Source organism: Pseudomonas sp. MAG733B (assembly GCF_036884845.1).
Lineage (GTDB): Bacteria > Pseudomonadota > Gammaproteobacteria > Pseudomonadales > Pseudomonadaceae > Aquipseudomonas.
Genome location: NZ_CP145732.1, coordinates 5,960,038 through 6,016,935 on the forward strand (window position 1 = coordinate 5,960,038; position 56,898 = coordinate 6,016,935).

Sequence of the window (56,898 nt, forward strand, 5' to 3'; positions counted from 1 at the left end):
ATCAGTTGCAGGCCATGGGGCACTACACCGCGAGCGTCGCTGTACACAGTGATTTGCGGCTGGTGGCCTTGACCGCGCCACGGGGCAACCGCTTTTTCATCTGGGACCTGGATAGCGGTGAAGTGCGCCTGGACGCGCCGCTTCCCGATTGCGCCGGGGTTGGTGCGGTGGCCGACGGGTTTGTCGTGACCTCGGGCCAGGGCCGCTGCCGCTACTACGATTGCCGCCAGACAGATCTGGTTGCAAAACCACTGGAGCTGCCGGCAGGGCTCTGGGACAACCATCTTCACCTCATCTGAAAACACCCTTCTCTTTGTAGGAGCCGAGCTTGCTCGCGATGACGGCCGCACATGCAGCATCATGCTGACTGACACACCGCTATCGCGAGCAAGCTCGGCTCCTACAAGGGCAGAGCGTACCTGTAAAAACTGGCAGTTGGATTACCCTTCCCAGTCGCGGTAATGTGCCCCACTGTCTCACCTGATTTTCTCCAAGGAACTGGAAATATGCTGCGTCGCCGCATGCTGATCATGTTGGGTGTTGTTCTGTTGATCGTGCTGGTCCTGGCCGGTTACAAAGCCTTCTACACGATGATTCAAGGCTTCTCCGCGCCGAAACCTCCGATCAGCGTCGCTGTGGCCACGGCGACCGAACGGCCATGGCAAGCCCGCCTGCCCACGGTCGGCACGCTCAAGGCATTGCAAGGGGTGGACCTGAGCCTTGAGACCGACGGGACTGTCATCGATGTACAGTTCGAATCAGGGCAGAAGGTCAAGGCCGGCCAGCCGATCGTGCGGCTGGACAGCGCCGTGGAAAGCGCCCTGCTGGAAACCGCACAGGCCGACCTCGGCCTGGCGCAGGTGGATTACTCCCGCGGCAGCCAACTGGTCGGCAGCCAGGCCATTTCCAAAGGTGAGTTCGACCGACTCTCGGCAGTCCTGAAAAAGAGCAAGGCCACGGTCAACCAGCTCAGGGCTGCACTCGGCAAAAAAAGCATTCTCGCTCCGTTCAGCGGCACCATCGGCATTCGTCAGGTGGATGTCGGCGACTACGTCGCCACCGGCACCATGATCGCCACCCTGCAGGACCTCAGCAGCCTCTACGTCGACTTTTTCGTGCCCGAGCAATCGGTGCCGAAGATTGCCGTCGGCCAACCCGTGCAGCTTATTGTCGCGGCTTATCCGACCGAGGAATTCCCCGGCACCATCAGCGCCATCAACCCGAAAGTCGAAAACAGCACCCGCAACGTGCAGGTCCGCGCGACCCTGGCCAACCCTGACGGCAAGCTGCTGCCGGGGATGTTCGCCAGCCTGCAGGTCATGTTGCCCGATCCGCAGCCGCGCATCGTCGTACCGGAAAGTGCGATCACCTACACGCTCTACGGCAATTCGGTCTATGTCGCCACCCAGAAGAAAGCCGAAGACGGCAGTGTCGAAAAGGACGACAAAGGCCAACCGATCCTTATCGCTGAACGGCGCTTCGTCGAAACCGGCGAGCGTCGCGACGGGATGGTGATGGTCACCAAAGGCGTGCAGAACGGTGAAACGGTTGTCACGGCCGGCCAGATCAAACTGGACAACGGTGCGCACATCGCCATCAGCGACGACAAGACCCTGGCCGAAAAGAACAGTCAGCCTCGCGCTGACTGATCAAGGAACCTCCAATGGCTTTTACTGACCCGTTCATCCGCCGCCCGGTGCTCGCCACCGTGGTCAGCCTGCTGATCGTGCTGCTGGGCTTTCAAGCCTGGAGCAAGTTGCCGCTGCGCCAATACCCGCAAATGGAAAACGCCCTGATCACGGTGACCACCGCGTACCCCGGGGCCAACGCCGAAACCATTCAGGGCTACATCACCCAGCCGATGCAGCAAAGCCTGGCCAGCGCCGAGGGCATCGACTACATGACCTCGGTCAGTCGGCAGAACTTCTCGGTGATCTCGATCTACGCGCGTATCGGCGCCAACAGCGATCGCCTGTTCACCGAACTGTTGGCCAAGGCCAACGAGGTCAAGAACCAATTGCCTCAGGACGCCGAAGACCCGGTCCTGAGCAAGGAAGCCGCCGACGCCTCGGCGCTGATGTACATCAGCTTTTTCAGTAAGGAACTGAGCAACCCACAGATCACCGACTACCTGTCGCGGGTGATCCAGCCAAAACTCGCGACCTTGCCGGGCATGGCCGAAGCCGAGATTCTCGGCAACCAGGTGTTCGCCATGCGCCTGTGGCTGGACCCGGTGAAACTCGCCGGTTTCGGGCTGACGGCCAGTGACGTGACCAACGCGGTGCGCCAGTACAACTTCCTCTCCGCTGCCGGCGAGGTGAAGGGCGAGTACGTGGTGACCAGCATCAACGCCAGTACCGAACTCAAGTCCGCCGAGGCCTTCGCCGCGATCCCGCTGAAGGTCGACGGCGACAGTCGCGTGTTGCTGCGCGATGTGGCACGGGTCGAGATGGGCGCGGAAAACTACGACACCATCAGCTCCTTCGGCGGTACGCCCTCGGTGTACATCGGCATCAAGGCCACGCCCGGCGCCAACCCGCTGGACGTGATCAAGGAAGTGCGCAAGATCATGCCGGACCTTGAGGCTCAGCTGCCGCCGAACCTCAAGGGTGAAATCGCCTACGACGCCACGCTGTTCATTCAGGCTTCCATCGATGAAGTGGTGAAAACCCTGTTCGAAGCGGTGCTGATCGTGATCGTGGTGGTGTTCCTGTTCCTCGGTGCACTGCGTTCGGTGGTGATCCCGGTGGTCACCATCCCGCTGTCGATGATCGGCGTGATGTTCTTCATGCAGATGATGGGCTACTCGATCAACTTGCTGACCCTGCTGGCGATGGTGTTAGCCATCGGTCTGGTGGTGGATGACGCGATCGTGGTGGTGGAAAACATCCACCGCCACATCGAGGAAGGCAAGACACCGACGGACGCCGCAATCGAGGGCGCCCGGGAAATCGCCATGCCGGTGGTTTCGATGACCATTACCCTGGCGGCCGTGTATGCACCGATCGGCTTCCTGACGGGGCTTACCGGGGCCTTGTTCAAGGAATTCGCCCTGACCCTGGCCGGTGCCGTGGTGATTTCCGGCATCGTGGCGCTGACATTGTCGCCGATGATGTGCGCCTTTTTGCTGCGTCACGATGAAAACCCCAGCGGTTTGGCCCATCGCCTGGATATGATTTTCGAAGGCCTCAAACGCCGATATCAACGCATGCTGCACGGCACGCTCAATACCCGGCCGGTGGTGCTGGTGTTCGCGGTGATCGTGCTGTGCCTGATTCCGGTGTTGCTCAAGTTCACCAAGTCGGAACTGGCGCCGGACGAGGACCAGGGCATCATCTTCATGATGGCCAACGCCCCGCAACCAACCAACCTCGATTACCTGAACACCTACACCGACGAGTTCATCTCGATCTTCAAGGCGTTTCCCGAGTACTACTCCTCGTTCCAGATCAACGGCTTCAATGGCGTGCAATCGGGGATCGGCGGTTTCTTGCTCAAACCGTGGAACGAGCGCAGCCGGACGCAGATGCAGATCCTGCCCGATGTTCAGGCCAAGCTTGAAAGTATCCCGGGATTGCAGATTTTCGGCTTCAACCTGCCGTCATTGCCGGGTACCGGTGAGGGGCTGCCCTTCCAGTTCGTCATCAATACCGCCAACGATTACGAGTTGCTGCTGCAAGTGATGGACCGGGTGAAGAAACGCGCGATGGAATCCGGTCAGTTCGCTTTCGTCGACGTTGACCTGGCTTTCGACAAGCCTGAGGTGGTGGTGGATATCGATCGCGCCAAGGCCGCGCAGATGGGCGTTTCGATGCAGGACCTCGGGGGAACACTGGCGACCTTGCTGGGTGAAGCCGAGATCAACCGTTTCACCATCGAAGGTCGCAGTTACAAAGTCATTGCCCAGGTTGAACGCCCCTTCCGGGATAACCCGGACTGGCTGAACAATTATTACGTGAAGAACACCCAGGGTGAGCTACTGGCCCTGTCGACCCTGATCACGGTGACCGACCGGGCGCGGCCACGGCAACTGAACCAGTTTCAACAACTCAACTCGGCGATCCTTTCCGGGGTACCGCTGGTCAGCATGGGCGAGGCCATCGATACCGTGCGCCAGATCGCCCGGGAAGAGGCGCCCGCGGGCTTTGCAATCGACTATGCCGGTGCATCACGACAATACGTTCAGGAAGGCAGTGCGTTGTGGGTCACCTTTGCCCTGGCATTGGCGATCATCTTCCTGGTACTGGCCGCCCAGTTCGAAAGCTTCCGCGATCCGTTGGTGATACTGGTGACGGTGCCATTGTCGATCTGTGGTGCATTGATACCGCTGTTTCTCGGCTGGTCGAGCATGAACATCTATACCCAGGTCGGGTTGGTGACGCTGATCGGGCTGATCAGCAAACACGGCATCCTGATCGTCGAATTCGCCAACCAGTTGCGCAAGGACAAGGGCCTGACAGCCCGCGAGGCCGTGGAAGAAGCGGCGGCCATTCGTCTGCGGCCCGTGTTGATGACGACCGCCGCGATGGTATTCGGCATGGTGCCGTTGATCATCGCGACGGGTGCCGGGGCGGTCAGCCGGTTTGATATCGGGACGGTGATTGCGACGGGAATGTCGATCGGCACGTTGTTCACTTTGTTTGTGCTGCCGTGCGTGTACACGTTGCTGGCCAAGCCCGATAAGCCCTGACACCGTTGAACTTGTGGGAGCGGGCTTGCTCGCGAAACGGTATTTCAGTCAACATCCCTGTTGCATGTTCAGCCGTCTTCGCGAGCAAGCCCGCTCTCACATTAGATAAGCGTGATGGCCGGACAACCGGGGCAAACAAAAAAGGCCTCGCATCAGCGAGGCCTTTTATTTTGGCTTCATTCTGTTCAACTTTGCGGCCTCATTCCTTGAGACAGACCGAACATGAACAGCAACAAATCATGGTCGGGCTGGGTAGCCACGGTTGTTTTGGCAACCCGTGGCAATGGGCAATATTCGCCGTTCGCTGAACTGAGAACTTGCGTGCGTGGCTGCTCCCAGGCAGCCACCGCGAGTGAAGCAACTGCCAAGGCTCCTACCAGAAACAAACCTCGCGCAACTTCGAGTTTCATTGCTATAAACCTTTGATAGCGCTGCCAAACGCCGTCTTATAAAGGTAGACGAGTTTTTCCCAATCCGTAGGGCTGAACGACGAGTGGCGACGCAGTTGCTTCATATCATGGGCTGCCGCCTGATGGGCGGTCAGACGCTGCCGGCACTTCTCCAGATCGATCAACGCGACCTCGACCGTGGCGGCGTCACCTTCACCGGTCACGCGCACGAACACGTGCTTGATATAGAGGCAGCTGTGCTGCCAACGACCCTTGTGCATGCGCGCCAGGTTGTCCGCCAACTCCTTCAGGACTCGATCGTGCACCGCCTCACCGTGACGCTCGCGGCCACCACCGGCGTACCAGTGTTCGATTTCTTCGAAGCCGTCCAGTGATTTGGTGACCAGCAATGCGCGCCATTTGTGCACCGGATCGCGCTGTGCCCCGCAAAAAACGATTTCCGGAACGCGCACGCCAAGCGCACTCACACCGGTGAGCGCATCGCGTTCGCGCAACACCGTCGGCCGCCCGAAGGGGTGCAGCAAGCTACGGTGAATATGGCCGGTTTGTCGCTTCGCGTAGAGCAACTGACCATCGCTACCCACGATGCGCTGCACGCCACTTTCTCCTCCGCGACGGACGTTGGGCTCTTCTACCCATTCACCGCGCTGATTCCAGAAATAGTCGAAGCGGTCCTGGGAAACGACGTTCGATCCTGCTGCACACTGCACTGCCATCCTGTTACCTCTTGCGTAATACGTAAACCCGCCACATGGCATAGAGCGGCAAAAAGTCCAGACGTTCCTGAATTCTGAAACCCGCTTGTTCAAATTCCTTTTCTACCGTAACAGCCGGTAACACAAAACGATTTTGGTAACCTTCCTGCCCACGGGTTCTCTCTGCGCGCTTGCGTTTCCACGCCTTGAAATTACCGTCGACCCACAGCGAAAGGACAACGCTGTCGCGGGTGACGCGTTCGAATTCGCGCAGAATGGCCAGTCGATGCTCGGCTTCACCGATGTGATGGAGCAAACGCATGCAGAAAATGCTGTCGACGGCGTTATCAGGCAAGGCGATGTCGAATGCAGAAGTGTGCAAGGGTTGTACCCGTTTGACCACTTCGGCGGGTTGTGCCTCTGTAGCAATCTTGATCATGGACTCGGAGTTGTCGGCGCCGATGATCACCCGGTTGGGTTTTTCTGCCAGCAACGGCCAGAATCGTCCTGCGCCGCAGGGCAAATCGAGGACCAGACCCGGCTCACCGATCAGTGTCAGCGCTTTGCGCGCCAGCTGCTCATCGCGCCAATGGGACAGTCGACGGCCAAGGCCATCCTGGTGTTTACGCAGGTAGCGTTGCGCGTGTTGATCGTCGTATTTTTCGGAAAAATCCAGCTTGATTGGACCGGCCATCACCAAGGTCTCCTTGCACTTCTGATGGCATCCACCTTAGGCAGCGCAATGTCAGTGCCAAGTCATCCAATTGTGAAAAAATTGTCATGTAAAACCCTGAAGTGTTTCCAGGCTTTGCAAAACAAACTGGAGCCGGCCAGCGAAATGCAACTAAGACGCCTGCAATTGCACCTCAAAACGACAGCCATGGGGCTCCATGTTCGTCAGGCTGACGCTCCAGCCCTGGTTTTCACAGATCCGTTGCACCAGCGACAGCCCCAATCCCAGGCCTTCGCCACGTTTTTCATTACCTCGCACGAAAGGCTCGAACATCGCCTCGCGTTTCTCTTCGGGAATGCCCACGCCGCTGTCTTCGACCAGGAACCCCGTGGCGGTCAAGGTTAGTCGGATGAACCCGCGTTCGGTGTAATGCAGTGCGTTACGCAGCAGGTTTCCCATCACTGCATTGAGGAAAGTGGCGTTGTAGCGAATGTTCTGTGGCTGGCCCGGATCAAAAACCAGGGTCAGGCCTTTGGTCTCGATCGGCCCGCGCCACTGACCGATCAAGCCATCGGCCACGCCGCTGAGCGTTTGCTGCGGTGACATGCCGGCATCTTCGCGCTGAGCGCGGGCGAGCATCAGGAAAGTTTGAACCAGCTCGCGCATTTCTTCGCTGGCTCGGGCGATTCGTTCGACCTGAGCACGACCGCGCTGGTCGATGCCCGGATTTTCCAGCAGCAACTCGCAAGAACTGGCCAACACCATCAACGGCGTGCGCAGTTCATGACTGACATCACTGGTGAACAAGCGCTCCCGGGTCAATGCCTGACGCAGGCGGCCGAGGGTGGCATCGAAGGCCACGGCCAACTCACCCACTTCATCGGCCGCATAATCTGGCGCCAGAGGCGGCGCCAAGCCCAACAACTGATCACGATGACGAACCTGCCGAGCCAATCGCACAACAGGCGCCATCACCTTGCGCGCCAGCACCCAGCCGAGGAAAACCGCCAATGCCAGGCTGAGCACGAAGCCTACGAGGACGACGGCAAACAGCACCCGTTCACGCTCTTCGAAATCGCTCTGGTCCTGCAGCAACACATAGCGCCGACCGTCGACGATCTCGACCATCGCGTGGTACGACAGCTGCTCGCGGAAGACCTCGTGAAATCCCGAGTCCAGATGACGCAAATCCTTGGGCAGCTCAAAATCGCCCGGTCCGCCGCTGAAATAGAACAACTGGTCCGGTTCCGGGCGATGGCTCCAGTCGGAGACGTTGTCCATCAGCAACAGCCGTTGCAAGTCGCCGCCCAGGCCAGCCGAGATCAGTTTTTCTTCCACCAGGTGCACGGTGGCGACGATGCCCATGGCAAAGGCGCCCGCTACCAGTGCGCTCATCAGCGCAAAGGCAATGATGATCCGTTGAGCAAGGCTCTGCTTAAACTCCATCACGGCCCTCGGCCAAGCGATAACCCACACCGTGCACGGTTTGCAGCAACGGTTTGGCGAACGGTTTGTCGATCACCTGACGCAACTGGTGGACGTGGCTGCGCAGGCTGTCGCTGTCCGGGCAGTCGTCGCCCCACAACGCTTCTTCGAGAATTTCCCGGCGCAATACGTGAGGGCTTTTCTGCATCAGCACCGCCAGCAGCTTCAATCCCACCGGGTTGAGTTTGAGCAATCGGCCTTCGCGGGTGACTTCAAGCGTGTCGAGGTCATAGATCAAGTCACCGACTTGCAAGGTGCGACGCCCACCGCCCTGGGCACGGCGCATGACGGCCTCGATGCGCGCCGCCAGCTCAGACAGGGCAAATGGCTTGATCAGGTAATCGTCGGCACCGGACTTGAAGCCCTGCAACCGGTCGTCCAGTTGATCGCGCGCGGTGAGCATGATTACTGGCGTGTCGCGACGGGCATCTTCACGCAGGCGTTTGCACAGGGTGTAGCCGTCGATGCCGGGCAGCATGATGTCGAGCACGATCAGGTCGTAATGCTCGGTGGCCGCCAGATGCAGGCCCGACAAACCGTCCTGTGCACAATCCACGGTATATCCTTTGAGCCCCAGGTAATCGGCCAGATTGGCGAGGATATCGCGGTTGTCTTCAACCAATAAAATTCGCATGGGCACCTTCTCCGTACACAGTAACGGCCGTCTTGGCCCGCGCAGCTTAAGGCCAAGTGTGGCTCAGGGCTAGGATTGCGTGCGGCTGGCATGGCTGAAATCAAACGTTTGCAGGGTTAACGACTTTTTCACTATCGATTCACACGTTGACGACAGGATCGGGTTCAAACTCTGCGCGGCTGCGCATTTCAGAACACTTTCCCAACCAAGGAACCCGCATGGCTTCGACCCTTGTCCGCCCCGCTTCTCGCCCGCTCAACTTCTGGGTTTGCCTTGGAGTTCCTGCCGTTGCGGCAATCATTCTGGTGCTGCTCGAACTGACGTCTCTGGACATGGACCTGGCCAAACTGTTCTACGACCCGGCCGCCGGGGATTTCATCGGTCGACACAGTTATTTCCTGGAAACGGTCCTGCACGATCGCGCCAAACAAGTGGTCATCGCTTTCTCGGTATTTGCCATCCTTGGCTTTGCCGGCTCGTTTTTCATGGCAAGGCTCAAGCCGTTCAAACGGGAATTGGGCTGTCTGGTGCTGTCCCTGGGTTTGGCGACGTCCTTTGTCACGCCGATGAAAGCGGTGACGGCGGTGCAATGCCCGTGGAGCCTTGAACAGTTCGGCGGGCATGAGACCTACAGTGAATTGCTGAGCCCTCGACCGGCTACGGAAAAACCGGGCCGCTGCTGGCCGGGTGGTCATGCGGCAACCGGGTTCACGCTGTTTGCGTTGTTCTTTGTGTTGCGTGATCGTCGCCCACGACTGGCACGGGCGGCGTTTGTTTTTGCCTTCGCCCTCGGCACGGTGTTTTCCATTGGACGGATGATGCAGGGTGCGCACTTTTTCTCGCACAACGTGTGGACGGCAGTGTTCTGCTGGCTGATTTGTTTGGGGTCGTATTACTGGATTCTTTATCGGCCGGCATCCAGCGTTGAACGAGTAGACAAGGCCGAACCGGTAAGGGCTTGATAGAAGATCAAAAGATCGCCCGAGCGCGGACCGAGCCCTCGGGCGATCCTTTGACTTTGATGTTTGTAAAAGGCAATAAAAAACCCCGCCTGCTTTCGCAGGCGGGGTTTTTAGTACAGGGGTGAGGCTGGCTTACATCATGCCGCCCATGCCGCCCATACCGCCCATGTCTGGCATACCGCCGCCAGCACCGCCGTCTTTCTTCGGTGCATCAGCAACAGCGGCTTCGGTGGTCAGGATCAGACCGCCGATCGACGATGCAGCTTGCAGAGCGGAACGGGTAACCTTGGTTGGGTCCAGGATGCCCATTTCGATCATGTCGCCGTATTCGCCAGTCGCAGCGTTGTAACCGAAGTTACCTTTGCCGTTCTTGACTTCGTTGACCACAACGCTTGGCTCGTCACCGCTGTTGGCAGCGATCTGGCGCAGCGGTGCTTCAACGGCACGACGCAGAACAGCGATACCCACGTCCTGATCAGCGTTGTCGCCTTTCAGATCGTTCAGGGTTTGCAGAGCACGGATCAGTGCAACGCCACCGCCAGGTACCACGCCTTCTTCAACGGCTGCACGGGTAGCGTGCAGGGCGTCTTCAACGCGGGCTTTCTTCTCTTTCATTTCAACTTCGGAACCAGCGCCAACCTTGATCACTGCAACGCCGCCGGACAGCTTGGCCAGACGCTCTTGCAGTTTTTCACGGTCGTAGTCCGAGGAAGTTTCGGCAACCTGTGCACGGATCTGGGCAATGCGGGACTCGATGTCGCCGGCTACGCCAGAACCATCAACGATGATGGTGTTTTCCTTGGAGATGGTCACGCGCTTGGCGCTGCCCAGGTTTTCCAGGGTAGCGGCTTCCAGGCTCAGGCCGATCTCTTCGGAGATAACGGTACCGCCGGTCAGAACGGCGATGTCCTGCAGCATGGCCTTGCGACGGTCGCCGAAGCCTGGAGCCTTGACGGCCGCGACTTTAACGATGCCACGCATGTTGTTCACGACCAGAGTCGCCAGGGCTTCGCCTTCAACGTCTTCGGAAACGATCAGCAGTGGACGGCCGGCTTTGGCAACGGCTTCCAGCACTGGCAGCATTTCGCGGATGTTCGAGATCTTTTTGTCGACCAGCAGAACCAGCGGGTTGTCCAGCTCGGCAACCATGGTTTCCGGCTTGTTGACGAAGTACGGGGACAGGTAGCCACGGTCGAACTGCATGCCTTCTACAACCGACAGTTCGTTTTCCAGGCCAGTGCCTTCTTCAACGGTGATCACGCCTTCTTTACCGACTTTTTCCATGGCTTCGGCAATGATGTCGCCGATGGAGTTGTCGGAGTTGGCGGAGATGGTGCCAACCTGAGCGATTGCCTTGGTGTCAGCGCATGGCTTGGACAGGTTTTTCAGCTCTTTGACGATGGCGATGGTCGCCTTGTCGATGCCGCGCTTCAGGTCCATCGGGTTCATGCCGGCAGCGACGGCTTTCAGGCCTTCGTTGACGATCGACTGAGCCAGAACGGTAGCGGTGGTAGTACCGTCACCAGCGTCATCGTTGGCACGGGAGGCAACGTCTTTGACCAGCTGCGCGCCCATGTTTTCGAAACGGTCTTCGAGTTCGATTTCTTTGGCGACGGAAACGCCGTCCTTGGTGATGGTCGGAGCGCCGAAGCTCTTCTCGATGATCACGTTACGGCCTTTCGGGCCCAGGGTCGCTTTTACCGCGTCAGCCAGGACGTTGACGCCTTTGAGCATTTTCTTGCGGGCGGAATCGCCAAACAGAACTTCTTTAGCAGCCATGATCGATATTCCTTAAATACTTTGTAGTCGCGGGAAAATGAGCGGGTAATCAGCCTTCGATAACAGCGAGGATTTCGTTCTCGCTCATTACCAGCAGGTCTTCGCCGTCGATTTTCACAGTGTTGCTGCCGGAGTAAGGACCGAACACAACCTTGTCGCCAACCTTGACGGCCAGTGCGCGCACTTCACCGTTTTCCAGTACGCGGCCGGTGCCGACTGCGAGGATTTCACCGCTGTTGGCTTTTTCAGCAGCCGAACCTGGCAGGACGATACCGCCAGCGGTTTTCTTTTCTTCTTCGCTGCGACGGATGACGACGCGGTCATGCAGAGGACGAAGCTTCATTGTCGATCTCTCCTAATTGTGGTTTTCATCGGCCGGTGTAGTCCCGGCGGGTTTAACAAAGTCCGGCGGTGCCGGGTGCGGTTCGTCAAGCGAACCGCGGAAGTCTGTCTGGCGTGATCGCCAGAAACCTTGCGGTGACCGTTACATAAGGGCGCATAAGCTTATTACAAGGGTGGGCATCGAAAAATTTTCATGTCGATGTCCCGCAAACGAACACGGCACCCGAAGGTGCCGTGTCGCTGAGGTGTTACTTGGTATCGCGGTGTTCGAACTCGCCTTCGATCACATTGGGCTCACGACCCAAGGGTTCGCGCGGTGCAGGACCGCCACGGGCCTGGAGGTCATCGGCAAACGCCCGTTGGCGGATCGCCTGCTCTTCGGCGCGCTGGCGCATTTTATTGGCCAGCAGCCGACGGCTGATCGGCAGCAGCATGATCAGGCCGATCACGTCGCTGATGAAGCCCGGCAGGATCAACAGACCACCGGCCAACGCCAGCATCAGGCCTTCGAGCATGGTCTGGGCCGGCAACTCGCCGCGGTTCAGGCTTTCACGGGCACGCAGCGCCGTGGCCAGGCCGGCGATGCGCAGCACGAACACGCCGAACATCGAGCCGAGAATGATCAGCAGCAGGGCCGGGAAAAACCCGATAGCCCCTGCCACCTTGACGAATACGAACAGCTCCAACACCGGGAACAGCAGAAAGAGCAACAAAAAAGGGCGCATCAAATGGTTCCTCAACGCAAGAATGCCTTGCCAGTTCACCTTAGATGACGTCGCCGTTTCGTGAATTCAAGCGTCGGCCACTTCATTTTTCGGCCAATGTTCAGCGTGAGCCAGGAAAACCAAGGCTTCGCGAACTTGTGTCGGCGTATTACACGACCCTTGGAACGGCAGCCAGTACAGGCTTTGACCGATGCGCAGGTGCATGCCTTCGGTGTCGATACCGACCAATTGTGCTGGCGAAGTTTTCGGCAAACCCGCCAGGTCCACGTAATGGGCAATGGCCTTGGCGTGATCCGCGTTCATGTGCTCGACCATGCTGATTTCAGCCTTGCCGGCGAACGGGTTGGCCAGCGTCAGCTCGTTGACCCAGTGAATCGCACCAAAACCACCAATGTAACGGTGACGCACAGGCGTCAGTACCCAGAAATCGAAATCGTGGGCATTGTGGTAGCCCTGCGACTCCGGGAAATAGCGGTAGTAACGCTCGGCGGCTGCTTCGATGGAAGTTTCGTCTTCGAGCTGCCGTGCTTCAGCCAGATAAGTCAGACGACCGACCGCCTGTACGTCTTCAGCGCCGCGCTCACCCACGAACAACGAGCATTTCGGGTCTTTTTGCAAATTGTGCGTGTGCTGGGCGATACGGCTGATCAGGATCAGCGGCCGGCCCTGCTCGTCCAGACAGTACGGAACTACGGAGCCGAACGGGAAACCGGGCATTGATTTGGAGTGCGTGGAGAGCACTCCACGGTATTCCTTGAGAAGCAATTCTCGTGCATGCTTAGCCGCTTCAACGCTCAATTTATGACTCCTTATATAGAATCCGTCAGAAAAACGGACGGGCTGCTGGTGGAAAGTCCCAGCACGCCATCGGGGCAGTTCTCATGTGCAGCCAGGCCACGTCAGGTGCAGATCGAGAGGCTCTCTAAGGAAACCACTCAGACCTGCTACCGGGGCATGCGAATGCAACTCACTGACAAAGTAATCATTATCACTGGCGGTTGCCAGGGTTTAGGCCGCTCGATGGCCGAGTATTTCGCGGGCAAAGGCGCGAAGCTGGCCCTGGTCGACCTGAACCAGGAAAAACTCGACGACGCGGTGGCCGCCTGCAAGGCCAAAGGTGTCGATGCTCGCGCTTATCTGTGCAACGTCGCCAATGAAGAGCAAGTAACGCATATGGTCGCCCAGGTTGCAGAAGACTTCGGCGCGATCCACGGCCTGATCAACAACGCCGGGATCTTGCGTGACGGTCTGCTGCTCAAGGTCAAGGACGGCGAAATGACCAAGATGAGCCTGGCACAGTGGCAGGCGGTGATCGACGTCAACCTGACCGGCGTGTTCCTGTGCACCCGTGAAGTCGCGGCGAAAATGGTCGAGCTGAACAACAGCGGCGCGATCATCAATATCTCGTCGATTTCCCGCGCTGGCAACGTCGGTCAGACCAACTACTCCGCCGCCAAGGCCGGTGTCGCAGCCGCGACCGTGACCTGGGCCAAGGAACTGGCGCGCTACGGCATTCGCGTGGCAGGCATTGCACCGGGCTTCATCGAAACCGAAATGACCCTGGGCATGAAGCCTGAAGCGCTCGAGAAGATGACTGCCGGGATTCCGCTCAAGCGTATGGGCAAGCCTGACGAGATCGCCCATTCGGCGGCGTACATCTTCGAGAACGACTATTACACCGGTCGGATTCTGGAGATGGATGGCGGGTTGCGGATCTAAGCCCAACCCAAAACCAATGTGGGAGCGGGCTTGCTCGCGAAGGCGATAGATCAGTCAACTTATTGGTTGAATGACACACCGCTTTCGCGAGCAAGCCCGCTCCCACATTGGGTCAGCGCTTATCTGGCGAATATCAATCGTCGCTGACGCTGATATTCGGCATCGCCGGCGTCAACGCTTCCTGCAACACAATTCGCGCGCCAACGTGGCGAGCCAGCTCCTGATATACCAGCGCTATCGGGCTGTCCGGCTCAGCGATCACCGTTGGCTTGCCGCCATCGGCCTGCTCGCGGATGGCCATAGCCAGCGGCAACGAGGCCAGCAGTTCGACGCCGTACTGATTAGCCAGTTTCACGCCGCCGCCCTCACCGAACAGATGCTCGGCATGTCCGCAGTTCGAGCAGATGTGCACGGCCATGTTTTCCACCACGCCCAGTACGGGAATGTTGACCTTGCGGAACATTTCCACGCCTTTGCGCGCGTCGAGCAACGCCAGGTCTTGTGGTGTGGTGACGATCACGGCGCCGGCTACCGGGACCTTCTGCGCCAGGGTCAGCTGGATATCGCCAGTGCCTGGCGGCATGTCGATGACCAGATAATCCAGGTCGCCCCAAGCGGTTTGGGTCACCAGTTGCAGCAAGGCGCCGGAAACCATGGGCCCGCGCCAGACCATCGGTGTGTTGTCGTCGGTCAGGAAGGCCATGGACATCACTTCGACGCCATGGGATTTGAGCGGCACAAACCACTTCTGGTCCTTTATTTCAGGACGAGTGCGCTCCGGGATGCCGAACATGATGCCCTGGCTCGGACCGTAGATGTCCGCATCGAGAATACCGACCTTGGCGCCTTCGCGGGCCAGGGCCAATGCCAGGTTGGCAGCGGTGGTGGATTTACCCACGCCACCCTTGCCGGAAGCCACGGCCACTACGTTCTTGACGTTGGCCAGGCCAGGAATCTGCGCCTGGGCCTTGTGCGCGGCAATGACGCTGGTGATGTCGACGCGGGCCGACGTTACGCCGTCGAGGCCTTCGATAGCCATTTGCAGCATCTGCGCCCAGCCGCTCTTGAACAGACCGGCGGCGTAACCCAATTCGAGCTGGACGCTGACGCGGTCGCCCTGAACTTCAATGTTGCGCACGCACCCGGCGCTGACCGGGTCCTGGTTCAGGTAAGGGTCGGTGTATTGGCGAAGGACGGCTTCCACCGCTGCGCGATTGACGGCGCTCATGGGCAACTCCGAAAACAGGACTTGGAAAAGATGACGGGTATCGTACCTGTTCCGGGTCCGAGGCGGCATGCTTGTAGATCATTTGTTGCCAACGCATAACCGTGGCGAGGGAGCTTGCTCCCGCTGGGTGGTGAAGCCGCCCCAATTTCGACTACCCGGTTCGGCAGACAGATCGCGTTACGACTGCTGCGCAGCCGAACGGGAGCAAGCTCCCTCGCCACAATTATTGCGATCGCCGCATCCGGAAACAGGCTCACAGGGTGAAAAATATGCGCTGGCGCTTTATAGTGGCCGACCTCCGTTTCATCAAGTAGCCGAGCCCCATGTCCGAGCCACGCAAGATCCTCGTCACCAGCGCCCTGCCCTACGCCAATGGTTCGATTCACCTTGGCCATATGCTGGAATACATCCAGACCGATATGTGGGTGCGCTTCCAGAAGCACCGCGGCAACCAATGCATTTATGTCTGCGCCGACGACGCCCACGGTTCGGCGATCATGCTGCGCGCGGAAAAAGAAGGCATCACCCCGGAACAACTGATCGCCAACGTCCAGGCTGAACACAGCGCCGACTTTGCCGAGTTCCTGGTGGACTTCGACAACTTCCACTCCACTCACGCCGAAGAAAACCGTGAGCTGTCGAGCCAGATCTACCTGAAGCTGCGCGACGCCGGGCACATCGCCACGCGTTCGATCACGCAGTATTTCGACCCGGAAAAGAAAATGTTCCTGGCCGACCGCTTCATCAAGGGCACCTGCCCGAAATGTGGCACCGAAGACCAGTACGGCGACAACTGCGAAAAATGCGGCGCGACCTACGCGCCAACCGATCTGAAAGATCCGAAGTCGGCGATCTCCGGCGCCACGCCGGTGCTCAAGGATTCCCAGCACTTCTTCTTCAAGTTGCCGGACTTCCAGGAAATGCTGCAAACCTGGACCCGCAGCGGCACCCTGCAAGACGCCGTGGCCAACAAGATCGCCGAGTGGCTGGACGCCGGCCTGCAACAGTGGGACATCTCCCGCGATGCGCCGTACTTCGGTTTCGAAATCCCTGACGAGCCGGGCAAGTACTTCTATGTGTGGCTGGATGCGCCGATCGGCTACATGGCCAGCTTCAAGAACCTCTGCGATCGCACGCCGGAGCTGGATTTCGACGCGTTCTGGAATAAAGATTCCACCGCAGAGCTGTACCATTTCATCGGCAAGGACATCGTCAACTTCCACGCCTTGTTCTGGCCAGCCATGCTCGAAGGCGCGGGCTACCGCAAGCCGACCGGCATCAACGTGCACGGCTACCTGACTGTCAACGGTCAGAAAATGTCCAAGTCCCGCGGCACGTTCATCAAGGCCCGGACCTACCTGGATCACCTGTCGCCGGAATACCTGCGTTATTACTACGCAGCCAAGCTGGGTCGTGGCGTCGATGACCTCGACCTGAACCTCGAAGACTTCGTGCAGAAGGTCAACTCTGACCTGGTGGGCAAAGTCGTCAACATCGCCAGCCGTTGCGCCGGGTTCATCAACAAAGGCAACGCCGGCGTGATGGTCGACACCAACGCCGCGCCGGAACTGACCGACGCATTCCTGGCCGCCGCGCCGAGCATCGCCGACGCCTATGAAGCCCGCGACTTTGCTCGCGCCATGCGCGAGATCATGGGCCTTGCCGACCGCGCCAACGCCTGGATCGCCGACAAGGCACCGTGGTCGCTGAACAAACAGGAAGGCAAGCAGGATGAAGTCCAGGCCATCTGCGCCACGGGCGTCAACCTGTTCCGTCAGCTGGTGATCTTCCTCAAGCCTGTGCTGCCGCTGCTGGCCGCCGATGCCGAGGCATTCCTCAACGTCGCGCCACTGACCTGGAACGACCACGCGACCTTGCTCAGCAATCATCAGCTGAACGAGTTCAAGCCGTTGATGACCCGAATCGACCCGGTCAAGGTGCAAGCCATGACCGACGCTTCGAAAGAAGACCTGACCGCCAGCCAGACCGACACCGGTGCAGCCGCGCCTGCGGGCAATGGCGAACTGGCCAAGGACCCGCTGTCGCCGGAAATCGAGTTCGACACTTTCGCGGCAGTCGATTTGCGCGTCGCACTGATCGTCAAGGCTGAGCACGTGGAAGGCGCGGACAAGCTGTTGCGTCTGACCCTCGACATCGGCGACGAGACGCGCAACGTGTTCTCCGGCATCAAGAGTGCTTACCCGGACCCGTCCAAGCTCGATGGTCGCCTGACCATGATGATCGCCAACCTCAAGCCACGGAAAATGAAGTTCGGCATCTCCGAAGGCATGGTGATGGCGGCCGGTCCTGGCGGTGAAGAAATCTACCTGTTGAGCCCTGACAGCGGCGCCAAGCCTGGTCAGCGCATCAAGTAAGTTTCTGCGGTAAACCGATCCCACAGTCGTGCCTGGCGCGACTGTGGGATTTTCATGTCTGGCCCATACTATCTATCAGGTCTGGCTTCTTTCAGGAGTTATCCAGCATCGGATATGGACGATCATGACCGAAGCACTGCTTACGCTCATCAGCACAGCCTTGATCAACAACCTCGTGTTGCACTGGCCACTGGGCGTCGATCCGCTGTTGGCCAGCGAGCGGCGGCAGGTCCATGCGCTGGGTATCGCGACCACGTGTTTGATGCTGATCACCGGCATGATCGGCTACGCGCTCTATCACTGGCTGCTGATGCCACTGGATCTGACAGCCCTGCGTCTGTTCGTGTTTCTACCGCTAAGCGTTTTGCTGATCGGCCCACTACTGAAGGTGCTTTCAAAGGCCTTTTCGAAGTTGTCGTTCGAAGGCCTTTGGCCGCTGCTGTTGGGCAACGCGGGCGTGCTTGGGGTGGCGTTGCTCAACGTCCAGGATGACCGTGGTTTGTTTCACGCCGCAGCCCTCAACCTCGGTGCCGGGCTGGGTTTCTGGCTGGTACTGAGCCTGTTCAATGACCTGCGCCAGCGCACACTTGATAATGATGTTCCCCTGCCCTTTCGTGGCTTGCCGATCGATCTGATCGGCGCCGGATTGATCGCAGTGGCCTTTCTCGGATTCAGCGGACTGATCAAAACATGAGTCTGATTCAACGCATCGACGCGCTCTTGCCGCAGACCCAATGCGGCAAGTGCGGCCATCCCGGATGCAAGCCCTACGCCGAAGGCATCGCCAGCGGCGAGCCGATCAACAAGTGCCCACCGGGTGGCAACGAAACCATCAACGCCCTGGCCGAACTGCTGAACGTGCCGGTGCTGGAACTGGATGTCGGCCGGGGTTCGGCTCCGGCGCAAATTGCCTACATCCGCGAGGCCGAATGCATCGGCTGCACCAAATGCATTCAGGCCTGCCCGGTAGACGCCATCGTGGGTGCGGCCAAGTTGATGCACACGGTGATCATCGACGAGTGCACCGGTTGTGACCTCTGCGTAGCGCCGTGCCCGGTGGACTGCATCGAGATGCATCCGCTGCCAACGGCCACGGTGCTGCCGATTGTCGGTGGCCTGGCGTTCAGTCTTGAAGAGCAACGCGCCCGCGCCGCCAAACGCAATCACGCGCGGGACCGTTTCGAGCAACGCAACGCCCGTTTGCGGCGCGAGGAACAACAAAAAGCCGCCGAGCGCGAGGCCCGTGCACAACGAGCCGCCCAACCGAGCGAAGTGAAGCTCGACCCGGTGCAGGCCGCCCTTGAGCGCGTCCGCGCACAGAAGGTCGCCAATGCCGATGCGGCGTTGAAAAAAGCCAAGATCGATGTGGCCATGAGCCGCGCGCAACTGACCAAGTCGCTCAAGGCGTTCGGTCATCCGCCGACCTTCGAACAGCAGTCGCAGTTGATTGTCCTGCAACAACAGTTTGAAGGCGCTGAACAAACCCTGGCGCAGCTGGAAAGCACCACGCCACCAGCACCGGCGCCCGTTTCTGCGCCAGCGCCAGCGAAGGATGTCGAGCTGAAACGGGCGAAGATCCAATTGGCCATGCGCCGCGCCGAGCTGAAGAAAGCCCAAACCAGCGAAGCACCGGCCGAGCAGATCGAAGCCCTGGAGCAGGCACTGCGCGAAGCCGAACGGCAGGTGGACGCCCATGCCACCCCTTGAATCGGTCGACGAGCGTCTGCAGCAGGCCATGAAGCTGGTTCTGCTGGCGACGCTGCCAGGCACGCTGGCGTTGTTCTGGTTTTACGGTTGGGGCGTGCTGATCAACCTGATCCTGGCAGGCATCGGCGCGCTGGCCGCTGAAGCGGCGGTGCTGCGATTGCGCAAGCGCGCGCTCAAGCCAACCTTGATCGACGGCAGCGCTCTCGTCAGCGCCACACTGCTGGCATTGGCCTTGCCGCCTTACTGCCCGTGGTGGCTGACAGTCAGTGCCGCTGCCTCGGCCATGCTTTTCGGTAAGCATCTGTATGGCGGCGTCGGCAGTAATCCGTTCAATCCGGCGATGCTCGGTTTTGCCTTGGTGATGGTGGCGTTTCCGCAACAAATGACCCACTGGCCAGCGTCCCATGGCATGGATCTGTCGGGCGGTATCCAACAAGTATTCGGTTTCGGCGAAAACCCGGACGCCTGGGTCCGGGCCACCGCACTAGACAGTCTTCGAATCAACAAAAGCCTGACCATGGATGAACTGTTCGCGGCGAATCCGGCGTTTGGGCGCTTCGGCGGCCACGGCGTGGAATGGGTGAATCTGGCCTTTCTCGCGGGTGGTGCATTTCTGCTGCAACGACGCGTGTTCAGCTGGCATGCGCCGGTCGGCATGCTTGCCAGCCTGTTCATCATCAGTCTGTTGTGCTGGAACGGATCGGGCTCCGATTCCCATGGCTCACCGTTGTTTCATTTGCTCACCGGCGCCAGCATGCTCGGTGCGTTCTTTATCGTTACGGAACCGGTATCGGGCGCCAAAAGCCCGAGTGCGCGCCTGCTGTATGGCATTGGCGTCGGGCTGCTGACCTATCTGATTCGTACGTGGGGCGGCTATCCGGACGGCGTGGCTTTTGCCGTGCTGTTGATGAACCTCTGTGTGCCGGCGCTGGAGCGATTCGTCGCGGCCAGACAGGAGCGGACTACGCCATGAGCCGAGCGTCGAGCGTTGTCATCCTGGCGCTACTGGCTACCTTCGGGATTGGCCTGAGCTATCTGGCGCAGCACAACAGCACACCACGGATCGCGGCTGAGCAGCGCCTGATCGACAGTCGCAACCTGCTGGACCTGCTGCCGCCCGACAGCTACGACAATAAGCCGCTGGAGCAACCGCTCACACTCGAAAACACCGCACTGGGCAACAGCACGCTGCTGGCGGGCTACCGGGCGACCAAGGCCAACCAGGCTTACGCCGTGTTGTTGCGTAGCCAGACCGTGGGCTATGCAGGCACTATCGACTTGCTGATCGCCATCGACCTCAATGGCAGGCTGATGGGCGTCAAAACCCTCAAGCAAACCGAAACCCCGGGACTCGGCGCGCGAATTGCCGACTGGCCCAACGCCTGGCTTCAAACGCTTTCCGGTAAGTCCAGAACTGATCCTGACGACAAAGGTTGGGCCTTGAAAAAGGATCAAGGACAGTTCGATCAGATTGCCGGGGCGACCATCACTTCAAGAGCAGTGATCAACGCCACCCACGATGCACTGCGCTATTTCGATGATCATCGGCAACAACTGCTCGGGAGCGCTCCCCATGAGTAAATCATCGCTGCTGCAGAACTCATTGATGCTCGCGCCACTCATCGGCGCCACCGGGTCACTGGTGAACGCTCTGGGCCTGTGGCTGATGTTCATGGTCGTGATCAGTGTTTTTGGCCTGGGCATGAACGCCTTGCGGTCGAGTCTGCTTCCCGCGACTCACTTGCCGGCAAGCGTACTGCTTGCGGCAACACTGACCAGTTGCGCCGAACTCGGCGCGCAAGTCTGGTCGCTGCAATGGCATCAACAGGTGGGGATCTACGCGGCGTTGATTGCCCTGCAATGCGTAGTGCTGGAACACAGCGGGTTCTTTCAAAGCACTTGGCGAGATCGTCTGCGCCTGTGCGGCCTGTTCGGCGGATTGATGGTGGGCCTGGGCCTGCTCCGCGAACTCGTGGGTTACGGCACACTCGGCAATCATTTACCGTGGCTGGTTGCTGCCACGCATGCGCAATGGCAAGGCTGGGTGCTGACCGACGACGACGGCTTGCGTCTGGCCACGCTGGCCCCTGGTGGTTTCATCCTGCTGGGATTGCTGATTGCCGGATGGAAAGCCTGGCACCACCCCGCACTTTCAAACTGACTGTCTTCGAGGAAACGCACTGCCCATGAATGCCGCAAAACGTCTGGAAATTTTCCGCAGGTTGCATGAAGACAACCCGGAACCGAAGACCGAACTGGCCTATTCCTCCCCGTTTGAATTGCTGATTGCGGTGATTCTTTCGGCGCAATCGACCGATGTCGGCGTCAACAAGGCCACGGCAAAACTGTACCCGGTCGCCAATACACCCGCGGCAATCCATGCCTTGGGCGTCGAAGGGCTGTCGGAATACATCAAGACCATCGGCCTGTTCAACAGCAAAGCGAAAAACGTGATCGAGACCTGCCGCTTGCTGGTGGAGCGTCATGCCGGTGAAGTGCCGCAGACTCGTGAAGAACTTGAAGCCCTGCCCGGCGTGGGCCGCAAGACCGCCAACGTGGTGCTCAACACCGCATTCCGCCAGTTGACCATGGCTGTGGACACCCACATTTTCCGGGTCAGCAACCGCACCGGCATTGCGCCTGGCAAGAATGTGGTCGAGGTCGAGAAAAAACTGATGAAATTCGTGCCCAAGGAATACCTTCTCGATTCCCACCACTGGTTGATCCTTCACGGACGCTACGTTTGCCTGGCCCGCAAGCCTCGTTGCGGCAGTTGCCGGATCGAAGACTTGTGCGAATACAAGCAAAAGACCTCGGACGATTGAGCCACTATTGGATTTATTGATTTATCGATTGAAAAAATCTTTTTTACCCGCCGGGCGATTGTCGATATAAGGAGCCCCAAAGGCAGCCTTAGCCTGGAGTAACTAAATGAGCACTGGCAAAGAGCAAATGGACGTAGAGGACGACTTCACTCCTGTTGAGGACGCTGAAGCCGAATCTGTGGTTGAAGTAGCGAAAACCAACCTGAGCAAGCGCCGCACCATCGACAACCTGCTGGAGGAGCGCCGACTGCAAAAGCAATTGGCCGATTACGACTTTGATTTATGACACCTGAAAGCCTCCCGAAACGGAGGCTTTTTTCTTTGTACCGACCGCGGTAAATGCCCATTCATCGCGCATCGGAATTGCAGATAAAAATCACACTAATCCGTTGCGCTGAGCCAGCTCGATCAGATCGACCAGCGAACGCGCATTCAACTTCAACAGCAATCGGGTCTTGTAAGTGCTGACGGTTTTATTGCTGAGGAACATTCCATCGGCAATTTCCTTATTGGTCTTGCCCCTGGCCAACTGTTGCAGAACCATCATTTCCCGCCCTGACAGACGATCCACCATATCGGCTTCACTCGCATTGCCCAGACTGGCACGTACGGTATGCAAGGCTTGATTTGGGAAGTAACTGTAGCCGGACAAAACCGCCTTTATTGCACTGAGCAGTTCCGTTAGATCCTGTTGTTTGCAGACGTAGCCGGCGGCCCCCGACTGCATGCATCGCATGGAAAAGTGCCCCGGCGCCTGGGAAGTCAATATCAGAACTTTCATGGGCATCGCTGCCGAGGACAGTCGTGCAATAACTTCCAGCCCATCCAGTTTCGGTATTCCTATATCCAGAATGACAATATCCGGCATATGTTCACGGGCAAGTTGCAATGCATCCACGCCATTATCCGTTTCTGCGATGACTTCGTAGCCATGACGCTCCATCAGCATACGTACCGCAAGACGAATGACGGGGTGATCATCCACGATCAGCACTTTATTCATGGGCAAGTCCAATTTTCGCTGTTCGAATTTTTAGAGCCCGCACAATAGCCTAGTCGTTTCCCCCATGGCATGCCGCTCCCCCCGGCCACCCGCACCGAGAGACATTCCCTACAAACATCGCGGATTAATCTTACAAAAACTCCTCGAACTCAGCGTAGCAAAAACTGTATCGGCGTTACGCAAGCGATTTTTTCAGGAAGTTTTTTGTATCGACTTACAACTAAAAAACTGGACAACGCGCTCCGCAGTAACAATTCAACGAGCCTCCAGTAGCAAATCCAACTTAAAAGTAACGACTATTTACGACGATCTGACTCATAACAGAAATATCACACACGAAGTATCCACATACTCTTACAGCGAAAAATAAAAACTGAACAATCATTAATAGCGTACAAACAAACCAGCACCACCCAAACGAGGTATATTCAAAATAAATATTCAAACCCAAAAACCCACAAACCAAACACAATCCTTCATTCAATTTTCGAGAAAAGACAAAACAAAATGAGTAGACAACATGATAAAAAACCAAAAGAGAATCACCAACCCTATTACTGTTATTGCCATATTCGCGACCCTGTCGGAAACTTCCGCTGCCGTTTCACTGCCTTTTCTGGATAACAAAGAACGGGAAATCTACATCTGGTTCCTGATAGTTTTTCCTTTTTACTTGCTGCTCCTGTTCTTCGCCACGCTCAATTTCAACTACCGGTCGTTGTACGCGCCTTCAGACTTCGCAAAGGGAAAGGACTTCCTAAAAGTACTGGACGGTGAGACCCAGCGGGATGGGTCCATAAAAGATCGTCGGCCCACCAGTCCTTGTACTGCACAAGCTCCACCAGTCGAGACGCGCACGGTTAAGCATCACGTTCGGTTGCACGAGTCACTGGCAGACCTGTACATCATCGATGCACGCTGGATGAGCAAAAAAATGGAATTCAGCACGTTGCTGGAAAAGACAGAGGAATTACCGGAAAGACAGGCTCACGTATTTCTGTTTCTCACAGGTGAGGATTCAGAAAGATTGCTTAAAGAATGCGCACTCAAATACTCAAAACAGGCAAAAAAACGCGGCAATGCCACTTTCTGCGTTGTTTACAATTTGAGTTCACATGGGATGACGGTGATTGATCAGTGCAGCGACTGACACACAACAATCGACAGCGAAAACGCTTTCAGATCGGTGGCCTCGTCGCTGACGAGACCACCCATCCATTACCCGCTCAAGGCCTTAGAACAGCTTGCGGCCTTTGTTGGCGGCGATGCGCATGCGCAGCGCGTTGAGCTTGATGAAGCCCGCTGCGTCGGCCTGGTTGTAGGCGCCGCCATCTTCTTCGAAGGTGGCAATGTTGGCGTCGAACAACGACTCATCGGACTTGCGACCGGTGACGATCACGTTGCCCTTGTACAGCTTCAGGCGCACAACGCCATTCACGTGAGCCTGGGACGCATCGATCATCTGTTGCAGCATCAGACGCTCAGGGCTCCACCAGTAACCGGTGTAGATCAGACTGGCGTACTTCGGCATCAACTCGTCTTTGAGGTGAGCGACTTCGCGGTCCAGGGTGATCGACTCGATCGCACGGTGAGCGCGCAGCATGATGGTGCCGCCTGGGGTTTCGTAACAGCCACGGGACTTCATGCCCACGTAACGGTTCTCGACGATGTCCAGACGACCGATACCGTGTTCGCCACCGATACGGTTCAGGGTCGCCAGCACGGTGGCCGGGGTCATTTCGACGCCGTCCAGTGCGACGATGTCGCCGTTGCGGTAGGTCAGTTCCAGGTACTGCGCTTTGTCAGGAGCCTTCTCCGGGGAGACGGTCCATTTCCACATGTCTTCTTCGTGCTCGGTCCAGGTGTCTTCCAGCACGCCGCCTTCATAGGAGATGTGCAGCAGGTTGGCATCCATCGAGTACGGGGATTTTTTCTTGCCGTGGCGCTCGATCGGGATCGCGTGCTTTTCAGCGTAATCCATCAGCTTCTCACGGGACAGCAGGTCCCATTCGCGCCACGGAGCGATCACTTTCACACCTGGTTTCAAGGCGTAGGCGCCCAGTTCGAAACGAACCTGGTCGTTACCCTTGCCGGTGGCGCCGTGGGAAATGGCGTCAGCGCCGGTTTCGTTGGCGATTTCGATCAGGCGTTTGGCGATCAACGGACGAGCGATGGAAGTACCCAGCAGGTACTCGCCTTCGTAAACGGTATTGGCGCGGAACATCGGGAACACGAAATCGCGCACGAATTCTTCGCGCAGGTCGTCGATGTAGATTTCTTTGACGCCCATGGCCTGAGCCTTGGCGCGTGCCGGTTCGACCTCTTCGCCCTGACCCAGGTCAGCGGTGAAGGTCACGACTTCACAGTTATAAGTATCCTGCAGCCACTTGAGGATCACCGAAGTGTCCAGGCCGCCGGAATACGCCAGAACGACCTTGTTTACGTCCGCCATGCCATCACTCCACGGGGTTCTACGGAAAGCCGGGAAGTCTACCGCTCATACAGAATAATTTACAGTGGCGCGACAGCTTATGACGACGAAGCGACAGATTATGTCGAGAGCGCGACGATGACCGATGAGTCAGGAAGTTGCTGACGTGACGGGTTTCGTTGCTTGAGGGGCCACTTGTTCTGGTGGCGCGCCTCGCTCCAGGCGTACGGCTACCCGGCGGTTTTTCGAGCGGTTGGCGTTGTTGGAATTCGGCGCCAGCGGATAACGCTCGCCGTGGAAACGCATGGTGATTTGCGATTCGAGGATGCCGTTGGCCTTGAAGAACTCCATCACCGCCAATGCCCGGCGTCGCGACAGGTCACGATTGGTCAGGCGATTGCCGCTGTTGTCGGAATGGCCGTCGAGTTCGATGTGATTGACCGTCGGATCAGCCTTCATGAACTCCAGCATTACCTGCAACTTGGCTTTCGCGGCTGCGTCCAGATCGATACCACCGCCTGGGAAACCAACTTCGGATTGCTTCACCTGATCGAAGTTCTGCGGCAACAGCTTGGCCACGCAGCCCTGATAATCAGCAAAAGCCTTGTTGAACTTGACCGGCAACAAGCGCACTTCCGATACCCGGCCATCGCCCGAGGCATGCCGGACCACGGGACTGCGCCCGTCCATCAGACCACTGATCAAACGCCCGGCCTGAACCTGAGAACTGTTGAACAGGACATTACCGCTGCCGATCCTCACCGTGCCCAGATTGATGTCGCCACGCCCCGGCTGCCACGGCGCAGCGGCCGCCAACAGGGTAGCCGAGCCACCGCCCATCATTGCGTTGTAGGCATTCAGACGAAACGTCGCCTGCTCGCCTGCGCGACGCACGAACTGGCCCGAACCGAAATCGGTGATCGGCTGAGTCAGGCGGCACTCGAACTTGTCACCTTCGACCGTCCACTCAATGCTCTCCAGACGAGTCTGGAAAGTGAGCGCCATCGCAGGAAGGCTGGCAAACACACTGAGCAAGGCTAAATAACGCTGGCGCACGGGAGGCTCCACTGGCTTCGACAACAAAAAGACCGACACACAGATGTTTACGGCATACCTGTTGGATATCGGAAGCTTGCGGCAAAACTTGATAGCGAGTGCCTGCAAGAGTCTTTTCCGGTAGCATTCCCCTCAGTTTGACCCGCCTGGAATCCCCTCATGTCCGACCGCCTGACCCTGCTGCGTCCCGACGACTGGCACATTCATCTTCGCGATGGTGCTGTGTTGACCAATACCGTCGCGGATGTCGCGCGCACCTTTGGTCGCGCGATCATCATGCCCAACCTGGTACCTCCGGTCCGCAATGCGGCTGAGGCCGACGGCTACCGCCAGCGGATCCTCGCTGCCCGCCCGGCCGGCAGTTCGTTCGAACCGCTGATGGTGCTGTACCTCACCGACCGCACCCAGCCTGAAGAAATCCGCGAGGCCAAGGCCAGCGGCTTCGTGCACGCCGCCAAGCTGTACCCGGCCGGCGCGACCACCAACTCGGACTCTGGCGTCACCAGCATCGACAAGATTTTTCCGGCGATCGAGGCCATGGCCGAAGTCGGGATGCCTTTGTTGATCCACGGTGAAGTCACCCGCGGCGATGTCGACGTGTTCGACCGCGAAAAAATCTTCATCGATGAGCACATGCGTCGTGTGGTCGAGCGTTTCCCTACGCTCAAAGTGGTGTTTGAACACATCACCACCGGCGACGCCGTGCAGTTCGTCAACTCGGCCCCGGCCAACGTTGGCGCGACCATCACCGCGCATCACCTTTTGTACAACCGCAACCACATGCTGGTGGGCGGGATTCGGCCGCACTTCTACTGCTTGCCGATCCTCAAGCGCAACACGCACCAGGAAGCCCTGCTCGACGCCGCCACCAGCGGCAGCGAAAAGTTCTTCCTCGGCACCGACTCGGCGCCCCACGCCCAGCATGCCAAGGAAGCCGCCTGCGGTTGCGCCGGTTGCTACACCGCTTACGCGGCGATCGAGATGTACGCCGAAGCGTTCGAACAGCGCAACGCGCTGGACAAGCTCGAAGCCTTCGCCAGCCTCAATGGCCCGCGTTTCTATGGCCTGCCGGCGAACACCGATCGCATTACCCTGGTTCGCGAAGAATGGACCGCCCCGACCAGCCTGCCGTTCGGCGAGCTGACCGTTATCCCGCTGCGCGCCGGTGAAAAACTGCGCTGGCGCCTGCTGGAGGAACACGCGTGAGTGAAGACCATTTCGACGACGAACAGGAAGGTCAAGGCGGTGGCGGCGGTTCCCGTCACCCGATGGCCGCACGGTTTCGTGGCTACCTGCCCGTTGTCGTCGACGTAGAAACCGGTGGCTTCAACTCGGCCACCGACGCCCTGCTGGAAATCGCCGCGACCACCATCGCCATGGATGAAAAGGGTTTTGTTTACCCTGATCACACCTACTTCTTCCGCGTCGAGCCTTTCGAAGGCGCGAACGTCGAAGCCGCCGCCCTGGAGTTCACCGGGATCAAGCTCGATCACCCACTGCGCATGGCAGTGAGTGAAGAGACGGCCCTGAACGATATCTTCCGCGGCGTGCGCAAGGCACTGAAGGCCAACGGCTGCAAACGGGCGATTCTGGTCGGGCACAACAGCAGTTTTGACCTGGGCTTCCTCAACGCAGCGGTTGCGCGTCTGGACATGAAGCGCAACCCGTTCCATCCATTCTCCAGTTTCGACACCGCGACCCTCGCCGGCCTGGCCTACGGTCAAACCGTACTCGCCAAAGCCTGCCAGGCAGCGGACATCGACTTCGACGGTCGCGAGGCTCACTCGGCTCGCTATGACACCGAGAAGACCGCTGAGCTGTTCTGCGGCATCGTCAATCGCTGGAAACAGATGGGTGGCTGGGAAGATTTCGACGACTGACCGGTCATCGGTTAAATCCCGCCCATAAAAAAACCGGCCTCGATGGCCGGTTTTTTTTTTACCTGGGGCGTGCCTTACAGAGCGGCAGCGTGCTCGGTCAGGTAAGCCGCAACGCCTTCTGGCGAAGCGTTCATGCCTTTGTCGCCTTTCTTCCAGTTGGCAGGGCAGACTTCGCCGTGCTCTTCGTGGAATTGCAGAGCGTCAACCAGACGCAGCAGCTCTTCCATGTTACGGCCCAGCGGCAGGTCGTTGATGATCTGCGAACGGACAACGCCTTTGTCGTCGATCAGGAACGCGCCACGGAATGCAACGCCGTCAGCGGACTGAACGTCGTAGGCCTTCATGATTTCCTGCTTGATGTCGGCAGCCATGGTGTAACGAACTGCGCCGATACCACCATCGTTTACCGGGGTGTTGCGCCAGGCGTTGTGGGTGAAGTGCGAATCGATCGACACAGCGACCACTTCAACGTTGCGTGCCTTGAACTCGGACATGCGGTTGTCCAGAGCGATCAGCTCCGACGGGCAAACGAAGGTGAAGTCCAGTGGGTAGAAGAACACCAGGCCGTATTTGCCTTTGATGGCCGACGACAGGGTGAAGCTGTCTACGATTTCGCCATTGCCGAGTACGGCCGGTACGGTGAAGTCAGGGGCTTGTTTGCCTACGAGTACGCTCATTGGATATCTCCTGGTGTAGAAGCGTGAAAAACATGGTTCGCATCAGCCTGCCATCCATAGACGACAGCCCTGTGACACGAACCCGTTTCGAAAAGACCGGCCATCATACACTGCGTGTTTGACCTGTCCTCAACGGTTTTTCCCGCAGACGCAAAATCACCACGGCAAAAACGCTCCTGCGCCGCTGAAGGAAAACCGTTCGTCAGCCTTGGCGAAAAGTGCCCGCAAAGCACTTTGACAATCATTCTCGTTAACATTAAGATCCATCGCATTCGAGACATAAACAAGCGACGGTCTTCTCTATGTATGTTTGCCTCTGCACTGGCGTCACCGACGGTAAAATCCGCGATGCGATCTATGAAGGATGCTGCAGCTACAAAGAAGTCCGTTTGGCCACCGGCGTTGCCAGTCAGTGTGGCAAATGTGCCTGTCTTGCCAAGGAAGTGGTTCGCGAAACGCTGATGGAGCTGCAGACAGCCCAGGCCGCGATTCCTTTTCCAGCAGAATTTACAGCTGCGTAAATACCGAATTTCAAAGAACCGGACTCATGTCCGGTTTTTTTATGCCTGAAAATCAACTAGTTATGCTCTAGACGCGGAACACAAACATTCTTATTCCGATTAATTTTCATATATTATTCAATAACTTAGGTTTGACACCCTTAATTGCGCGGCTCAAACTCTGCCTTATAGACAGCTAATACAGGGCAGGACCCCATCATGAAAGGCGACATTACAGTCATCCAGCATCTCAACAAGATCCTTGCCAATGAGCTGGTCGCGATCAACCAATACTTTCTGCATGCGCGGATGTATGAAGATTGGGGTCTGAACAAGCTGGGCAAGCACGAGTACCACGAATCCATCGACGAGATGAAACACGCGGACAAGCTGATCAAGCGCATCCTGTTCCTTGAAGGCCTGCCGAACGTCCAGGACCTGGGCAAGCTGCACATCGGCGAGCACACCAAGGAAATGATCGAGTGTGACCTGCGTATCGAGAAGACCGGCCATGCCGATCTGAAGGTAGCGATCGCTCATTGCGAAAAAGTCGGCGACTTCGGTAGCCGTGAACTGCTTGAAGACATCCTCGAGTCCGAAGAAGAACATATCGACTGGCTGGAAACCCAACTTGGCCTGATCGACAAGATTGGTATCGAGAACTATCTGCAATCGCAGATGGGTGAAGACGAATAAGTTCTGCGCCAATAATCTCGACGCAATAAAAAGCCCCGCACTCTTTTAAAGAGGCGGGGCTTTTTTATGTCTGCCGTTTAAGGAGCAAATCAGGCTTCGGTCTTGGCAGCAGCAGCGGCTTCGACAGCAGCCTTGATGGTGGTTTGCAGCGAACCGTCTGCAGCCATCTCGGTCATGATGTCGCTACCGCCGACCAGCTCACCACCGACCCACAGTTGCGGGAAGGTTGGCCAGTTGGCGTATTTTGGCAGGTTGGCGCGGATTTCCGGGTTCTGCAGGATGTCCACGTACGCAAACTTTTCACCACATGCCATCACGGCCTGTGAGGCTTTAGCGGAGAAGCCGCACTGCGGGGCATTCGGCGAGCCTTTCATGTAAAGCAGAATGGTGTTGTTGGCAATCTGCTCTTTAATCGTTTCGATGATATCCATGGAGCACCTCGGCTGAACTTTCCGACTCATGGGTCGGCACGGTGGCGCATTGTAACGGAAAGCCGAGCGCCATGCTCGGTCTCTCCGTCAGATACGATCAAGCCGCTGCCACGGTCACTGGCACGCCGTTCAACGCCGCATTTCCCGACAATTCGTCGAGCTGACACTCGTCGGTCAGGTCATTGGCGCTGGAACCCGGCTGGCCACTGGCAATCGTCATTTGCACACCCGGTCGCGCATGACCCCAACCGTGCGGAAGGCTGACCACTCCTTTCATCATATCCGGGCTGCCGAGTACTTCCACTTCGATGACGCCAACTCGTGAACTGACCTGCACACGCTGACCGTCGCTCAATCCCCGACTGGCCAGATCCTCCGGGTTCATCAACAACTGATGGCGCGGTTTGCCCTTTACCAGGCGATGGTAGTTGTGCATCCACGAATTGTTGCTGCGTACATGACGGCGGCCGATCATCAGCAGCTCATCAGCGGCCGGGGCCTGCAATGCCGCGAAGCGCGCCAGGTCGGCAAGGATCGCGGCAGGCGCGGCATGAATTCGCTGATTGGCGGTTTTCAGGCGTGGCGCCAGATTAGGTTTCAGTGCTCCCAGATCAACCCCGTGAGGATGATCGAACAAAGTCGCCAATGACAATTGGTGCTCGGAAGCATCGCCATACAACCCCATGCGCAAGCCGCGATCGATCATCTGCGCCGGAGCAATGGTCGGCTTCAGCTCCTTGCCGGTTTTCGCGGCAAACGCCTTGGCCAGCCCAACGAAAATCTCCCAGTCGTGCAACGCACCCTCGGGTTTGGCGAGAATCGCCCGATTGAAACGGCTGACGTTGCGCACCGCAAACATGTTGAACGTGGTGTCGTAGTGATCGTTTTCCAGCGCCGAGGTGGACGGCAGGATCAGATCGGCGTATCGCGTGGTTTCGTTGATGTACAAGTCGACGCTGACCATGAACTCCAGGCCGTCCAGCGCTTGCTCCAGTTGACGCCCGTTCGGTGTGGACAGCACCGGATTGCCGGCTACGGTGATCAACGCTCGAACCTGCCCTTCCCCTTCGGTCAGCATCTCTTCGGCCAGCGCCGACACCGGCAACTCACCGGCATATTCCGGGCGCCCGGACACACGGCTCTGCCACAGATTGAAATGCCCGCCCGACGTCGAGGCCACCAGGTCCACCGCCGGCTCGGTGCACAACGCGCCGCCCTCGCGGTCGAGGTTGCCGGTCACCAGGTTGATCAATTGCACCAGCCAATGGCACAGCGTGCCGAACGCCTGGGTCGAGACGCCCATGCGGCCGTAGCAAACCGCGCTTGGCGCTGCCGCGAAATCCCGCGCCAGTTGACGGATCTGTTCGACCGGCACCGCGCACAACGGGCTCATGGCTTCTGCAGTGAACGTCGCGATGGCCTCGCGCACGTCATCCAGACCCTCCACCGGCAAATGACTGTCGCGGGTCAGGCCTTCAGCGAACAACGTATTGAGCAGCCCAAACAACAATGCTGCATCGCCACCGGGACGCACGAACAGGTGCTGATCGGCGATCGCCGCCGTTTCGCTGCGACGCGGGTCGACCACCACCACTCTGCCGCCGCGAGCCTGAATGGCTTTCAAGCGCTTTTCCACGTCCGGCACGGTCATGATGCTGCCGTTGGACGCGAGCGGGTTGCCGCCGAGGATCAGCATGAAGCCGGTGTGATCGATGTCCGGGATCGGCAGCAGCAAACCGTGGCCGTACATCAAATGACTGGTCAGGTGATGGGGCAATTGGTCGACCGAGGTCGCGGAAAACCGGTTGCGGGTTTTCAGCAGGCCGAGAAAGTAATTGCTGTGGGTCATCAGCCCATAGTTGTGCACGCTGGGGTTACCTTGATAGACCGCCACCGAGTTTTGCCCGTGACGCTCCTGGATCGCCGCCAGGCGTTCGGCGACAAGGTTGAAGGCGTCTTCCCATTCGATGGGCTGCCACTCGCTGCCAACGCGGCGCATCGGTTGATGCAGGCGATCCGGATCGTTCTGGATGTCTTGCAGGGCGACAGCCTTCGGGCAGATGTGCCCGCGACTGAATGTGTCCAGAGGGTCGCCCTTGATCGAAGTGATCTGCACGCTGCCTTCGAGTTCGGTGGTTTCGATGGTCAGGCCGCAGATGGCTTCACACAGGTGGCACGCACGGTGATGGAGAGTCTTGGTCATGGCCAGTCTCTGTTTTGTTCTGGGCGGGCAATAGCGACCGCGGGAACAAAACTATGGCGCCAGCCCGGCCACCGCGCCAGCGACGTTCGTCTTGTGAATCGATGACCATCAGGCCAGCCGATTTAGCCGCGTCGATCAGCTCGCCGGAAGTCCGGGCGGCGCCTGCAACTGGATTTCCTGGACGGTTTCGATCTGCTCGTGAGCGACATGCACGCCGGTCAGTTCGCCGATCAACCGCCAGTGCTCGTCGAGCCCGGTGCTGATGGTGGCCATACGGTCGATCATGCGGCGACCGGCGTCCCGGGTCACCGGGTCGCTGCTGCGCAGCAATTCGAAGGACATCGACGTCATGGAGGCGGTCAGGTGAGTCAGGGAGCGGGCCGTGAGGCCGAGCAATTCCATTAGCTGTTGTTCTTTCGATTCCATCGCGGTGGCTTCCTGCGTCGCTGGTGATTTATTTATAACCCAGCACTTTGCATTAGCAAATGTTTCGGACCAGACGCGCGCGCATGAGGCCCGCGAACAACCAGTCGGAAACCGACCACCAGCGCACCGCCGCCGCCCAGCCTGATTGCCAAGCTGAGCAGGCGCGGTGTACAAATGCCTGGCTGCTGTCAGGAAACAGGCTTCAAAAGCGCTACTGCGGTTATCCCGTAGCCCCTCTGAAATCCCCTAAAAACCGTAGCCCTATTGGTAAGACGCGACATTTAATTATAAGATCGCGCCTTCCCCTATTTCGTCGCCCCGTGCGGCTTACGCCGCAGGTCTCGCCCGTTGTTCCGTTAAACAAGGCTTTGAGCATCTGCGGTTTGTAGCAAAAAGGTAGTCAATGATGAGCGCAAGGCACTTTCTCTCCCTGATGGATTGCACGCCCGAAGAGCTGGTCAGCGTGATCCGTCGAGGCGTTGAGCTCAAAGACCTGCGTAACCGCGGCGTACTGTTCGAGCCCCTGAAAAACCGCGTGCTCGGGATGATCTTCGAGAAGTCCTCGACCCGCACCCGCATTTCCTTCGAAGCCGGCATGATCCAGCTCGGCGGCCAGGCTATTTTCCTGTCGCCCCGTGACACCCAACTGGGCCGTGGCGAGCCGATTGGCGACTGCGCGATTGTCATGTCGAGCATGCTCGACGCGGTGATGATCCGAACCTTTGCCCACAGCAATTTGACCGAATTTGCCGCCAACTCGCGCGTGCCGGTAATCAACGGCCTGTCCGATGATCTGCACCCGTGCCAGTTGCTGGCCGACATGCAAACCTTCCTCGAGCACCGCGGCTCCATCCAGGGCAAGACAGTGGCCTGGATCGGCGACGGCAACAACATGTGCAACAGCTATATAGAAGCGGCCATCCAGTTCGACTTCCAGTTGCGCATCGCCTGCCCGGAAGGTTACGAACCGAACCCGGAATTCGTGGCCAAGGCCGGTGACCGCGTCACCATCGTGCGCGATCCGAAGGATGCCGTGCGCGGCGCCCACCTGGTGAGCACCGACGTCTGGACCTCCATGGGCCAGGAAGAAGAAACCGCCAAGCGCTTGAAGTTGTTCGCCCCGTATCAGGTCAATCGGGCGCTGCTCGATCTGGCCGCCAGCGACGTGCTGTTCATGCATTGCCTGCCGGCCCATCGCGGCGAAGAGATCAGCGTCGACCTGCTCGACGACTCGCGCTCCGTGGCCTGGGATCAGGCTGAAAACCGTCTTCACGCGCAAAAGGCCCTGCTCGAATTTCTCGTCGAGCCGGCGTACCACCACGCATGAGCCAGCCATTACTGCTAAACCTGCGCAACCTCGCCTGCGGCTATCAAGACCAGCGCGTGGTGCAGAACCTCAACCTGCATTTGAACGCGGGCGACATCGGTTGCCTGCTTGGTTCTTCCGGTTGCGGCAAGACCACCACCCTGCGCGCCATTGCCGGTTTCGAACCGGTGCACGAAGGTGATATCCAGTTGGCTGGCGAGACCATCTCCAGCGCCGGTTTCACCCTCGCGCCGGAGAAACGTCGCATCGGCATGGTGTTCCAGGACTACGCGCTGTTTCCGCACTTGAGCGTGTCCGACAACATCGCCTTCGGCATTCGCAAGCATCCGCAAAAGGATCGTGTGACCGAAGAGTTGCTGGAACTGGTCAACCTCAAAGGCCTCGGCAAGCGCTTCCCCCATGAGCTTTCCGGCGGTCAACAGCAGCGTGTTGCCCTGGCCCGCGCCCTGGCGCCGGAGCCGCAATTGCTGCTGCTCGACGAACCGTTCTCCAACCTCGATGGCGAGTTGCGCCGCAAGCTCAGCCATGAGGTGCGCGACATTCTCAAGGCTCGCGGCACCAGCGCGATTCTGGTAACCCACGACCAGGAAGAAGCCTTCGCCGTCAGCGATCACGTCGGCGTGTTCAAGGAAGGCCGACTGGAACAGTGGGATACGCCCTACAACCTCTATCACGAACCGCTGACGCCGTACGTGGCCAGCTTCATCGGCCAGGGTTACTTCATTCGTGGCCAGTTGAGCAGCCCGGAGTCGGTGCAGACCGAGTTGGGTGAATTGCGCGGCAACCGCGCCTACACCTGGCCGGTCGGTGGTGCGGTGGATGTGTTGTTGCGTCCGGACGATATCGTTTATGCGCCAGACAGCGCGTTAAAAGCGCGGATCGTCGGCAAGTCGTTCCAAGGCGCTTCGACACTTTATCGCCTGCAAATGCCGACGGGTGCACAGCTGGAATCGATCTTCCCGAGCCATGTCGATCATCAGATCGGCGCCGAGGTTGGCATTCGTGTCGCGGCGGAGCACCTGGTGTTGTTTCAGGCATCCGGCAGCATGGCGGCGCAGATTCCGGTGGTTGAATCGGGGGTTCGGCGGTACAGCACTGCTCACTGAATACCCACCGCTCCTGTAGGAGCAAAGCTTGCTCGCGATAGCGTCGCCACGGATTAACTGATACACCGTGTCATCGTTCATCGCGAGCAAGCTTTGCTCCTACAAAGTTCAGCGTTAACCCAACATCAGCATGCCACTGGCCACCAGCGTCGCATTCCCGCCTATCTTGACCCGATCCCCTTCCAGCCGGCAGAACAACTCCCCACCTCGCGCAGAACACTGATAAGCCGTCAGACTCGACTTGCCCAGACGTCTGGACCAGTACGGAATCAGGCTGCAATGGGTCGATCCGGTCACCGGGTCTTCATTGATGCCAATCGCCGGTGCGAAATAGCGCGAGACGAAATCGTGTTTATTGCCCCGCGCAGTCACGATGGCGCCCAGCCATGGCAGTTTCGCCAGTGCGACCATGTCCGGTTTGCAGTCGAGCACGGCCTGCTCGGACTCCAGCACCACGAACAACTCGTTCGAACCCAGCACATCGACCGCTTCCACGCCAAGCGCACGCTCGACGTCCAGGGTCACGCCCACTTCCGAAGGGACGATCGACGGAAAATCCAGCCACAAACGCCCACCCTCACGACTCACACTCAGCGGGCCGGACTTGCAAGTGAAGTCCAGGCGCTCAACTGGCTCCTTGTAGATTTCAAACAAAACGTAAGCGCTGGCCAGCGTCGCGTGACCACACAATGGCACCTCGGTGGTCGGGGTAAACCAGCGAATGTGCCAGCCCCGCCCTTCACGCACCACGAAAGCGGTTTCGGCGAGGTTGTGTTCCGCGGCGATCTTTTGCATCAACTCATCGGCGAGCCATGCATCCAGTCGATAAACCATCGCCGGGTTGCCGCTGAAGGGCCGATCACTGAACGCATCGACCTGATGAAACTCAAGCTGCATGAGACTTCTCCTTTATAAGCTCAAGCGCGGCCGATATCGGCGAACGTTGCCTGGGTATGTTCAGCCAGCACCGCGGGCGCCAGTTCGACTTCCAGGCCACGGCGCCCCGCGCTGACAAAAATGCTCGCAAAGGGCTGGGCCGAATTGTCGATAAAAGTGCGCAAGCGCTTCTTCTGCCCCAACGGACTGATGCCCCCCAACAGATAACCGGTGGAACGCTGGGCCGCCGCCGGGTCGGCCATTTCGACTTTCTTCACCCCGGCCGCATGGGCCAGTGCTTTCAAATCCAGAGTCCCGCCAACCGGCACAACTGCCACCAGCAACTCACCTTTTTCACTGGCCGCCAGCAAGGTCTTGAACACTTGCGCCGGGTCCAGTCCGAGCTTTTCCGCCGCTTCCAGCCCGTAGGACGCAGCCTTCGGGTCGTGTTCATAACTGTGCACACGGTGTTCGGCCCGAACCTTTTTCAGCAAATCCAATGCGGGTGTCATGACAGCTCCAGACTTGGCGGCAGTAGAAAAATCCTGCGCCGAATTCTAGGACATTGATCCGCAAAAGGCTCTATCCGGGCGCCGCTTGAACAGGCCACCCACCGTCGCCAGTCACGATCATTCACCGAACTAATAGTTTCTTTGTGACCAGTGGTTCACTTTCGACCTTTGACAGCCGTGTTTCTTGTCTATATTTTTTCGTTTCTGAAACTGTACGAAAAGTCTTACCGCAGTGCCCTGCTGTAAACCGGGAACAGGATGGGGATCCTGCCTTGGTGAAAAACGCGCTTTGACCACAATGGACTGAAAGCGCCAGACAAGAAAAAAATGAGGTTTCAATGACAACTGCTTTACAACAACCGTCGCTCTCGAGCCAATGCATGGCCGAGTTTCTGGGTACTGCACTTCTGATCTTTTTTGGTACAGGTTGCGTTGCCGCGCTCAAGGTCGCGGGTGCCAGCTTTGGCTTGTGGGAAATCAGCATCATCTGGGGCGTCGGCGTGAGCATGGCGATCTACCTGACCGCAGGCGTTTCCGGGGCTCATCTCAACCCTGCCGTGAGCATCGCGTTGAGCATTTTTGCCGACTTCGAAAAGCGCAAATTGCCCTTCTACATTTTCGCCCAAGTGGCTGGTGCCTTTTGCGGCGCTCTATTGGTGTACACGCTGTACAGCAACCTGTTCTTCGATTTCGAACAAACTCACCACATGGTTCGCGGCACCGAAGCCAGCCTGGAATTGGCGTCGGTCTTTTCCACCTTCCCCAACCCGAGCCTGTCCACGGCACAAGCATTCCTCGTCGAAGTCATCATCACCGCCATTTTGATGGGCGTGATCATGTCGCTGACCGACGACAACAATGGCCTGCCCAACGGCCCGCTGGCACCGATCCTGATCGGCCTGCTGATTGCGGTGATTGGCAGTTCGATGGGGCCGCTGACCGGTTTTGCAATGAATCCTGCCCGTGACTTCGGCCCTAAGCTGATGACCTTTTTCGCCGGCTGGGGTGAGATTTCCCTCACCGGCGGGCGCGATATTCCGTATTTCCTGATCCCGGTTTTCGCACCGATAGTCGGTGCCTGCCTCGGCGCAGCGGCTTACCGCGGAATCATCGCCCGTCATCTGCCGAACGCCGTACCTGCTACAAAGGACACATCAACGGCCATTGACGGCAAACCGAGAATTTCTTGATACCGTTGGCGCATGATCCTGCCGAAAAGATCGCGCGCCAGACCTCACTCCCTTATTTCGTCCAAGGCAATCGACATGACCGACACTCAGAATAAGAACTACATCATTGCCCTCGATCAGGGTACGACCAGCTCCCGCGCGATCATTTTCGACCGCGACGCCAACGTGGTCTGCACCGCTCAACGGGAGTTCGCGCAGCATTATCCGCAGGCCGGTTGGGTTGAGCATGACCCGATGGAAATCTTCGCCACCCAGAGCGCGGTGATGGTCGAGGCCCTGGCGCAAGCCGGCCTGCATCACGATCAGGTCGCGGCCATCGGCATCACCAACCAGCGTGAAACCACCGTGGTCTGGGACAAGAACACCGGCCGACCGATTTACAACGCGATTGTCTGGCAGTGCCGCCGCAGCACCGAGATCTGCCAACAGCTCAAGCGCGATGGCCACGAGCAATACATCAGCGACACTACAGGCCTGGTCACCGACCCGTACTTCTCCGGCACCAAGCTCAAGTGGATTCTCGACAATGTCGAAGGCAGCCGCGAACGCGCGCGCAACGGCGAGCTGCTGTTCGGCACCGTCGACAGCTGGCTGATCTGGAAATTTACCGGCGGCAAGGTGCACGTCACCGACTACACCAACGCCTCTCGCACCATGCTCTTCAATATCCACACCCTGGAGTGGGACGCGAAGATGCTGGAGGTGCTGGATATCCCCCGCGAAATGCTCCCGGAAGTGAAGTCGTCGTCGGAAATTTATGGCCGCACCAAGAGCGGCATCGCCATCGGCGGCATCGCTGGCGACCAGCAAGCCGCGTTGTTCGGTCAGATGTGCGTTGAAGCCGGTCAGGCGAAAAACACCTACGGCACCGGTTGCTTCCTGTTGATGAACACCGGCGACAAAGCCGTGAAATCCAAACACGGCATGCTCACCACCATCGCCTGCGGCCCACGCGGCGAAGTGGCCTATGCGCTGGAAGGCGCGGTGTTCAACGGTGGCTCCACCGTGCAATGGCTGCGCGACGAGTTGAAGATCATCAACGACGCCCACGACACCGAATACTTCGCCAACAAGGTCAAAGACAGCAACGGCGTGTACCTGGTGCCCGCCTTTACCGGCCTCGGCGCGCCTTACTGGGACCCGTACGCCCGTGGCGCATTGTTCGGCCTGACCCGCGGTGTTCGTGTGGACCACATCATCCGTGCCGCGCTGGAGTCGATCGCCTACCAGACCCGCGACGTGCTCGACGCCATGCAACAGGACGCCGGCGAACGCCTGAAAGCCCTGCGCGTGGATGGCGGTGCAGTGGCGAACAACTTCCTCATGCAGTTCCAGGCCGACATTCTCGGCACTCAGGTCGAGCGTCCGCAAATGCGCGAAACCACGGCGCTGGGCGCTGCTTACCTGGCGGGCCTGGCCTGCGGTTTCTGGGGTAGCCTGGAAGAGTTGCGCGGCAAAGCGGTCATCGAACGCAAATTCGAACCGACCCTGGACGAAACCGCGAAGGAAAAACTCTACGCCGGCTGGAAAAAAGCCGTCAGCCGCACCCGCGATTGGGCGTCTGAAGACGAGGCTGAATAAGCCCACTTGCAGACTGGTATCAGCTTGTAACTGGTAGGGAGCAGATTCCTGCGGCATCATGGGCAAATTTTGCACGGCAGCCCAAAGGACGCCCCATGAATCTGCCTCCCCGTCAGCAGCAAATCCTCGAGCTTGTCCGCGAACGCGGCTATGTCAGCATCGAGGAAATGGCCACGCTGTTCGTTGTTACCCCGCAAACCATCCGCCGCGATATCAATCAGCTCGCGGAAGCCAATTTACTGCGTCGCTATCACGGCGGCGCCGCTTACGATTCCAGTGTTGAAAACACCGCCTACGCCATGCGCGCCGACCAGATGCGCGATGAGAAGCAGCGCATCGGCGAAGCCATTGCCGCGCAGATCCCCGATCACGCCTCGCTGTTCATCAACATCGGCACCACCACCGAATCCATCGCCCGCGCGCTGCTCAACCACAGCCATCTGAAGATCATCACCAACAACCTGCACGTGGCCTCGATGCTCAGCGCCAAGGACGACTTCGACGTGCTGCTGACCGGCGGCAACGTGCGACGCGACGGTGGTGTGGTGGGTCAGGCCAGCGTCGACTTCATCAACCAGTTCAAGGTCGACTTCGCCCTGGTCGGCATCAGCGGCATCGATGAAGACGGCAGCCTGCTGGATTTCGATTATCAGGAAGTGCGGGTGTCCCAGGCGATCATCGCCAACGCCCGACAGGTGATCCTCGCCGCCGACTCCAGCAAATTCGGGCGCAACGCCATGATTCGCCTAGGGCCGATCAGCCTGGTCGATTGCCTGGTTACCGATCAGCAACCGTCGCCGGCGCTGGCGCAGTTGTTGAACCAGCACAAAGTTCGGTTGGAAGTTGTTTAAGCAAATCACTCCCCTGTGGCGAGGGAGCTTGCTCCCGTTGGGCCGCGAAGCGGCCCTTCAACCATTCAATCGAGTTCATTCAGAATCATCGGATTAGCCGTCGATGCGACGGCTTCGCCGCCGAGCGGGAGCAAGCTCCCTCGCCACAAAAGTCCTCCGCTGACACTTCAATGTTCGTAAATTTTCCTTTACCAGCCCTTCGATGAGTATTTTCAATCGAAGCTGACTGGCTGTGCGCGTCTTTATGGGCTAGTATTTTCGCAAATGAACATTCATGTTCGAATTCAAATACAGAAACCAACAGAACTGATAAAAAGTTCCGAGGCCTTAGCCGATGCCCACTTCTACCTTGCCTACGCCCCCTCTTGCCGAGGTCTACGATATCGCCGTCATCGGTGGCGGGATCAATGGCGTGGGGATCGCAGCGGATGCCGCCGGCCGCGGTCTCTCGGTGTTCCTTTGCGAAAAGGATGACTTGGCCAGCCACACCTCCTCGGCCAGCAGCAAGCTGATCCACGGCGGTCTGCGCTACCTCGAACATTACGAATTCCGCCTCGTGCGCGAAGCCCTGGCTGAACGTGAAGTGCTGCTGACCAAAGCCCCGCACATCGTCAAGCAAATGCGCTTCGTGCTGCCGCACCGCCCGCATCTGCGTCCGGCCTGGATGATCCGCGCCGGCCTGTTCCTGTATGACAACCTCGGCAAACGCGAACAGCTCCAGGGTTCGAAAAGCCTGAAGTTCGGCCCGGACAGCGCGCTGAAAAGCGAAATCACCAAAGGCTTCGAATACTCCGACTGCTGGGTCGACGATGCGCGTCTGGTGGTCTTGAACGCCATGGCAGCCCGGGAAAAAGGCGCCCACGTCCACACTCAGACCCGTTGCGTCAGCGCCCGTCGCACCAAAGGCCTGTGGCACCTGCACCTTGAGCGCGCCGATGGCAGCCTGTTCTCGATCCGCGCCAAAGCGCTGGTAAATGCCGCCGGCCCGTGGGTCGCCAAGTTCATTCGTGACGACTTGAAAATGGAATCGCCGTACGGCATCCGCCTGATTCAGGGCAGCCACCTGATCGTGCCGAAGCTGTACGAAGGTGAACACGCGCACATTCTGCAAAACGAAGATCAGCGCATCGTGTTCACCATTCCGTACCTGAACCACTTCACCCTGATCGGCACCACCGACCGCGAATACACCGGCGACCCGGCTGCCGTGGCGATCACCGACGGCGAAACCGACTACCTGTTGAACGTGGTCAACGCCCACTTCAAAAAGCAGATCAGCCGCGACGACATCCTGCACAGCTATTCCGGCGTGCGCCCGCTGTGCAACGACGAATCCGACAACCCGTCAGCCGTCACCCGCGACTACACCCTCGCGTTGTCGGGCAGCGGTGAAGAAGCGCCGCTGCTGTCGGTGTTCGGCGGCAAGCTCACCACCTACCGCAAACTGGCCGAATCGGCGCTGGCACAACTGGCACCGTACTTCACGCACATCAAGCCGAGCTGGACCGCCAACGCGCCGCTGCCGGGTGGCGAAGACATGACCACTCCGCAGGCGTTGAGCTCAAAAATCCGCGACAAGTTTGACTGGATTCCGACCGAGATTTCCCGTCGCTGGTCCACCACTTACGGCAGCCGGACCTGGCGCATGCTCGAAGGCGTTCAAAACCTCAGCGATCTGGGCGAGCACATCGGCGGCGGCCTCTATACCCGTGAAGTTGATTACCTGTGCAGCGAAGAATGGGCGACCACTGCGCATGACATCCTGTGGCGACGTAGCAAGCTCGGCTTGTTCACCACGCCGGCGGAACAGGAAAAGCTCAAGGATTACTTGAACAAGGTCGAACAGAATCGCAGCAAGATCGAAGCGGCCTGATCGGAGCTCCGGACAAACGAAAGCCCCTGAATCTCACGATTCAGGGGCTTTTTTGTAGCCTCGTTTATTCCCGCAGATCCGACTCATGAATCGGCTGATCACGATGGGTCGCCCGTTGATACTGCGCCGGCCAGATGGCCTTGCGTCCCCCGAGATCATCGTCTGCATGCAGCGGCCAGTACGGATCGCGCAACAGTTCGCGGGCCAGGAAGATGATGTCCGCCTGACAGGTGCGCAGAATGTGCTCGGCCTGCGCCGGATCGGTAATCATGCCTACGGTGCCGGTCGCGATTTCCGCCTCCTTGCGGACCTTTTCGGCGAAGCGCGTCTGATAGCCAGGGCCGGTAGGAATTTCCGCGTTGACCGCCGTGCCGCCAGACGACACATCGATCAGATCCACGCCAAGGGTTTTGAGGCGACGCGCCAGCTCAACGGTTTCGTCCGGATTCCAACCGTCCTCCACCCAGTCAGTAGCCGAGACCCGAACAAACAACGGCAGCTCTTCCGGCCACACCGCGCGCACCGCTTCGGTGACCTGCAACACCAGGCGAATGCGGTTCTCAAATGAACCGCCGTACTGGTCACGCCGTTGATTACTCAGCGGTGAAAGAAACTGATGCAGCAGATAGCCGTGGGCCGCATGCACTTCCACCACTTTGAAACCGGCGTCCAGCGCACGTTTGGCTGCATCGACAAAAGCCTGAATCACATCGGCGATTTCAGCATCGTCGAGCTGTTTGGGTTGTGTGTGCTGTGGGTCAAAAGCAATCGGTGACGGGCCGACCGGCAACCAGCCGCCGTCTTCGGCTTTTACGCTGCCATGCTTGCCGAGCCACGGCCGATAGGTGCTGGCCTTGCGACCCGCATGGGCCAGTTGAATACCGGCCACGCCGCCCTGGGCGGCAATGAAGCGGGTGATGCGTTGCAAGGGTTCAATCTGTTCATCGTTCCACAGGCCGAGGTCTTGCGCGGTGATGCGCCCGTCGGCGGTGATCGCCGTGGCTTCGGTGAACACCAGCCCCGCCCCGCCGATGGCACGGCTGCCGAGGTGGACCAGGTGCCAGTCATTGGCCAGGCCATCGACGCTGGAATACTGGCACATCGGTGATACCGCGATGCGATTGAGCAGGGTCAGTTGGCGAAGGGTATAGGGTTCAAGCAGCAGACTCATGGGGCACCTCTCGAATCAGTGGTCAGGCTCCAGGGTTCTGTTTGAAAAGTCGACGAGTGACAGGAAAAAGGTACAGCACCCGCCCCCGCGGGCAAAGAATTCGACAAGACGTCACAAGGATAATCAAGCAGTGCTTAGAGCCTAGTCGACATCGGGGGATGAGGGAGGGTTCAAGAACTGAAAACACAGACCACCCGCGAACCATACCGTCCTCTGTGGCGAGGGAGCTTGCTCCCGCTGGGTGGCGCAGCCGCCCCAAAACCGCTCCGATAAACCGCATCAGCCAGCATTGGGAGTGCTGCGCCCTCCAGCGGGAGCAAGCTCCCTCGCCACAGAAGCTATCGCGGTTCGATATGGGCAATCATCAGCTGAACGGTCTCGTTCCCACGAAACTCGTTCACGTCGAGCTTATAGGCCAGCTCCACCCACTTGATAGTCGGATTCGGCCAGACGTCCCGGTCGATGCCAAAGGCAATGCCATCAAGCTTGACCGAGCCGCACTCACTTCTGAGCACCACTTTCAGGTGGCGCTCGCCGACCACACGCTGTTCGACCAATTGAAACACCCCGTGAAACAGCGGCTCTGGAAAATGCTGACCCCAAGGGCCGGCATGACGCAGTGCACGCGCCAGTTCCAGGTGAAACTCCTCGACCGCCAGGGTGCCGTCCGACAACAGGCGTCCGGTCAAGTCTTCTTGGCGCAATTGCCGACGCACTTCCGCGTCAAAGGCTTCGGCGAACAACGGGAAATTCGCTTCCGGCAATGTCAGCCCTGCCGCCATCGCATGGCCGCCGTACTTGGTGATCAGGTTCGGATGCTGCGCCGCCACCACGCTCAGGGCGTCGCGGATGTGAAAGCCCTGGACCGAACGGCCCGAGCCCTTGAGCAGGCCGTCTCCGGCATCGGCGAAAGCAATGGTCGGACGGAAATACCGCTCTTTCATCCGCGACGCGAGGATACCGATGACACCCTGGTGCCACTCGGGATCGAACAGGCACAAACCGAACGGCATCGATTCCACCGGCAAATCCTTGAGCTGCGCCAGCGCTTCACGCTGCATGCCTTGCTCGATGGATTTGCGGTCCTGGTTCATGCCGTCCAGTTGAGCGGCCATCTCACCGGCCAGACCGGCGTCTTCAGTGAGCAGGCATTCGATGCCCAGGCTCATGTCATCCAGACGCCCCGCCGCGTTCAGGCGCGGGCCGACGATGAAGCCAAGATCGGTGGAGGTGATGCGCGCATGATCACGCTTGGCCACTTCCAGGATCGCCTTGATCCCCGGTCGGGCACGCCCGGCACGAATCCGCTCCAGGCCTTGGTGCACCAGAATCCGGTTGTTGGCATCCAGCGGCACCACGTCGGCAACGCTGCCCAAGGCCACCAAATCCAACAGTTCGCCGATGTTCGGCTGCGGCTTGCTCGCGTACCAGCCGAGATCGCGCAAACGCGCGCGCAAAGCCATCAGCACATAGAAGATCACCCCGACACCAGCCAGCGCCTTGCTCGGGAACTCGCAGCCCGGCTGGTTCGGATTGACGATGGCGTCGGCCAGCGGCAGCTCATCACCGGGCAAGTGGTGATCGGTGACCAGCACGTTGAGCCCGGCCTTTTTCGCCGCCGCCACGCCTTCGACGCTGGAGATGCCATTGTCCACGGTGATCAGCAGTTGAGGCTGACGCTCCAGCGCCACCGCGACGATTTCCGGCGTCAGGCCGTAGCCATAGTCGAAACGATTGGGCACCAGATAATCGACATGCGCCGCACCCAGCAAGCGCAACCCCAACGTGCCGACCGTACTCGCGGTTGCACCGTCGGCGTCAAAGTCACCGACGATCAGAATCCGCTGACGCTGTTCCAGCGCGGTCACCAGCAAATCCACGGCCGCCTCGATACCCTTGAGCTTCTGGAACGGAATCAGCCGCGCCAGGCTCTTGTCCAGTTCGGCTTCGGACTGCACGCCCCGCGCCGCGTACAGGCGGGTCAATAGCGGCGGAATATCACCGAGGAATGGCAAGGTGTCGGGCAGCAGGCGAGGTTCGATGCGCATGGGGTGACAGGTGCTTCTCTTGAGTACGTAGGATAAAACCGGATGACGTGCGCGGACTCAGCCGCGCTCGCCCGACAACCATTGCAGTTGGACTTCATGCTGACCACGATCATCGGTGACGAAAATCGTCCCTTCGCTGATCATCACGTCCCACTTGATAACGCGCGGCATGTCTTTGGCCAGGGTCTCCAGGACTTCCTGAGGCACGGCAGCGATGTGGACGTTTTTCAGGTTCTTGATCGCCGGGATAACCTTGCCTTCCCAGACGCGCAGGCTGCCATACGCCAGCAGGCTGGTGCGTTCAGTGCGACGCGAGCACCAGGTCAGGCGATCGGCATCCGGCTGGCCGACTTCGATCCAGTGCAGAACACGGTCATCCAGGCTTTTTTCCCACAAGGCTGGTTCATCCACTTCCGACAGACCACGGCCAAAAGACAGCTGCTCGTTGTACCAGAGGGCGTAGGCCAACAGGCGCACGGTCATGCGCTCTTCGGTTTCCGAAGGATGACGGGCGATGGTCTGTTTGACGCTCTCGTAGACGCTGCGGTCGAGGTCGGTGAGGTTCAGTTCAAACTTGTAGGTCGTGGACGGCTGGGCCATGAACGGGCTTCTTGATACGAGGAAAGGCGGCAAGTCTAACCGATGCGGCAGATATTCATCGAATTGAAGGCAATCTCGCTCGGGCGCCTGACAGTCGGCTATGTTAAAACTCTGTATTCGCTCAACCCTTGTCCTACAGGATCCCGTATGTCGTCCACCGCCAAACCGCTTTCAGGCCTCAAAGTCATCGAATTGGGCACGTTGATTGCCGGCCCTTTTGCCTCGCGCATTTGCGCTGAATTCGGTGCCGATGTGGTCAAGGTCGAATCCCCGGACGGTGGCGATCCGCTGCGAAAATGGCGCAAGTTGTATGAAGGCACTTCGCTGTGGTGGTTCGTACAGGCGCGCAACAAAAAGTCGCTGACCCTGAACCTCAAGCATCCCGACGGCCTGGCGATCCTGAAAAAGCTGCTGAGCGAAGCGGACATCCTGATCGAGAACTTCCGCCCGGGCGTATTGGAAAAACTCGGCCTGGGCTGGGACGTCTTGCACGCACTGAACCCAAAACTGGTGATGGTGCGTCTCTCGGGCTTCGGCCAGACCGGACCGATGAAGGATCAGCCGGGGTTTGGTGCGGTCGGCGAGTCGATGGGCGGCTTGCGCTACATCACCGGTTTCGAGGATCGCCCGCCGGTACGCACCGGAATTTCCATTGGCGACTCGATTGCCGCGCTCTGGGGCGTGATCGGCGCGCTGATGGCATTGCGTCACCGCGAGGTCAATGGCGGTCAGGGGCAAGTAGTGGACGTGGCGCTCTATGAAGCGATCTTCGCCATGATGGAAAGCATGGTCCCGGAGTTCGATGTGTTCGGCTTCATCCGCGAACGCACCGGCAACATCATGCCCGGCATCACGCCGTCATCGATCCATACCAGCGCCGATGGCAAACACATACAGATCGGTGCCAACGGCGATGCGATCTTCAAACGCTTCATGCTGATCATTGGCCGCGAAGACTTGGCCAACGATCCAATGCTGGCCAGCAACGACGGTCGTGACAGCCGCCGTGACGAGCTCTACGGGGTCATCGATCGCTGGGTCAACTCACTGCCGCTGGACACAGTCCTTGAGCGGCTGAATCAGGCCGACGTGCCGGCCAGCCGGATCTTCAGCGCCAAAGACATGTTCAGCGATCCGCAGTACCTCGCCCGGGAAATGTTCCTGCAGGCCAAGCTGCCGGACGGCAAAGACTTCAAGATGCCGGGAATCGTGCCGAAACTCTCTGATACACCCGGTGATTGTGAATGGGTCGGGCCGCAACTGGGCGAGCACAATGCGCAGGTACTCCAGGAACTTGGCTATGACGCGTCGCAGATCACACAGCTGCGCAAAGACGGAGCCATTTGAGCTGAAGCGTCTGTTTGCGCAATTCATCAAGCACTGCCTGTGGCGGAACGGGCGGGCGCTGTGTGCTTTGGCGGGTATGCTGCTGATCGCCGCGTTGGCGCCTGTGGCACTGGCGCAACCCAAGGACACGCTGATCTGGCTCAAGCGCGACCTGCCACCGCTGTTCATTTTCGAAGGCCCGAAAAAGGGCCTGGGTGTTATCGATCAATTGCTGCCGAAGCTCATGGCCGGCATGCCTCAGTACCAGCACAGCGTGATGAGGGTCAATCGCGCGCGTGGATTGCAGATGCTCCATGAGCCATCCCTTACCTGCGATGCGGCGCTGAACTGGAGCAAGGAGCGGGAAACCTGGATCGCGTTTTCCTCGCCGGTGTTCCGCGCCATGAGCAACGGCCTGGCCGTGCGGCGGGTTGATCGCGAAGTGCTGGCGCCCTTCATCAAGGACGGCGAAGTGGATCTGGCCGCCCTGCTGGCAACCGGCAGTGTGACCTTGGGGATCATTGCCGAACGCAACTATGGCGAGTACCTCGACACCTTGCTCAAACAGGCGCCGCCCAAGGTGCTGACACGCCATTACGGCAATGACGCCTTGGGCAGTCTGCTGCAAATGCAACGCCTTGGACGCTTGCAACTGCTGTTGGGCTATCGCCCGGAAATCCGCTACCAGGCGCAACAGCAAGGGATCGCCGAGAATGAATTGCAGTTCTTCCCGATCCGCGGCACAGGCAAATACCTGTCCGGATACATCGGCTGCACCAACACGCCGCAAGGCCGACAGGCGATCATCGAGATCAACCAACTGCTGCGCGCCCTGCCCCGCGATCACCTGAGCGAGGCCTACGCGGCTTGGCTCGACCCGGAAAGTCGCAGCGAATACCTGGAAGCTTCCAAAGCATTTTTCGAGCAACAGGCCGGGCAGTGAAAAAAACCGGGCAAAAAGAAACCCCGAGAAGTGGGGAGACGACTCGGGGTTAAACGTGGTCTACATAAAGACCCGTAGCAGCAAGCTACAAGCACCGGAGCACAATGCTTGATCTTGCTGGTAAAGGGTCTGACTGACCTGGGTGCAGGAAGGTTCCCACAAAATTCAATTCAGTTTCGGCTGGCCAGCAGCCGGTCCTGAGCGGCATTGCGCAACGCCGCGATCACACAAGGCTCCAGGCGTCCTTCAGCAATCAACACATCGCGATGCAAACCATCGACCACATCGGTCAACGAACGCTTGTCGATCAACTGCGCCTGACTGAACTCCCGGTCGACCACCACTGCACCGGTCGCGTTCGTCAATGTCACCCGGCATTCGCCATGAAGGCCTGACGGGGTCAATGTCACCTGGTACGGGCTCAGAGCCTCACCGAGCAAGAGACTGATACTTTCCATCTCGATCACCACTCAATAGTCCGAAAACAAAGTGCCTGGGGCGTGTCTACAGTAAATGACCGCCGGCCCGAGAAGAAAGTTCTGGATACCGAGCGCGGGACAATCCGCGCCTCGAGTCAAAAGAGCATGCACGGCAAAGATGACAGAGAAAAAACAGGCGCGTCACGTCTGTCGGGTTCGCTGACCGATATCGATCCATCCCCCCAACAACCCTCGCAATTGACCATCGGCACTGTAAAACGGCACCGTCCATTGATAGATGTCTCTGAGGCCATGCTTGAACAGCAATTGCCGCTCGCTGAACCGTGATTTGCGCGTGCTCAACTGAGTCATGAACTCGGCATGCAAGAGCTCGGCGGTTTCTTTGGGCAAGACTTCAAGTTCGATCAACAGTCGTCCCTGCATCTGATCAAAACGGGCTGACAGGCTCTCCTCATAGCTTTTGTTGCACATGAGCAAACGTCCTTGCCGGTCTCGAACAAACACTGGGTCAGGCATTGCGTCCATCAACGTGTGCTGGAACGCCAACTGATCGCGAAGACCACTCTCGGCACCCTTACGCTGCTCGATTACAGTGGCCAGTCGACGATTCCAGATCAGCGATATCAGCGCGAACAGGCTGACGATCAACACACTCCAGCAAACCCGCCCGGTAACCCCCGACCAGATTGAGGGAGTCGTTGCGGGCGCAATCTCATAAAACCATTTCTGGCGAATGGCTTGCAGTTCGGCAGGCGGAAAAGCCTCCAGTGCTTTGCTGAGAATGCTCAACAGCTGCGGCTGATCTTTGTGCACTGCCAGATAATCAGCATCCCATTTGCCCTCCATCGTTTCACTCACCCTGAGCCGCCCTGACGGATAGAGTCGCGCTCCGATTTCATTGTCGATGGTCGCGTACGCTTCGCCGCTCTCGACCAATGCCCGGGCTTCAGCGTGAGTCTTTACTGAACGCAATTCGATAGACGGGTGGTCGCGACGAATCACGGCCTCCAGCGCATGCCGCGTCGGCAGCACCAGCACCTTTTTCGCCAATTGCTCCAGCGACTGCACAGCGGGAGCCTCTGCATGCCCGACAAACACCCAGCCAGTGCCGCCGAAGGCATGACTGAAATCGAGAAATGCCCTGCGTTCGTCGTTCATGGACAGCATCGTGCTCATATCGGCAGCGCCGCTTTCCAGACGACCGAGCAACTGCTCGGTGGAAAATGTCTCGTCGTAGACAAACTGCAACCCTGTCATGGCGCTGATGCGCTCCAGTACATCGTGATGGAAACCACTCCAATGACCGCGTTCGTCCTTGAACAGATACAAAGGGTATTGTGTCGACGCGACGACAACTGGCGAATGCTCCGCCAACCACTGGCGTTCCTGCGGATCGAGCTCGATCAGAGGCCCGGTAGCCGTCATGTCAGTTTCATACGCTACCAATTGCGCCGCCATCGCCCCCAGGCTCAGCCCCAGGAGCGCAACCAAAAACATCCAGCTCAAGGCTGGCATCAACACTGCGAAATACGGCATTACCACATCCTTGCGCTCGGTCCGCCCGTCCTCAATAGGCGATTTCCCGGCCAGTGTGGCATGCAAAAACAACAAAGCCCGTCAGGAGACGGGCTTCAATGTGTGACAGGTTTTGCCGGTTACAAAGGCTTACCGCGGTTGCCATGCTGACTGACAAAGGCCCGCACGGCTTTCAGGTCGTTCGGCAACACGGTGCAACGCTCGTCTCGCTCAAACAAATCAGAAAGATGTACAGGGAGTTCGAGTGCTTTTCCTACACCGGCTTTCTCCACGGCGTCCGGGAATTTGACCGGATGCGCCGTACCGAGGATGACCATCGGGATATCCAGGCTGCGACGGCATTCGCGCGCGGCCTTGACGCCGATGGCGGTGTGCGGGTCCAGCACTTCGCCGGTCTGCTCGTAGACTTCGGCGATGGTTTCGCAGGTTTGTGCATCATCCACGGCCAGCGAGTCGAACAGTTTGCGGGCTTCGGTCCAGCGCTCTTGCTCGACGCTGAAACCGCCGCCTTGCTTGAAGCTGTCCATCAAACCGGCAATCGCTGCGCCGTTGCGACCGTGCAGGTCGAACAGCAGGCGTTCGAAGTTCGACGAGACCATGATGTCCATTGATGGCGACAACGTGGCGTGCAGGGTTTCCTTGACGTACTGGTTGCCGCTCATGAAGCGGTGCAGGATGTCGTTGCGGTTGGTGGCGACGATCAACTGGTTGATCGGCAGGCCCATGTTGCGCGCCAGGTAACCGGCGAAGATGTCGCCGAAGTTGCCGGTCGGCACCGAGAACGACACCGAGCGCGCCGGGCCACCCAGTTGCAGGGCTGCGTGGAAGTAGTAAACGATCTGGGCCATGATCCGCGCCCAGTTGATCGAGTTCACGGCCACCAGGCGAGTGCCCTTGAGGAAGCCCTGGTCGGCGAAGCTCGCCTTGACCATTTCCTGGCAGTCATCGAAGTTGCCTTCGATGGCGATGTTGTGGATGTTCTCACCGAAAATGGTGGTCATCTGCCGGCGCTGCACTTCCGATACGCGGTTGTGCGGATGCAGGATGAAGATGTCGACGTTTTCGCAATGCTTGCAGCCTTCGATGGCGGCCGAACCGGTGTCACCGGAGGTGGCGCCGACGATCACCACGCGCTCGCCGCGCTTTTCCAACACGTAGTCGAGCAAGCGACCGAGCAGTTGCAGGGCGAAGTCCTTGAACGCCAGGGTCGGGCCGTGGAACAGCTCCAGCACCCATTCGTTGCCGTTCAGCTGACGCAGCGGCGCCACGGCGCTGTGGGCGAACACGCCATAGGTTTCTTCAAGAATCTTTTTGAAATCGGCATCAGGAATGCTGCCGGTAACGAACGGGCGCATGACGCGGAAAGCCAGCTCGTGATACGGCAGGCCGGCCCAGGAAGCGATTTCTTCCTGGGTGAAACGAGGCAGGCTTTCCGGGACGTACAGACCGCCGTCGGTAGCAAGACCGGCCAGCAGGACGTCTTCGAAATTCAGGGCCGGTGCCTGGCCGCGGGTACTGATGTAACGCATGACTGACTCCAATGGACAGTGTTCGTAATGCCGGGCCAGCACGCTGGCCCGGTGAACGATAACGGCTTAGTTAAGGTGCTCGACACGGATCCGTACGACCGGACCGACCACGCCCGCCAAGGCTTCCAGGGCGGCGATCGCGTCGTTGATGCGCTGCTCCAGCACGCGGTGGGTCAGCAGGATCATCGGCACCAGGCCGTCGTGCTCCTCGGCTTCCTTCTGCATGATCGACTCGATGTTGATCCCGCGCTCCGAGAGGATGCTCGCCACCTGGGCCAGCACGCCCGGATGGTCCTTGGCCTGGATGCGCAGGTAGTAGGCGCTTTCGCAGGCTTCGATCGGCAGGATCGGGTGCGCCGACAGCGAATCCGGCTGGAAGGCCAGGTGCGGCACGCGGTTTTCCGGGTCGGAGGTCATGGCGCGAACCACGTCCACCAGGTCGGCGATTACCGACGAAGCGGTCGGCTCCATGCCGGCGCCGGCGCCGTAGAACAGCGTCGAACCGGCAGCATCGCCATTGACCATCACCGCGTTCATCACGCCGTTGACGTTGGCGATCAAGCGATCAGCCGGGATCAGCGTCGGGTGCACGCGCAGTTCGATACCGGCAGCGGTGCTGCGCGCCACGCCCAGGTGCTTGATGCGATAGCCCAGCGCTTCGGCGTAGTTCACGTCAGCGGTGGTCAGCTTGGTGATGCCTTCGGTGTAAGCCTTGTCGAATTGCAGCGGGATGCCGAATGCAATCGAAGCCAGGATCGTCAGCTTGTGGGCTGCGTCGATGCCTTCAACGTCGAAGGTCGGATCGGCTTCGGCGTAACCCAGAGCCTGGGCTTCGGCCAATACGTCTTCGAAGGTGCGACCCTTCTCGCGCATTTCCGTCAGGATGAAGTTGCCGGTGCCGTTGATGATGCCGGCGACCCAGTTGATACGGTTGGCGGACAGGCCTTCACGGATCGCCTTGATCACCGGAATGCCACCAGCTACCGCCGCCTCGAACGCAACGATCACGCCCTTCTCGCGAGCCTTGGCGAAAATTTCATTACCGTGAACAGCGATAAGCGCCTTGTTCGCGGTGACCACATGCTTGCCATTCTCGATGGCCTTGAGTACCAGCTCGCGGGCAACGGTATAGCCGCCCATCAGCTCTATGACGATGTCGATCTCAGGGTTCGTGGCCACTTCAAAGACATCGTTGGTAATCGCAATACCGGTCGTTTGGAACTGAGGCTTTGGCGTGCGCATGGCAATTTGAGCCACTTCGATCCCACGCCCGGCACGACGAGCAATTTCCTCGGCGTTACGCTGAAGTACGTTGAAGGTACCGCCACCGACGGTCCCTAACCCACAGATGCCTACTTTGACCGGTTTCACTGTGAACTCCCCATAAAACGGCCGACTCAAGGCCGGCCGTGAAAACAGCCGCATGCTCGCGGCTCTCTATTAATGGCCCGGCGATGTCGCTGCCGGACCATGCTCGTCAATGGCTGACCGTGACGATGCGAATTTTACTTCGCGCCCAGCGCCAGTTTGGCGACTTGTGGCGCAGGCTGGTAGCCCGGAATGACCTGACCGTCGGCCAAAACGATGGCCGGTGTGCCGTTCACGCCGATCGACTGACCGAGGGCGAACTGCTTGGAAACCGGGTTATCGCACTTGGCGGCCTTGATTTCCTTGCCGTCGACCATTTTATCCATGGCCGCTTTCTTGTCTTTCGAGCACCACACCGCTTGCAGTTGTTCATCACCCGGCGAGCCCAGGCCCTGACGCGGGAACGCCACATAACGCACTTCGATGCCGCGCTTGTTCAGCTCCGGGATCTCGGCGTGGAGTTTGTGGCAGTACGGACAGGTGGTGTCGGTGAATACGGTGATGTGCGACTTTGTTTCGCCGATGGCCGGGTACACCACGGTTTCGGCAACCGGGATGTCGTTGACCAGTTTGGAGATGCCCAGGCGTTCAGTCTTCTCGGTCAGGTTGACCGGTTTGCCGTCCTTGAGCTGGAACATGTAGCCCTGAACGACATATTGGCCGTCGGCGCTGGCGTACAGCACGCGGCTGCCCTTGAGTTTGACTTCGTACAGGCCTGGCAGCGGACTGGCGGTGATGGTCTCTACCGGCACTTCGAGCTGGAGGTTTTCCAGGCTTTTACGAATGGCTTTGTCGGCCGCGTCATCGGCGACGGCAAAGGTGCTGACCAACGCAATGGCTGCGGCGGCGAAAATCTGGGTCAGACGCATGAGAACTCCTGAAGGCGGACAAATGGGACGACCAGAACGCCGGTACCAAAACACCGGGTCATAACCGCCCATCGTGCAAACCGGCAAAGCCTATCACATAAGGCCGGCGTGGCCGAATGCGGCTGACGCAAGACATTAACGGTCAACCGCGCGGGTGGTGTTTGGCATGCAAATCCTGCAATCGCGCCCGGGCGACATGGGTATAGATCTGAGTTGTGGACAGGTCACTGTGGCCCAACAGCATCTGCACCACCCGCAAATCCGCACCGTGGTTGAGCAAGTGCGTAGCGAACGCATGACGCAACGTGTGCGGCGACAGCGACTTGCCGATCCCCGCGACCTTGGCCTGATGCTTGATGCGGTGCCAGAACGTCTGCCGGGTCATCTGCTCGCCGCGCAGGCTGGGGAACATCACATCGCTTGGGCGTCCGCCGAGGAGTTCGCTGCGGGCATCGCGCATGTAGCGCTCGACCCAGACAATCGCCTCCTCGCCCATCGGCACCAGCCGCTCCTTGCTGCCCTTGCCCATCACTCGCAGCACACCTTGACGTAAATTGACCTGCTCCAGCGTCAGGCTGATCAACTCGGTTACCCGCAGGCCACAGGCGTAAAGCACTTCGAGCATGGCGCGATCACGCTGGCCGATCGCCTCGCTCAGGTCCGGCGCCTTGAGCAGTGCTTCCACGTCAGCTTCCGACAACGATTTAGGCAACGGCCTACCGAGCTGTGGCATGTCGACGCGAAGGGTCGGATCGACGGCGATCAGCTTTTCCCGCAGTAAATAGCGATAAAAGCCTCGTACACCGGAGAGAAATCGCGCAGTGGAACGGGGTTTGTAGTTTTGCTCCAGGCGCCAAGCCAGGTGATCAAGAATCAACTCCCGGCCCGCGTTCACCAGTTCCAGTCCCTTCTCCTGCAACCAGCCGTTGAACAGGGCCAGGTCGCTGCGATAGGCATCACGGGTGTTGTCGGAAAGTCCTTTCTCCAGCCAGAGGGCGTCGAGGAATTGGTCTATCAGTGGATGATCGATGGCAGGCATGGGCACTCAAACGCGCAGCCTTGGGACTGCCGCAAAAAAAATCAACGTGAACGGTAGATACGACCGCTAGTCTTTCATAGCCTGCAAATTCAAGGAACAGGGAGCAGCAATGAGCGAACAGCAGATTTTGTTGGCATTTGGCGGAATTGGCGCGGCGGCACTGGGGTGCCAATGGCTGGCGTGGCGCCTGAAGCTACCGGCGATTCTGTTTCTGTTGTTGACCGGGGTTTTGTTCGGCCCGGTGTTGCATCTGCTTGATCCACAGGAAATGTTCGGCCCATTGCTGATGCCGCTGGTGTCGCTGGCGGTGGCGCTGATTCTGTTCGAAGGCAGCCTGACGCTGCACTTGTCGGAGTGGCGCGAGATTGGCAGCGTCGTTCACCGACTGGTCACCATTGGTGCGCTCTCGACCTGGGTAGTCATCGCTCTCGCCACTCACTGGCTGCTGGGATTCGACTGGATGCTGGCCATTCTCTTCGGCAGCCTGACGCTGGTCACCGGGCCGACCGTGATCGTGCCGATGCTGCGCGTCGTGCGCCCGAAAGCCTCGATTGCCAACATTCTGCGCTGGGAAGGCATCGTCATCGACCCGATCGGCGCGTTGCTGGCGGTGGTCGTCTACAGCTTCATCATCGCCAGTGCCGAGGGCCACGGGCTCAAGGAAAGTTTGCTGACCTTTAGTGGCGTGATTCTGTGCGGCAGTCTGTTCGGCATTTTTGGTGGCTGGTTGCTCGGCACTCTGATTCGCCGCCAGTGGCTGCCGGAATACCTGCACAACCTGGCAGCGCTCGCGGCTGTGCTGGGGATATTCATCATCGCCAACGAGGTGATGCACGAATCCGGCTTGCTGGCCGTGACGCTGATGGGCATGTGGCTGGCCAACATGAAAGGCGTGGATGTGCGGCACATCCTGCACTTCAAGGAAAACCTAACTGTCCTGCTGATTTCCGGGTTGTTCATTCTGCTGGCAGCTCGACTGGACCTGAACGCCATGATCGGTCTCGGGCCTTTGGTGCTGATTCTGCTACTGGTGATTCAACTGATTGCCCGCCCCTTGAATGTGCTGATTTCTACCGCGGGCTCAAGCCTGAGCTGGCGCGAACGGGCGCTGCTGGGATGGATCGCGCCTCGCGGTATCGTCGCGGCAGCGGTGTCGGCGAT

55 protein-coding genes (2 of these 55 cut by a window edge) are annotated in these 56,898 nt (G+C 58.8%); 27 read left to right on the top strand and 28 right to left on the bottom strand.

The window, feature by feature from the left end:
• From V6Z53_RS27285 to V6Z53_RS27295, 3 genes are all read left to right on the top strand, one after another.
• On the top strand, positions 1-299 hold the final stretch of the coding sequence (locus V6Z53_RS27285) for a DUF1513 domain-containing protein (RefSeq protein WP_338582735.1). Its footprint begins 799 nt before the window's first position; 299 of the gene's 1,098 nt are visible here — the last part of the coding sequence; its start codon lies beyond the left edge, outside the window; its stop codon occupies positions 297-299.
• A gap of 207 nt (positions 300-506) precedes the next feature.
• Positions 507-1,649, top strand: coding sequence for an efflux RND transporter periplasmic adaptor subunit (locus tag V6Z53_RS27290; RefSeq protein WP_338582737.1), 1,143 nt, complete (start codon positions 507-509; stop codon positions 1,647-1,649).
• A 14-nt stretch (positions 1,650-1,663) separates the two neighbouring features.
• Positions 1,664-4,690 (top strand): multidrug efflux RND transporter permease subunit, encoded by a 3,027-nt coding sequence (locus V6Z53_RS27295; protein WP_338582739.1) that lies wholly within the window; start codon positions 1,664-1,666, stop codon positions 4,688-4,690.
• Between the two features lie 185 nt (positions 4,691-4,875).
• Here V6Z53_RS27295 and V6Z53_RS27300 read toward each other — a convergent pair whose 3' ends face one another.
• From V6Z53_RS27300 to colR, 5 genes are all read right to left on the bottom strand, one after another.
• Complete coding sequence (locus V6Z53_RS27300; protein WP_338582741.1) at positions 4,876-5,100, bottom strand: hypothetical protein; 225 nt, start codon at positions 5,098-5,100, stop codon at positions 4,876-4,878.
• Between the two features lie 2 nt (positions 5,101-5,102).
• Positions 5,103-5,816 carry a lipopolysaccharide kinase InaA family protein gene (locus tag V6Z53_RS27305; protein ID WP_338582743.1) on the bottom strand — a complete coding sequence of 238 codons (714 nt, stop codon included), beginning with the start codon at positions 5,814-5,816 and terminating at the stop codon, positions 5,103-5,105.
• 4 nt (positions 5,817-5,820) lie between these two features.
• Positions 5,821-6,489, bottom strand: coding sequence for a class I SAM-dependent methyltransferase (locus tag V6Z53_RS27310; protein WP_338582745.1), 669 nt, complete (start codon positions 6,487-6,489; stop codon positions 5,821-5,823).
• 150 nt (positions 6,490-6,639) lie between these two features.
• Entirely contained in the window at positions 6,640-7,914 is a 1,275-nt protein-coding gene (locus V6Z53_RS27315; protein WP_338582747.1) for a HAMP domain-containing sensor histidine kinase, read from the bottom strand.
• Entirely contained in the window at positions 7,904-8,587 is a 684-nt protein-coding gene (gene colR, locus V6Z53_RS27320; protein WP_095132512.1) for a two-component system response regulator ColR, read from the bottom strand. The genes V6Z53_RS27315 and colR overlap by 11 nt, the downstream gene beginning before the upstream one ends.
• A gap of 218 nt (positions 8,588-8,805) precedes the next feature.
• On the opposite strand from colR, the gene V6Z53_RS27325 reads away from it, so the two are divergent.
• Complete coding sequence (locus V6Z53_RS27325) at positions 8,806-9,549, top strand: phosphatase PAP2 family protein (protein ID WP_338582750.1); 744 nt, start codon at positions 8,806-8,808, stop codon at positions 9,547-9,549.
• 132 nt (positions 9,550-9,681) lie between these two features.
• Here the strand turns inward: V6Z53_RS27325 and groL are convergent, their stop codons facing one another.
• The 4 genes from groL to V6Z53_RS27345 form a co-directional block, all read right to left on the bottom strand.
• Positions 9,682-11,328 carry a chaperonin GroEL gene (gene groL / locus V6Z53_RS27330; RefSeq protein WP_338582751.1) on the bottom strand — a complete coding sequence of 549 codons (1,647 nt, stop codon included), beginning with the start codon at positions 11,326-11,328 and terminating at the stop codon, positions 9,682-9,684.
• A 49-nt stretch (positions 11,329-11,377) separates the two neighbouring features.
• Entirely contained in the window at positions 11,378-11,671 is a 294-nt protein-coding gene (locus tag V6Z53_RS27335; protein WP_338582752.1) for a co-chaperone GroES, read from the bottom strand.
• Positions 11,672-11,918: 247 nt separating this feature from the next.
• Entirely contained in the window at positions 11,919-12,395 is a 477-nt protein-coding gene (locus tag V6Z53_RS27340) for an FxsA family protein (RefSeq protein ID WP_075945519.1), read from the bottom strand.
• A 66-nt stretch (positions 12,396-12,461) separates the two neighbouring features.
• On the bottom strand, positions 12,462-13,193 hold the full coding sequence (locus tag V6Z53_RS27345) for a HugZ family protein (protein ID WP_338582755.1): 732 nt from the start codon (positions 13,191-13,193) through the stop codon (positions 12,462-12,464).
• Between the two features lie 162 nt (positions 13,194-13,355).
• Between V6Z53_RS27345 and V6Z53_RS27350 the strand changes: the two genes are divergently transcribed.
• Positions 13,356-14,114 (top strand): SDR family oxidoreductase, encoded by a 759-nt coding sequence (locus V6Z53_RS27350; RefSeq protein ID WP_338582757.1) that lies wholly within the window; start codon positions 13,356-13,358, stop codon positions 14,112-14,114.
• A 133-nt stretch (positions 14,115-14,247) separates the two neighbouring features.
• On the opposite strand, the gene apbC is transcribed toward V6Z53_RS27350, so the two are convergent.
• Complete coding sequence (gene apbC / locus V6Z53_RS27355) at positions 14,248-15,342, bottom strand: iron-sulfur cluster carrier protein ApbC (protein ID WP_338582759.1); 1,095 nt, start codon at positions 15,340-15,342, stop codon at positions 14,248-14,250.
• A 323-nt stretch (positions 15,343-15,665) separates the two neighbouring features.
• On the opposite strand from apbC, the gene metG reads away from it, so the two are divergent.
• The 8 genes from metG to V6Z53_RS27395 all read left to right on the top strand — a co-directional run bounded on the left by metG (position 15,666) and on the right by V6Z53_RS27395 (position 22,535).
• Entirely contained in the window at positions 15,666-17,717 is a 2,052-nt protein-coding gene (gene metG / locus V6Z53_RS27360) for a methionine--tRNA ligase (RefSeq protein WP_338582760.1), read from the top strand.
• Positions 17,718-17,841: 124 nt separating this feature from the next.
• Positions 17,842-18,411, top strand: coding sequence for an Rnf-Nqr domain containing protein (locus tag V6Z53_RS27365; RefSeq protein WP_338582762.1), 570 nt, complete (start codon positions 17,842-17,844; stop codon positions 18,409-18,411).
• Positions 18,408-19,424: an electron transport complex subunit RsxB gene (rsxB, locus tag V6Z53_RS27370; RefSeq protein ID WP_338582764.1), complete on the top strand. Its 1,017-nt coding sequence runs from the start codon at positions 18,408-18,410 to the stop codon at positions 19,422-19,424. The genes V6Z53_RS27365 and rsxB overlap by 4 nt, the downstream gene beginning before the upstream one ends.
• Positions 19,411-20,397 (top strand): RnfABCDGE type electron transport complex subunit D, encoded by a 987-nt coding sequence (locus V6Z53_RS27375; protein ID WP_338582766.1) that lies wholly within the window; start codon positions 19,411-19,413, stop codon positions 20,395-20,397. Before rsxB ends, V6Z53_RS27375 begins: the two co-directional genes overlap by 14 nt.
• A complete protein-coding gene (locus tag V6Z53_RS27380) occupies positions 20,394-21,005 on the top strand; it encodes an RnfABCDGE type electron transport complex subunit G (RefSeq protein ID WP_338582768.1) in 612 nt (203 codons plus the stop codon). The genes V6Z53_RS27375 and V6Z53_RS27380 overlap by 4 nt, the downstream gene beginning before the upstream one ends.
• Positions 20,998-21,585: an Rnf-Nqr domain containing protein gene (locus tag V6Z53_RS27385; RefSeq protein WP_338582770.1), complete on the top strand. Its 588-nt coding sequence runs from the start codon at positions 20,998-21,000 to the stop codon at positions 21,583-21,585. Before V6Z53_RS27380 ends, V6Z53_RS27385 begins: the two co-directional genes overlap by 8 nt.
• A gap of 25 nt (positions 21,586-21,610) precedes the next feature.
• Positions 21,611-22,249 carry an endonuclease III gene (gene nth / locus V6Z53_RS27390; protein ID WP_338582772.1) on the top strand — a complete coding sequence of 213 codons (639 nt, stop codon included), beginning with the start codon at positions 21,611-21,613 and terminating at the stop codon, positions 22,247-22,249.
• A 106-nt stretch (positions 22,250-22,355) separates the two neighbouring features.
• Positions 22,356-22,535, top strand: a complete 180-nt coding sequence (locus V6Z53_RS27395) for a hypothetical protein (protein ID WP_338582774.1) — start codon at positions 22,356-22,358, stop codon at positions 22,533-22,535.
• A 90-nt stretch (positions 22,536-22,625) separates the two neighbouring features.
• Here V6Z53_RS27395 and V6Z53_RS27400 read toward each other — a convergent pair whose 3' ends face one another.
• Positions 22,626-23,252, bottom strand: coding sequence for a response regulator transcription factor (locus tag V6Z53_RS27400; protein WP_338582775.1), 627 nt, complete (start codon positions 23,250-23,252; stop codon positions 22,626-22,628).
• Positions 23,253-23,772: 520 nt separating this feature from the next.
• Between V6Z53_RS27400 and V6Z53_RS27405 the strand changes: the two genes are divergently transcribed.
• The gene (locus V6Z53_RS27405; RefSeq protein ID WP_338582777.1) at positions 23,773-24,402 is read left to right on the top strand and encodes a hypothetical protein; all 630 of its coding nucleotides are present in this window, start codon (positions 23,773-23,775) and stop codon (positions 24,400-24,402) included.
• 84 nt (positions 24,403-24,486) lie between these two features.
• Here V6Z53_RS27405 and V6Z53_RS27410 read toward each other — a convergent pair whose 3' ends face one another.
• Positions 24,487-25,704 carry an argininosuccinate synthase gene (locus tag V6Z53_RS27410; protein WP_008032151.1) on the bottom strand — a complete coding sequence of 406 codons (1,218 nt, stop codon included), beginning with the start codon at positions 25,702-25,704 and terminating at the stop codon, positions 24,487-24,489.
• 129 nt (positions 25,705-25,833) lie between these two features.
• The gene (locus tag V6Z53_RS27415; protein ID WP_338582780.1) at positions 25,834-26,739 is read right to left on the bottom strand and encodes an OmpA family protein; all 906 of its coding nucleotides are present in this window, start codon (positions 26,737-26,739) and stop codon (positions 25,834-25,836) included.
• Between the two features lie 159 nt (positions 26,740-26,898).
• Here V6Z53_RS27415 and pyrC point away from each other — a divergent pair, with 159 nt between their 5' ends.
• Together pyrC and rnt are read left to right on the top strand one after the other, a co-directional pair.
• Positions 26,899-27,945, top strand: a complete 1,047-nt coding sequence (gene pyrC, locus V6Z53_RS27420; protein WP_338582782.1) for a dihydroorotase — start codon at positions 26,899-26,901, stop codon at positions 27,943-27,945.
• Positions 27,942-28,619, top strand: a complete 678-nt coding sequence (rnt, locus tag V6Z53_RS27425) for a ribonuclease T (protein WP_056853601.1) — start codon at positions 27,942-27,944, stop codon at positions 28,617-28,619. The genes pyrC and rnt overlap by 4 nt, the downstream gene beginning before the upstream one ends.
• Before the next feature lie 74 nt (positions 28,620-28,693).
• Here rnt and V6Z53_RS27430 read toward each other — a convergent pair whose 3' ends face one another.
• On the bottom strand, positions 28,694-29,296 hold the full coding sequence (locus V6Z53_RS27430; RefSeq protein ID WP_008057532.1) for a peroxiredoxin C: 603 nt from the start codon (positions 29,294-29,296) through the stop codon (positions 28,694-28,696).
• 302 nt (positions 29,297-29,598) lie between these two features.
• Here V6Z53_RS27430 and V6Z53_RS27435 point away from each other — a divergent pair, with 302 nt between their 5' ends.
• Entirely contained in the window at positions 29,599-29,817 is a 219-nt protein-coding gene (locus tag V6Z53_RS27435; RefSeq protein ID WP_056853602.1) for a bacterioferritin-associated ferredoxin, read from the top strand.
• Between the two features lie 198 nt (positions 29,818-30,015).
• Positions 30,016-30,492, top strand: coding sequence for a bacterioferritin (gene bfr, locus V6Z53_RS27440; RefSeq protein WP_338582789.1), 477 nt, complete (start codon positions 30,016-30,018; stop codon positions 30,490-30,492).
• A gap of 89 nt (positions 30,493-30,581) precedes the next feature.
• On the opposite strand, the gene grxD is transcribed toward bfr, so the two are convergent.
• From grxD to V6Z53_RS27455, 3 genes are all read right to left on the bottom strand, one after another.
• On the bottom strand, positions 30,582-30,923 hold the full coding sequence (gene grxD / locus V6Z53_RS27445) for a Grx4 family monothiol glutaredoxin (protein WP_338582791.1): 342 nt from the start codon (positions 30,921-30,923) through the stop codon (positions 30,582-30,584).
• Positions 30,924-31,020: 97 nt separating this feature from the next.
• Positions 31,021-33,126 (bottom strand): molybdopterin oxidoreductase family protein, encoded by a 2,106-nt coding sequence (locus tag V6Z53_RS27450; protein ID WP_338582793.1) that lies wholly within the window; start codon positions 33,124-33,126, stop codon positions 31,021-31,023.
• A gap of 135 nt (positions 33,127-33,261) precedes the next feature.
• Complete coding sequence (locus V6Z53_RS27455; protein WP_338582795.1) at positions 33,262-33,552, bottom strand: hypothetical protein; 291 nt, start codon at positions 33,550-33,552, stop codon at positions 33,262-33,264.
• A 406-nt stretch (positions 33,553-33,958) separates the two neighbouring features.
• On the opposite strand from V6Z53_RS27455, the gene argF reads away from it, so the two are divergent.
• Together argF and V6Z53_RS27465 are read left to right on the top strand one after the other, a co-directional pair.
• Positions 33,959-34,879, top strand: coding sequence for an ornithine carbamoyltransferase (argF, locus tag V6Z53_RS27460; RefSeq protein WP_338582797.1), 921 nt, complete (start codon positions 33,959-33,961; stop codon positions 34,877-34,879).
• A complete protein-coding gene (locus V6Z53_RS27465; RefSeq protein ID WP_338582799.1) occupies positions 34,876-35,985 on the top strand; it encodes an ABC transporter ATP-binding protein in 1,110 nt (369 codons plus the stop codon). Before argF ends, V6Z53_RS27465 begins: the two co-directional genes overlap by 4 nt.
• A 114-nt stretch (positions 35,986-36,099) precedes the next feature.
• Here the strand turns inward: V6Z53_RS27465 and V6Z53_RS27470 are convergent, their stop codons facing one another.
• Together V6Z53_RS27470 and ybaK are read right to left on the bottom strand one after the other, a co-directional pair.
• Complete coding sequence (locus V6Z53_RS27470) at positions 36,100-36,882, bottom strand: PhzF family phenazine biosynthesis protein (RefSeq protein WP_338582801.1); 783 nt, start codon at positions 36,880-36,882, stop codon at positions 36,100-36,102.
• Positions 36,883-36,902: 20 nt separating this feature from the next.
• Positions 36,903-37,373, bottom strand: a complete 471-nt coding sequence (ybaK, locus tag V6Z53_RS27475; RefSeq protein ID WP_338582803.1) for a Cys-tRNA(Pro) deacylase — start codon at positions 37,371-37,373, stop codon at positions 36,903-36,905.
• A gap of 338 nt (positions 37,374-37,711) precedes the next feature.
• Between ybaK and V6Z53_RS27480 the strand changes: the two genes are divergently transcribed.
• From V6Z53_RS27480 to glpD, 4 genes are all read left to right on the top strand, one after another.
• Positions 37,712-38,563, top strand: coding sequence for an MIP/aquaporin family protein (locus tag V6Z53_RS27480; protein ID WP_338582805.1), 852 nt, complete (start codon positions 37,712-37,714; stop codon positions 38,561-38,563).
• Positions 38,564-38,638: 75 nt separating this feature from the next.
• Positions 38,639-40,144 (top strand): glycerol kinase GlpK, encoded by a 1,506-nt coding sequence (glpK, locus tag V6Z53_RS27485; protein ID WP_338582807.1) that lies wholly within the window; start codon positions 38,639-38,641, stop codon positions 40,142-40,144.
• Between the two features lie 95 nt (positions 40,145-40,239).
• The gene (locus V6Z53_RS27490; RefSeq protein WP_007971301.1) at positions 40,240-40,995 is read left to right on the top strand and encodes a DeoR/GlpR family transcriptional regulator; all 756 of its coding nucleotides are present in this window, start codon (positions 40,240-40,242) and stop codon (positions 40,993-40,995) included.
• A 334-nt stretch (positions 40,996-41,329) separates the two neighbouring features.
• Positions 41,330-42,868, top strand: coding sequence for a glycerol-3-phosphate dehydrogenase (gene glpD, locus V6Z53_RS27495; RefSeq protein WP_338582809.1), 1,539 nt, complete (start codon positions 41,330-41,332; stop codon positions 42,866-42,868).
• A gap of 64 nt (positions 42,869-42,932) precedes the next feature.
• Here the strand turns inward: glpD and V6Z53_RS27500 are convergent, their stop codons facing one another.
• The 3 genes from V6Z53_RS27500 to V6Z53_RS27510 all read right to left on the bottom strand — a co-directional run bounded on the left by V6Z53_RS27500 (position 42,933) and on the right by V6Z53_RS27510 (position 46,687).
• The gene (locus V6Z53_RS27500) at positions 42,933-44,039 is read right to left on the bottom strand and encodes an NADH:flavin oxidoreductase/NADH oxidase (protein ID WP_338582810.1); all 1,107 of its coding nucleotides are present in this window, start codon (positions 44,037-44,039) and stop codon (positions 42,933-42,935) included.
• Positions 44,040-44,377: 338 nt separating this feature from the next.
• On the bottom strand, positions 44,378-46,087 hold the full coding sequence (gene recJ, locus V6Z53_RS27505) for a single-stranded-DNA-specific exonuclease RecJ (protein ID WP_338582812.1): 1,710 nt from the start codon (positions 46,085-46,087) through the stop codon (positions 44,378-44,380).
• 57 nt (positions 46,088-46,144) lie between these two features.
• A complete protein-coding gene (locus V6Z53_RS27510) occupies positions 46,145-46,687 on the bottom strand; it encodes a YaeQ family protein (RefSeq protein WP_053155117.1) in 543 nt (180 codons plus the stop codon).
• A gap of 147 nt (positions 46,688-46,834) precedes the next feature.
• Between V6Z53_RS27510 and V6Z53_RS27515 the strand changes: the two genes are divergently transcribed.
• On the top strand, positions 46,835-48,034 hold the full coding sequence (locus tag V6Z53_RS27515; protein WP_338582815.1) for a CaiB/BaiF CoA-transferase family protein: 1,200 nt from the start codon (positions 46,835-46,837) through the stop codon (positions 48,032-48,034).
• Complete coding sequence (locus V6Z53_RS27520) at positions 47,988-48,956, top strand: TIGR02285 family protein (RefSeq protein WP_338582816.1); 969 nt, start codon at positions 47,988-47,990, stop codon at positions 48,954-48,956. The genes V6Z53_RS27515 and V6Z53_RS27520 overlap by 47 nt, the downstream gene beginning before the upstream one ends.
• A gap of 170 nt (positions 48,957-49,126) precedes the next feature.
• On the opposite strand, the gene V6Z53_RS27525 is transcribed toward V6Z53_RS27520, so the two are convergent.
• The 6 genes from V6Z53_RS27525 to xerD form a co-directional block, all read right to left on the bottom strand.
• Positions 49,127-49,414, bottom strand: a complete 288-nt coding sequence (locus V6Z53_RS27525; protein WP_338582818.1) for a DUF3509 domain-containing protein — start codon at positions 49,412-49,414, stop codon at positions 49,127-49,129.
• A 162-nt stretch (positions 49,415-49,576) separates the two neighbouring features.
• Positions 49,577-50,932 carry a transporter substrate-binding domain-containing protein gene (locus tag V6Z53_RS27530; RefSeq protein WP_338582819.1) on the bottom strand — a complete coding sequence of 452 codons (1,356 nt, stop codon included), beginning with the start codon at positions 50,930-50,932 and terminating at the stop codon, positions 49,577-49,579.
• Between the two features lie 119 nt (positions 50,933-51,051).
• Entirely contained in the window at positions 51,052-52,461 is a 1,410-nt protein-coding gene (gene thrC, locus V6Z53_RS27535) for a threonine synthase (protein ID WP_338582820.1), read from the bottom strand.
• 66 nt (positions 52,462-52,527) lie between these two features.
• Entirely contained in the window at positions 52,528-53,832 is a 1,305-nt protein-coding gene (locus V6Z53_RS27540) for a homoserine dehydrogenase (protein ID WP_338582821.1), read from the bottom strand.
• A 134-nt stretch (positions 53,833-53,966) separates the two neighbouring features.
• Positions 53,967-54,698 (bottom strand): bifunctional protein-disulfide isomerase/oxidoreductase DsbC, encoded by a 732-nt coding sequence (gene dsbC / locus V6Z53_RS27545; protein WP_338582822.1) that lies wholly within the window; start codon positions 54,696-54,698, stop codon positions 53,967-53,969.
• 142 nt (positions 54,699-54,840) lie between these two features.
• Complete coding sequence (gene xerD, locus V6Z53_RS27550; protein ID WP_338582823.1) at positions 54,841-55,737, bottom strand: site-specific tyrosine recombinase XerD; 897 nt, start codon at positions 55,735-55,737, stop codon at positions 54,841-54,843.
• A 109-nt stretch (positions 55,738-55,846) separates the two neighbouring features.
• On the opposite strand from xerD, the gene V6Z53_RS27555 reads away from it, so the two are divergent.
• Positions 55,847-56,898 carry the 5' portion of a sodium:proton antiporter gene (locus V6Z53_RS27555; RefSeq protein WP_338582824.1) on the top strand. It continues 751 nt past the right edge of the window, so only the first 1,052 of its 1,803 coding nucleotides appear in the window; it begins with the start codon at positions 55,847-55,849; its stop codon lies off the right edge, out of view.

Bases quoted from the DNA above. Each gene is read 5' to 3' on its own strand.
- V6Z53_RS27395 (WP_338582774.1), top strand. From the start codon at position 22,356: ATGAGCACTGGCAAAGAGCAAATGGACGTAGAGGACGACTTCACTCCT.
- apbC (WP_338582759.1), bottom strand. From the start codon at position 15,342: ATGAGCGCCGTCAATCGCGCAGCGGTGGAAGCCGTCCTTCGCCAATAC.
- argF (WP_338582797.1), top strand. From the start codon at position 33,959: ATGAGCGCAAGGCACTTTCTCTCCCTGATGGATTGCACGCCCGAAGAG.
- V6Z53_RS27400 (WP_338582775.1), bottom strand. From the start codon at position 23,252: ATGAATAAAGTGCTGATCGTGGATGATCACCCCGTCATTCGTCTTGCG.
- V6Z53_RS27430 (WP_008057532.1), bottom strand. From the start codon at position 29,296: ATGAGCGTACTCGTAGGCAAACAAGCCCCTGACTTCACCGTACCGGCC.
- V6Z53_RS27300 (WP_338582741.1), bottom strand. From the start codon at position 5,100: ATGAAACTCGAAGTTGCGCGAGGTTTGTTTCTGGTAGGAGCCTTGGCA.
- V6Z53_RS27520 (WP_338582816.1), top strand. From the start codon at position 47,988: ATGACGCGTCGCAGATCACACAGCTGCGCAAAGACGGAGCCATTTGAG.
- ybaK (WP_338582803.1), bottom strand. From the start codon at position 37,373: ATGACACCCGCATTGGATTTGCTGAAAAAGGTTCGGGCCGAACACCGT.
- V6Z53_RS27385 (WP_338582770.1), top strand. From the start codon at position 20,998: ATGAGTAAATCATCGCTGCTGCAGAACTCATTGATGCTCGCGCCACTC.
- V6Z53_RS27410 (WP_008032151.1), bottom strand. From the start codon at position 25,704: ATGGCGGACGTAAACAAGGTCGTTCTGGCGTATTCCGGCGGCCTGGAC.
- V6Z53_RS27340 (WP_075945519.1), bottom strand. From the start codon at position 12,395: ATGCGCCCTTTTTTGTTGCTCTTTCTGCTGTTCCCGGTGTTGGAGCTG.
- V6Z53_RS27470 (WP_338582801.1), bottom strand. From the start codon at position 36,882: ATGCAGCTTGAGTTTCATCAGGTCGATGCGTTCAGTGATCGGCCCTTC.
- bfr (WP_338582789.1), top strand. From the start codon at position 30,016: ATGAAAGGCGACATTACAGTCATCCAGCATCTCAACAAGATCCTTGCC.
- V6Z53_RS27530 (WP_338582819.1), bottom strand. From the start codon at position 50,932: ATGCCGTATTTCGCAGTGTTGATGCCAGCCTTGAGCTGGATGTTTTTG.
- V6Z53_RS27325 (WP_338582750.1), top strand. From the start codon at position 8,806: ATGGCTTCGACCCTTGTCCGCCCCGCTTCTCGCCCGCTCAACTTCTGG.
- thrC (WP_338582820.1), bottom strand. From the start codon at position 52,461: ATGCGTTACATCAGTACCCGCGGCCAGGCACCGGCCCTGAATTTCGAA.
- pyrC (WP_338582782.1), top strand. From the start codon at position 26,899: ATGTCCGACCGCCTGACCCTGCTGCGTCCCGACGACTGGCACATTCAT.
- V6Z53_RS27305 (WP_338582743.1), bottom strand. From the start codon at position 5,816: ATGGCAGTGCAGTGTGCAGCAGGATCGAACGTCGTTTCCCAGGACCGC.
- V6Z53_RS27510 (WP_053155117.1), bottom strand. From the start codon at position 46,687: ATGGCCCAGCCGTCCACGACCTACAAGTTTGAACTGAACCTCACCGAC.
- groL (WP_338582751.1), bottom strand. From the start codon at position 11,328: ATGGCTGCTAAAGAAGTTCTGTTTGGCGATTCCGCCCGCAAGAAAATG.
- V6Z53_RS27375 (WP_338582766.1), top strand. From the start codon at position 19,411: ATGCCACCCCTTGAATCGGTCGACGAGCGTCTGCAGCAGGCCATGAAG.
- nth (WP_338582772.1), top strand. From the start codon at position 21,611: ATGAATGCCGCAAAACGTCTGGAAATTTTCCGCAGGTTGCATGAAGAC.
- V6Z53_RS27315 (WP_338582747.1), bottom strand. From the start codon at position 7,914: ATGGAGTTTAAGCAGAGCCTTGCTCAACGGATCATCATTGCCTTTGCG.
- V6Z53_RS27435 (WP_056853602.1), top strand. From the start codon at position 29,599: ATGTATGTTTGCCTCTGCACTGGCGTCACCGACGGTAAAATCCGCGAT.
- V6Z53_RS27490 (WP_007971301.1), top strand. From the start codon at position 40,240: ATGAATCTGCCTCCCCGTCAGCAGCAAATCCTCGAGCTTGTCCGCGAA.
- glpK (WP_338582807.1), top strand. From the start codon at position 38,639: ATGACCGACACTCAGAATAAGAACTACATCATTGCCCTCGATCAGGGT.
- V6Z53_RS27450 (WP_338582793.1), bottom strand. From the start codon at position 33,126: ATGACCAAGACTCTCCATCACCGTGCGTGCCACCTGTGTGAAGCCATC.
- recJ (WP_338582812.1), bottom strand. From the start codon at position 46,087: ATGCGCATCGAACCTCGCCTGCTGCCCGACACCTTGCCATTCCTCGGT.
- metG (WP_338582760.1), top strand. From the start codon at position 15,666: ATGTCCGAGCCACGCAAGATCCTCGTCACCAGCGCCCTGCCCTACGCC.
- rsxB (WP_338582764.1), top strand. From the start codon at position 18,408: ATGAGTCTGATTCAACGCATCGACGCGCTCTTGCCGCAGACCCAATGC.
- V6Z53_RS27365 (WP_338582762.1), top strand. From the start codon at position 17,842: ATGACCGAAGCACTGCTTACGCTCATCAGCACAGCCTTGATCAACAAC.
- dsbC (WP_338582822.1), bottom strand. From the start codon at position 54,698: ATGCGTCTGACCCAGATTTTCGCCGCCGCAGCCATTGCGTTGGTCAGC.
- V6Z53_RS27350 (WP_338582757.1), top strand. From the start codon at position 13,356: ATGCAACTCACTGACAAAGTAATCATTATCACTGGCGGTTGCCAGGGT.
- V6Z53_RS27405 (WP_338582777.1), top strand. From the start codon at position 23,773: ATGATAAAAAACCAAAAGAGAATCACCAACCCTATTACTGTTATTGCC.
- V6Z53_RS27525 (WP_338582818.1), bottom strand. From the start codon at position 49,414: ATGGAAAGTATCAGTCTCTTGCTCGGTGAGGCTCTGAGCCCGTACCAG.
- V6Z53_RS27455 (WP_338582795.1), bottom strand. From the start codon at position 33,552: ATGGAATCGAAAGAACAACAGCTAATGGAATTGCTCGGCCTCACGGCC.
- V6Z53_RS27380 (WP_338582768.1), top strand. From the start codon at position 20,394: ATGAGCCGAGCGTCGAGCGTTGTCATCCTGGCGCTACTGGCTACCTTC.
- V6Z53_RS27295 (WP_338582739.1), top strand. From the start codon at position 1,664: ATGGCTTTTACTGACCCGTTCATCCGCCGCCCGGTGCTCGCCACCGTG.
- V6Z53_RS27480 (WP_338582805.1), top strand. From the start codon at position 37,712: ATGACAACTGCTTTACAACAACCGTCGCTCTCGAGCCAATGCATGGCC.
- grxD (WP_338582791.1), bottom strand. From the start codon at position 30,923: ATGGATATCATCGAAACGATTAAAGAGCAGATTGCCAACAACACCATT.
- colR (WP_095132512.1), bottom strand. From the start codon at position 8,587: ATGCGAATTTTATTGGTTGAAGACAACCGCGATATCCTCGCCAATCTG.
- V6Z53_RS27500 (WP_338582810.1), bottom strand. From the start codon at position 44,039: ATGAGTCTGCTGCTTGAACCCTATACCCTTCGCCAACTGACCCTGCTC.
- V6Z53_RS27335 (WP_338582752.1), bottom strand. From the start codon at position 11,671: ATGAAGCTTCGTCCTCTGCATGACCGCGTCGTCATCCGTCGCAGCGAA.
- xerD (WP_338582823.1), bottom strand. From the start codon at position 55,737: ATGCCTGCCATCGATCATCCACTGATAGACCAATTCCTCGACGCCCTC.
- glpD (WP_338582809.1), top strand. From the start codon at position 41,330: ATGCCCACTTCTACCTTGCCTACGCCCCCTCTTGCCGAGGTCTACGAT.
- V6Z53_RS27465 (WP_338582799.1), top strand. From the start codon at position 34,876: ATGAGCCAGCCATTACTGCTAAACCTGCGCAACCTCGCCTGCGGCTAT.
- V6Z53_RS27310 (WP_338582745.1), bottom strand. From the start codon at position 6,489: ATGGCCGGTCCAATCAAGCTGGATTTTTCCGAAAAATACGACGATCAA.
- V6Z53_RS27290 (WP_338582737.1), top strand. From the start codon at position 507: ATGCTGCGTCGCCGCATGCTGATCATGTTGGGTGTTGTTCTGTTGATC.
- V6Z53_RS27515 (WP_338582815.1), top strand. From the start codon at position 46,835: ATGTCGTCCACCGCCAAACCGCTTTCAGGCCTCAAAGTCATCGAATTG.